Consider the following 57,671-nt stretch of genomic DNA (forward strand, 5'->3'; position numbering starts at 1 on the left):
CTTTTTGAGCACATTCGACTAAACCATCGATTTGAGCTGCTCCACCAGTCAACACGATACCAGCGGCCAAATGGTGTTTGACACCTTGTTGGCGTAACTGTTCCTGTAAATTTAAAATTTCTTCATTTACTAAGTTTAACAGCTCAGTATACCGTGGCTCGATAACTTCTGCTAAGGTTTGACGCTGTAAACTTCTAGGTGGACGACCACCCACACTAGGCACTTCTACGGTCTCATCTTTACTGACAATCGAACCTACTGCACAACCATGACGCACTTTGATTGCCTCTGCATCTGTTGGCGGTGTTCCGAAAGCATAAGCGATATCACTAGTCACCACATTACCTGCGTATGGAATAACCTTAGTGTGGCGTAAAGCGCCCCCCGTATAAACTGCCATATCCATTGTACCGCCACCAATATCGACGACACAAACGCCTAACTCACGCTCATCTTCAGTTAACACGCTATAGCTTGCAGCAAGACCCGCAAAAATAAGCTGATCGACTTTTAACCCACAACGCTCAACTGCTTTGACTATGTTCTTCGCCATATCATTATGGCAGGTGATCAGATGTACTTTGGCTTGCATACGTACACCCGATAACCCAACCGGGTTTTTAATCCCTTCTTGGTAATCTATCGCGAACTCTTGTGGAATTACGTGCAATATTCTGTGTTCATCACGAACACGAACTGATTTTGCAGTATGTACCACACTATCAACATCTTCTTGTGTCACTTCTTCTTCTGAAACTGGCACCATACCAATTTCATTTTGGCAGCTAACATGCTTACCCGATAACGCAAGATATACTGAAGATATTTGGCAATCTGCCATTAATTCAGCCTGATCAATCGCTCTTTGGACACATTTTACCACTGATTCAAGGTCGTTTACGCCACCTTTGTCCATTCCGCGAGATGGACAACTTCCCACCCCAATAATATTAACCATACCATCGGGCAGAATTTCGCCAACAAGGGCTGATACCTTGGAAGTTCCAATTTCAAGGCCTACCACTAATTTTCTGTCCGTTGCTTTAATCATTTCTTCTGCCTAATTAGAGTTATTAGTCATTATTGTAAACTCGGTGGAGCATCGACCAATAGTGGTGCCCAACCCACCGCAGCACCACTGGTATAACGTAAGTCAACATAATCAACTCGTTTATCCGTCGTTTGCTGCAAAAGCGGATAAAGTTCAAGGAACCTGTTTAGCCGCTCTGAAACATCTTTTTTACCCAGTTCAATTCTGACATCGTTGTCTAAAATAATTTGCCATGCATGCCTAGCAGTCATAGAGAGTGACTTTAGTTTTAAGTTATGTGCAGCTAACGTATTCTTAAATACTGCAAATTCTTTAAGAACTTCTTTTTGGCTACCTTGTGGGCCATACAGCAACACATAGTCGCCTTTCCCATTTTCGCTGACCGGTAAACTAAATACCCGCCCCTCTCCATCTACCATGTTTTGATCATTCCACCTTGCAAATGGACGATACTCAACAATGTGAATCTTTAATTCGTCAGGCCATTGTTTGCGCACTGTAACTTGGCGTATCCAAGGCATCATGCTTATTTGATTTTGGATAGCATTGACATCAACTGTCATAAACGTACCCGGTTGCCCTAATGCTAAAATTGCCTTTCTAACATCATCATTTTTGGTGTAATGACGCTCCCCTGTTAGAACCAACTTAGACATTGGTAGCCTATCTGCATCTTTCATCCATGTCGTTACCATCCAACCACTCCAAATGATAGTACTTACAACAATTAGGAAGAAAAATAACCCACCTAAAAATGCACCATTACTTGGCCCTGAACTTGGGTCTTCATCGTTCTTATGGTTATGATGTTTAACGTTTAATGCTGCCTGCGACATATCAACGAGCCAATTTCAAAATTTGCACAACTAACTCAGAAAACCCCATACCTGCTTGACGTGCGGCCATTGGTACTAGGCTATGGCTAGTCATGCCTGGTGAGGTATTCACTTCTAATAAATAGAACTGACCGTCACTATCTTGCATTACATCCACTCGCCCCCAGCCTTCACATCCTACTGTCTGATATGCATTCATTGCTAACTCAGACAACTCAGATTCCGCTTGTTCATCTAAACCACTTGGGCAAAAATATTGCGTTTCATCTGACAGATATTTTGCTTCATAGTCATAAAAAATACCCGGTGGTTGAATACGGATGGACGGTAATGTCTTATCACCTAATATTGCAACCGTAAATTCTGGGCCACTAAGCCATTTTTCTATCAACACTGTATCGTCAAACTGAAATGCCAATTCTAGTGCTGAAGACAATGTCTCTAAACTGTCGACTTTACTCATCCCAACACTGGAACCTTCTAAACTTGGCTTAACAATAAGTGGTAAACCAAGTTGTTGAACCTTTTCGATAACTTGTTCATGGGAAGCTTGGGTATACTGCTGCTGAGTCAAGTATACATACGGAGACACACTTAACCCTGCCCCTTCCCACAATTGTTTTGTTCTTAGCTTGTCCATGCTGAGTGCCGAGGCCATTACACCGCTACCAGTATAAGGTAGGTTTAAAAACTCCAATAACCCCTGTAATGTTCCGTCTTCACCGCCACGACCATGTAACGCAATAAATACTTTATCGAAACCTGCATTTCTCAGTGTTTCAACAGGAAAATCTTTGGTATCAATAGGATGAGCATCAATACCTGCTTGACGTAACCCTGTCAGCACAGCGTTCCCTGACTGAAGTGAAACCTCACGTTCAGCGGATGTCCCTCCTAATAAAACCGCAACTTTCTCTGCCATATTTATTCCTCAACCATCGGCGGCTGTAATTTCGTTTCCGCTAGGTTTTTTGCTATTTTACCAATATTTCCTGCGCCTTGAACTAAAATTAAATCATTTTCATCAAGAGTTTGAGCTAGGATGTGTGGTATTTGTTCAACGTCGGCAACATAAATAGGATCAATCTGACCGCGACCACGAATTGTTCTACATAATGAGCGGCTATCAGCCCCCGGAACATGCTTCTCACCAGCAGAATACACATCTAACATCAGTAATATATCAACTTGCCCCAGCACATTAACAAAATCATCGTATAAATCACGCGTACGTGTATAGCGATGAGGCTGAAAAATCATAACAATACGTTTATCTGGCCAACCTGCTCTTGCTGCTTTAATGGTGGCGTCAACTTCTGTTGGATGATGACCGTAGTCATCAACTAACATCACTTCGCCTTCCTTACCATTCACATTGCGTAATGCGAAATTACCTAGGAAATCAAAACGACGCCCAGTGCCTTGGAACTCTACCAGCGCAGACAAAATATGTAAGTCATCAATGCCTTCCTCAGTTGCCACAGCAACCGCAGCCGTTGCATTCAATGCATTGTGACGCCCCGGCGCATTAAGTACGACAGTCAGTTCTGGCATCCCTTCACGCGCAATGGTGAAAAAACCTTGATTACCTTTTTGTTCATATTTTGTGATACGCACATCAGCATCTTCACTAAAACCATAAGTCGTTATATAACGACCAATTTTGGGTAATAATGAACGAATTACAGGGTCATCAATACACATGACTGCACGGCCATAAAATGGCAAATTATGTAAGAAGTTAATGAACGTATTGGTTAAATTATCAAAGTCACCTTGATAAGTATCCATATGATCAGCTTCAATATTCGTGACGACCGCAACTAACGGTTGTAAGTGCAAAAATGAAGCATCGCTTTCATCAGCTTCAGCAATTAAGTAACGGCTACTGCCTAAGCGAGCATGTGTCCCTGCTGATTTAACTAAACCGCCATTCACAAAGGTTGGGTCTAAACCTGCTTGTGCATAAATCCCAGAAATCATTGCTGTCGTTGTTGTTTTGCCATGAGTCCCTGCAACAGCAATACCATGACGATAACGCATTAGTTCAGCTAACATTTCTGCACGGCGAATAACAGGAATACGTAACTCTTTTGCTGCTTGAATTTCAGGGTTCTCACTGGAAATAGCTGTAGAAACTACAACCACACTCGCATTTTCAACATTTTCGGGGCGATGGTTAAAATAAATTGTTGCGCCCAATTCGGTTAACTGTTGAGTCACTGCATTTGGTGCTAAATCAGAACCACTAATTTCATAACCTTCATTTGCCAACACTTCAGCGATACCACCCATGCCGGCACCACCGATGCCAACAAAATGGATGTGCCTAACTCTTCTCATTTCTGGCACTGATATTCTTAATTTCGCTAATTGTTGTGTATTCACTATATTTCTTCGCTTCTAATTAAATCGGTATCAATTATGGCTAAAATTATTTAGCCACTTCGCAAATAACAGCAGCAACGCGTTCCGTTGCGTCAGTTATTGCACAATCATGGGCTTTTTGCGCCATCGACAGTAACGTTGCCCTATCCCACTGTTCAAGTAGGTTCGCCACAGCATCAGCCGTAAATTGCGGCTGTTCTAATATTTTAGCGGCCCCTGCTTTTTCTAGCGGCAGTGCATTCCAATATTGCTGGCGGTCTTTATGCTGAAAAGGAACAAAAATGGCAGGTAAACCTGCGGCTGCAACTTCACTTACTGTCAATGCACCTGAGCGGCAAACAACAATATCTGCCCAAGCATAAGCTTGCGCCATATCGTCAATAAATTCAGTAACTTTATACTCGGAATTACCCGAAACTTGCAGGTGTTCATTATACAATGCTTCAGTAGAACCTTTACTACCTTTTCCAGCCTGATGCCAAATATTTAACTGCTTGCTTGTTTTTTCAGCCACTAAAGGCATAACTTGGTTTAAAATTCGCGCCCCTTGGCTACCACCGATAACCAACACACGTATTGCGCCATCTCTACCCGCCAAACGGATTTGTGGGGCTGGTAAAGCTAAAACATCTTCACGGACGGGGTTGCCAACCACAGGTGCATTTGGAAATGCCCCCGGAAAAGCTTGTAATACACGCTTAGCTATTCGAGATAACCATTTATTCGTTAAACCAGCTATGCCATTTTGTTCGTGCAAAACAACCGGAACCCCACACTGCCATGCTGCAATTCCACCCGGACCGGAGACATAGCCCCCCAACCCTAAGACTGCATCGGGTTGATACTGTTTAATAATGGCCTTAGCTTGACGGATCGCTTTGTAAATCCGCCAAGGTGCACCGACCAATGCCGCAATCCCTTTTCCCCTTAAACCCGATATCTGAATAAACTCGATATCAATGCCATGTTTAGGTACTAATGTAGCTTCCATACGATCAGCGGTGCCTAACCAACGAATTTCCCAGCCCTGAGCCTGCAAATAATGCGCCACAGCTAGACCAGGAAAAACATGTCCCCCTGTTCCACCGGCCATGACGAGTAGTTTTTTTGCCTGACTCATTTAACGCTCCTTACAAACGCCTGTGCTTTTTCAAGACGTGTTTCAAAATCAATTCGTAATAATATTGCTATCGCAGCAGCCATAACCAGTAAACTTGAACCACCATAACTAATTAATGGTAATGTTAACCCTTTCGTTGGCAGCATACCGGATGCCGCACCGACGTTGACAAGTGCTTGGAAAGTAAACCAAATCCCAATTGAGCACGCTAAATAACCACCAAACAGTTGATTTGACATTAATGCGCGGCGACCAATCATCATCGCCCTGAATGCCAACATAAATACCATTAGCAGAACCAGTACCACGCCTAAATAACCCAGCTCTTCGGCTAAAACTGAAAAAATAAAATCCGTATGCGCTTCGGGCAAATATTCCAATTTTTGTACTGAATTACCTAACCCCTGACCAAACATTTCCCCACGACCAAAAGCCATCAAGGATTGCGTTAACTGATAACCACTACCAAACGGGTCATCCCATGGGTTTAAGAAAGAGGTAACACGTCGCAAACGATATGGTTCAAACCAAATCAATGCTAATACCCCAACTGCACAAGCAGCGATCCCAATAATAAATGGTGCGAGCCTTGCCCCAGCTAAAAACAATAAACCAAGTGTCGTGACCACTAAAACAATGACGGTTCCTAAATCAGGCTGTAATAACAGTAAAGAGGCCATAACGACCAAAATACACATTGGTTTGATAAAACCGAGGAAGCGTGTACGTACCTCATCTGATTTACGAACTAAATAACTAGATACATAGCAAAATAATGTAAATTTTGAGAGCTCCGCAGGCTGGATTTTTACCAACCCGATATCTATCCAGCGTGATGCACCATTAACCGAGCTGCCTGCGACAAGTACTACAACTAGCATGGCTAATGATGCCATCAGTAATATAAAGTTGTATTTTTCCCAAACTGCCATCGGAATACGCATTACACCTAGCGCTAAAATAAATGCAATGACGATATACACAACATCACGTTTAGCAAAATAGAATGGGTCTTCCGTTAAACGTTGCCCTACGGGCATCGACGCGGATGTCACCATAATGAAACCAACCGCAGCAAGACCGAATGCCAACCATACTAATGTACGGTCGTAAAGCGTTGAGCCTGAAATCACGCCATTTCTTTCACCAATGACCCAGTTTTTGATACGCAATGCACCCGGTATTGTCATTAACCTAACTCCTCGGCTAATTGAGCAAAGACAGCACCGCGCTGCTCAAAACTTTTAAATTGATCCAAACTTGCACAGGCAGGAGATAACAACACCATATCACCGGCTTTTAAATTTGGTGCAATTTGGCGTAAGCTTTGCTCCATGGTTTCTGTCAATACTGATTTTTCCGGCGCCAGCGCCGCCAATGTTTCACCATCGCGACCAAAACAATACAAACGGTAGTTATCCGCAGCAATATAAGGTTTGAGTGATGAAAAATCAGCAGACTTACCATCGCCACCTAATAATAAATACAAAGTGCCTTCAACATGTAACCCATTCAGTGCCGCTTCTGTACTACCTACATTAGTTGCTTTAGAGTCGTTAATCCAACGAACACCATGTTTAAATAGGACCAATTCAAAACGGTGTGCCAGCCCTGCATATTCTTTCAAGACTTGTACACTCGCTTTACGAGGAATATTAACTGCATCTGCCAAGGCTAATGCGGCTAACGCATTGAGGTAATTATGTTGGCCGGTCAGATGCATCTCGTTAACATCCAACAGTTGCTCACCTTTAGCCACTAACACACGTTTTTGGGTATCAAAGAAATAATCACCGTTATTTAAACCAAAACTGATGCATTCATCTTGTGTTAGGTTTTCGGGTAATGTCAGCGCATCTTGCCCATTCACAATGCAGTTTTCAGCTTGATGATAAATTTTCAATTTTGCTGCGCGATACTGCACTAGCCCCAATGGATAGCGATCCATATGGTCTTCACTAATATTCAATACCGTTGCAGCAGCCGCTTTTAAACTGGATGTCGTTTCCAGTTGAAAGCTTGATAGCTCTAAAACATAGAGAGCATGCCCTGCATTCAGTAATGAAAGTGCAGGAATACCTATATTGCCACCAACGCCGACTGAAACCCCGGCGGCTTTTGCCATTTCACCCACAAGTGAGGTAACCGTACTTTTACCATTCGACCCCGTAATAGCCACTATCGGAGCATCGGCTTCACGGCAAAAGAGTTCAATGTCACCCACAATTTCGATGCCGTTTTGTGCAGCTTGCTGCAATTGCGGTGTTGCTAAAGCAATACCAGGGCTTGCAACAATTAAATCCGCTTCTTGTAGCCATGAGTTATTCAAACTACCGCTATGGCACGCCACATTTACAGGAAGTTTATCAACACCGGGCGGTACGGTTCGGGTATCCATCACACGCGGCACAACGCCACGCTCAATGAAAAAATGAACGCAGGATAGGCCTGTTACCCCAAGACCTATAATAACTACATTCTTACCCTGATAATCGACCATGTTAACGCACCTTCAAGGTTGCTAGCCCGATCAGGACTAACATTAACGAAATAATCCAAAAGCGCACGATCACTCGTGGCTCTGGCCAGCCTTTCAATTCATAATGGTGGTGAATTGGTGCCATGCGGAAAATACGTTGACCGCGTAATTTAAACGAACCAACTTGTAAGATCACCGACAGTGTTTCAACCACAAACACACCACCCATAATCACTAATAAAAACTCTTGGCGTAGTAGCACCGCAATGGTACCGAGTGCACCACCAAGCGCTAATGAGCCAACATCGCCCATAAAGACTTGTGCTGGATAGGTGTTAAACCACAAGAAGCCCAAGCCAGCACCAACAATGGCGGTACACACAATCACCAATTCACCTGCATGAGGTAAAAATGGAATATGCAAATAACCTGCAAAGTTGACGTTACCTGTCGCCCATGCCACTAAAGCAAACCCAGCTGCAACGAAAACAGTCGGCATAATCGCTAAGCCATCTAGGCCATCCGTTAAGTTAACCGCGTTGCTAGTCCCGACAATCACAAAGTAAGTCAATAAAATATACAGCACACCCAGTTGCGGCATAACATCTTTAAAGAATGGAACAACCAACTGTGTTGCTGGTGTGTCTTTACCAATCGCGTACATTGAAAATGCAACGACTAATGCGATAACGGATTGCCAGAAATATTTCCAACGCGCGATTAACCCCCGCGTATCTTTACGAACCACTTTGCGGTAATCATCAACAAAGCCAACAATACCGTAGCCGACTAATACCAGTAATACACACCAAACATACGGATTATCTAAGCGAGCCCATAACAGTGTTGAAACTGTAATTGAGAATAAAATCAATAAGCCGCCCATGGTTGGCGTGCCACGTTTACTAAAGTGTGACTCAGGCCCTTCACTACGAACGACTTGACTAATTTGCATTTTTTGCAAGTAAGTAATTAGATGTGGACCCATCCATAAAGCAATAGCGAGTGCTGTCAGCAAACCGACAATGGCTCTGAACGTCAAATAAGAAAAGACGTTCAACACGGAAAACTTGTGGACCAACATTTCGGCAAGCCAGACTAACATTCAAAGCACTCCTTTAATGCATTCACTACATCTTCCATCGCGGAGCTGCGTGAACCTTTAACTAAAATGGAAACAACATCATTCTGCTGTGCTAGCGGAATTAGTCGGGACAATAAATCTGTTTTGGTGGTGAAGTGTTCACCGCACTCACTTAATTGGCTGATCAGCTCACTCAGTTCACCAACACTTAATACTTTTTCTAAACCTGCTTGCTTAGCCGCGATACCAACACGTTGGTGACAATCGTGAGCGTAATCGCCTAGCTCGCCCATATCGCCGACAACCAGAATGCGATATCCCGGCATTTGTGCTAGCACATTAATAGCAGCAATCATTGAGCCATCATTTGCATTATAGGTATCATCGAAAACCACTTTATGCTCAGCTAAACTCACAGGGTATAAGCGCCCCGGTACAGCTTGAGTTTTCGCCAAGCCATTTTTAATGTTTTCAAGGCTAGCCCCCACTGAAATGGCTAATGCACTCGCAGCAAGGACATTCGCAATATTATGCATCCCCGGAAGTGGCAATGTGATATCAGCACGCCCCACTGGTGTGTGTAAAACAAAATCCGTTGTCAGTTGCTTAACTTGAATATCTGAAGGGTAAAAATCCACGTTAGCTTCTGGCGCTAATGAATAATACCAAACCGTCTGGCGTGGCTGAAACCGCCATTTATCACTGTAGCTATCAAGATTAACAATCGCAGTGCCTTCTTCTGCCACACCTTGATAAATTTCACCTTTAGCCTTAGCAACCCCTTCAGGTGAACCAAAACCTGCTAAATGCGCCCCAAATAAATTATTCACTAGTGCCGCTTCAGGCTTCACTATATTCGTCGTATAAGCAATCTCATTGGGGTGATTGGCCCCCATTTCTATGACGGCAAAATCGTATTCGTCAGTCAAGCGAAATAACGTTAACGGAACACCAATATCATTATTCAAATTACCCGCGGTATATAGTGTTTTGCCCCGCTCTGACAAAATTGACGCCACCATTTCTTTCACCGACGTCTTGCCAGAAGAGCCCGTTAAGCCAACAACTTTCGCTCGGCTTTGTTGACGTACCCACGCAGCCAGTTGCCCCATAGCAATCCGAGTATCTTTCACGACGACTTGTGGGCAATCCACATTCAGTTTACGTGCTACCAATAAGGCTTTTGCACCCGCCTCAACCACCTGCTGTGCAAAATCATGGGCATCGAAACGCTCACCTTTTAAAGCAATAAACAAGCCGTTTTCTGGAATTTTCCGGCTATCCGTACTCACTGCGGTTAGCTGTAATTGGTTATCTGCTGTGCATTCAATCTGCCCAGCTGTAATTTGTGCTAATTGTGCAAGTGTTAGTGGGATCATGCGATTACCCCCAATAACCTTGCGACCGTTAAGCGGTCTGAATAATCCAATTTTCGCTGGCCGATAATTTGGTAGTCTTCATGGCCTTTACCCGCGATCACAATCACATCATCTGGTGAGGCTTGCAAAATTGTACTGGTCACCGCCTCTGGACGGCCAGGGATAGCTAATGCTCGGCTTGAATCTAACAAACCCGCCATAATGTCATTAATAATGTCAATTGGGTCTTCACTACGAGGGTTATCATCTGTAATGACTATTTTATCAGCCCATTCTTCCGCCGCAGCCCCCATTAGTGGGCGCTTGCCTTTATCACGGTCGCCGCCACAGCCAAACACGCACCAGAGTTGCCCTTTACAGTGTAAACGAGCCGCAGCTAATGCTTTTTCTAAGGCATCAGGTGTATGGGCATAATCAACCACCACTGTCGGTTTGTTAGGTGCACTAAATACTTCCATGCGACCACACACTGGCGATAATGAGGATGTTGTCGCCATCAGTTCGCCCAATGGGTAATCCATCATTAATAAAGTTGCCATCGCCACTAATAAGTTACTGACATTAAAAGCCCCCATTAATGGGCTTTCGAACACCCCATTCCCCCACGAGGAAGCAAAGTGGATCGTCGCGCCTTTATCATGGTATTCCACCTCTGTCGCAGCTAACCATGGGCCCTGCCAACCATTAGGTATTCGATTTTCCATCGTTACCGCACAGGCCTGAGGTAAACGCTGTAACCATTTCAACCCGACATCATCATCTGCATTAATGATTTGCGATTTTGTATTATGAGTAGAAAATAATAACCATTTTGCGGCTTCGTAATTTTCCATATCACCATGATAATCAAGGTGATCACGGCTTAAGTTGGTAAATACTGCCGCATCAAATTGTAATGCAGCCACACGGCCTTGAATTAAGCCATGTGAAGATACTTCCATCGCGGTTAAACTCGCTTTTTTATTTAATAATTGTGTAAGTTCAAGCTGGATATCAACTGCTGAGCCAGTGGTGTTTTCACTTGGCGTAACCTGCCCTAATAGCCCATTACCCACAGTTCCCATTACGGCACTGGTTTCACCTAAGCCTTTTGCCCATTGCGCAATTAATTGTGTTGTCGTCGTTTTACCGTTTGTCCCAGTAACACCAACTAATTTCATTTTTGTTGATGGATGTTGGTAAAACTCACCAGCAAGTGCCGACAAGCGATTATTAAGGTCATGCAGATAAATAACAGGTACGCCGTGGATAAAACGCACTTCGCCTTCTGCCGCTTCTCCCTGTGCCTCAGCAATAACAGCGGAAACTCCTTGAGCAATTGCTTGAGGAATATAGTGTCGACCATCCGATTGATGACCTTTTATAGCAATGAACAGATCGCCCGAGGCAGCCTTTCGACTGTCTAGTGTCATCTCACGTAGTGAGACTGGAGCTATGCTCACACCAAAAGGTGAGAGAAGATCACAAAGATTACGATCTGCCACTTTTAACCTCTTTTTTGCTATTCACAATTTCGTTTTGTTCGTTCGGTTGTAATGCATCAGGTTCAATATTCATGAGTCGTAAGACCCCGCCCATAATTGAACCAAATATAGGTGCAGATACCGCACCACCATAATATTTGCCTGCACTTGGTTCGTTAATTAACACCACCAATGCATAACGCGGATTACTGGCTGGCGCAACGCCAGCTGCGTAGGCTAGATATTTTTCGACGTAACGCCCTTCAGGACCGACTTTTTTCGCGGTCCCTGTTTTGATTGCAATGCGATAGCCTTTAATGGCAGCACTTGCACCACCACCGCCTGGTAAAGCGACGCTTTCCATCATATGAACCACTGTTCGCATAATCGGCTCGGGAAATACACGAGTCCCTGGAACAGGAGGGTCTACCTTTGTGATAGATAATGGGCGATAAATACCAAAACTACCGATTGTTGCATAGGCCCGCGCAAGCTGTAACGGAGTTACCATTTGCCCGTAGCCAAAAGAAAAGGTGGCCCTTTCAAGATCAGACCACCGTGTTTTTTTACTTGGGAATATGCCACTACTTTCCCCGACTAACCCCAGATTAGTCGGCTTGCCAAACCCAAAGCGGTTATACACATCCACCAGCTCTGTGGCAGGCATCGCTAACGCCAGTTTAGAAACACCAACGTTACTCGACTTCTGTAAAATCCCAGTGATTGTTAACTCTGCATAACGCCCAACGTCTTTAATTTCATGACCGCCAACACGATATGGATAAGTATTTATCACTGAGTTTTCTTTAATAATTTTATTATGCAACGCGCTCATGACGACCATTGGTTTCACGGTCGAACCCGGTTCAAAAATATCGGTAATAGCACGATTACGCATTGCATCCATTGGTGTACCAGCAAGGTTATTAGGGTTGTAGGATGGGCTGTTAGCCATCGCTAAGATTTCCCCTGTATGCACATCCACTAAAATTGCCACACCAGATTCGGCTTTATTTTGTTGAACACCACGAGTTAACTCACGGTATACAATAGACTGAATTCGCTCATCAATACTCAACGTTAAGTTATGAGCTGCTTGGCTATCAACCGATGAGATAGTTTCGATAACTCGTCCATTACGGTCTTTACGCACGGTACGCTCACCCGGCGCCCCTTTTAACCAACGGTCAAAGCTTTTTTCGACCCCTTCAATCCCTTCACCATCAATATTTGTCACACCAAGCAAATGCGCGGTAACTGGGCCTGATGGGTAATAGCGGCGGGATTCTTTACGTAAATAGATCCCTGGGATTTTTAATTTTTTAACGTAATCACCGATAGATGGATTAACTTGGCGCGCTAAATACACAAAACGGCCTCTTGGATTGGCCGATATTTTGTTGGTAATTTGTTCCAGTGGTATCTCAAGTGCATCAGCGAGTGCTTTCCAGTGCTCATCATTGCTGATCCCCCCTTTTTCAAACACTTCTTTTGGGTCAACCCAAATTGCATTAACAGGCACACTGACGGCGAGTTGGCGCCCTTCTCGGTCACTAATCATTCCTCTTGAGGTTGCCACTTCTTGCACACGCAAAGAGCGCATGTCGCCTTCTTTTACCAGTTTTTCTGGCGCTATAATTTGTAGATAAGCCACACGCGCCAATAAACCAGCTAACGCTAAGACAATGCATCCACACAGCAAAATAAAACGCCAGCGGATAAAGCTGGTGCTTTCATCTTGTTTCTTATTTTTCGCTGTTTTCGGTGCTTTCATTAGGGACCTTTTTATTGTTTAGAAACAATAATTTTTTCTTGTGATGGTTCAACTTGTACCATCTGTAATTTATCAATAGACAAACGTTCTATCCGGCTATGGCTCGCTAATGCATTTTCCTCAAGGATCAGATTGCGCCATTCAATATCTAGCGAGTCTTTCTCTTCGTAGAGCCTGTCTTTCGCAGCAGTTAACAAACGTGTCTCATGTGCCGTGGTCACCACAAATATTGCACTAACAATAATTGCAGCTAATAAAATCAAAGGAACAACGCCATAACGGAATAAATCGCGCCCAATCACGCGTGCTAGGCTGTGCCTTTCAGGAACCATTATTGCCCCGCCTTTTCTGCAAAACGCAGCACAGAGCTACGTGCGCGTGGATTTTCGTTTATTTCCCTATCTGAAGGCTTCATTTTCCCTAAGTCGCGCAATTTCGCAGCACCGAGTTCCTTTATTTGACTCTCCGTGAGGGGTATCCCCGCAGGTACAGTAGGCCCTTTGCTATTTTTGCGAATGAATCGTTTAACTAGCCTATCTTCCAAAGAGTGGAAACTAATTACAGATAAACGCCCATTTGGAGCAAGTACATTCATCGCCCCCTCTAATGCCTGTTCAATTTCTTCCAATTCGCTATTGATATAAATACGAATCGCTTGAAAACTGCGGGTTGCTGGGTGCTTATGTCGGTCTTTCATTGGACTAACTTTGGCAATTAATTCAGCAAGGTGCCGCGTACGAGTTAATGGCTCTTCTTCTGGATTGTGATTACGTTCAACGATCGCCCTTGCGATACGCTTAGCAAAACGCTCTTCACCAAATGTTTTAAGTACCCAAGCAATGTCATCTACCTCAGCGTTCATCAGCCATTGTTGTGCTGACTGGCCTTTCGTTGGGTCCATTCTCATGTCTAATGGCCCATCACGCATGAAGGAAAACCCCCTTTCTGGGTCATCTAATTGCGGCGAAGAAACACCTAAATCCAACAAGACCCCATCAACTTTACCCACTAAACCTTCTTCTTCTACGTAGGCTGCTATATCAGAAAACGGCCCATGTTTAATCATAAAACGAGGGTCATCAATACTTTGTGCTGCTTTTATGGCTTCTGGGTCACGGTCAATGGCTATCAATCGACCATGTTCACCCAGTTGGCTTAAAACCAGACGGGAGTGCCCACCGCGACCAAATGTGCCGTCGATGTATACCCCATTAGGCTGAATATTTAAGCCATTAACGGCTTCATCCAATAATACTGTTACGTGCTTAAATTGCTGTTGCGTCATTGTTATAGTGACAAATCCTGTAAGCGGGCTGAAAGTGGTTCATTGGTAAGGCGTTCAGCGGCAATATCGTCATCCACTTGCTGATACCAAGTTTGTTCATCCCAAAGTTCAAATTTATTAATCTGGCCAACCAACATGACCTCTTTGGTTAGCCCTGCGTGTTGACGCAATGTACTAGCTAACAAAAGACGCCCCGCATTGTCCATTTGGCATTCACTTGCATGGCCAAGCAAAAGCCTTTGTACGCGCCGTTCTGCAATGTTCATGGTCGATAACCGAGAAAGTTTTTCTTCGATGATCTCCCATTCGGGTAAGGTATAAAGCAGCAGGCATGGCTGGTGAAGGTCAATGGTACAAACCATTTGCCCTTTTGATTCCTCGTTCAGCATTCCTCGATAACGAGTAGGCACGGTTAAACGCCCTTTGCTGTCGAGATTAACCAGTGTTGCCCCACGAAACATACCCGATTAAACCCCTTTTATTTCCAAGCCACCCACTTTACCCCACAATTCACCACATATAAAGTTTACGAATGGTATGAAAACCTTGTCAAGCCAGTCAGATTGAGCTTTAGCTTTATTTACAGAACAATTCAGAAAAAATAATGGCGGGTAAAATCTTACTGGGAAAGAAAATAAGAAATAACAGATTGATATAATTGACATATTTTATAGAACACAGTCTAAATAAACTAAATTATGATAATTTGACTAAAAATCAAACAATTTGTTATAAGTCTGACCTATGTTTTATTTTTAATCCGTGCATCTCTCACCAATTTTTTGGGTTTACTTGGTCTTAAAACAACCACTAATATATAATCACAGCAAAAACACCCCTGTAAAAAAATAAAACCATTATATTTCAACCCAATAAATAACTGTTTTAATAAACAGTATTAATTAATAGAAGATTTACAAACTAATTTTTTATAAAACAGTCAGACTCGAATTCTCACTCTAATCCGCTAATTTAGCTTTCACTGTTAAATGGTTAATAAATATTTTAAGATAATTCCTAAAGTTAAATATTTACCTATTTTTGCATATAAAAAAAAGCCCCTACTGTGTAGGGGCCGTTATCTTACTCATTTTTGTGATTAACATCACTCATTATCGCATAAATAATTAACTGTTCGGCTAAAGTTAAAGCGAGTAATTATTGCTTACGACCTAAACTTCCACGACGACATAAATCACGACGAATACGGGTGACACCCGGTTCCGGTTTTTGTTTTTCATCTAGGCTGGCTAATACCAACTCTAAGATACGTTCTGCTATGTCTCTATGACGCTGAGCTAGGGAAAGCACAGGGCACCCCAGAAAATCTAACAGTTCGTTATCACCAAAGGTGGCAATGACCATGTGTTCCGGTAAACGACCGCTGCGTTTAAGCGCAATATCAAGTACCCCTTGTAGCAAGGAGAATGACGTCGTGAACAACGCATCAGGCATTTCATTACCACTATCAAGCCAGTGGGCAAAAACTTCCGCTGCTGAATCCCGTTCATAGCTATTTGCATATAAATAATCAACTTGGCGAGGGTCTTCGTTCCATGCTTTACGAAAACCTTGCTCACGCAAATAGCTGACAGATAACTCAGGTAATGCCCCTAAATACAATACCGATTCAGCTTTAAACTTACGCAATTCTGCTGAAATCATGAAAGCATCTTCTTGGTCATCCCCTACTACGCTAATAAAGTGCTCTTTTTCAAGGGCTCTATCGAGTGCAATAATAGGTAAAGAACGGTTTGCCCAGCGCTGGTAAAACGGGTGCTCTGGGGGTAATGCCGTTGAAACAATAATGGCATCAACTTGCCGTTGCAGAAGGTGTTCAACGCAGCGGATTTCGTTGTCTGGTTGGTCTTCTGAGCACGCAATGAGTAATTGGTAACCACGCTGACGTGCCTGCCTTTCAAGGTAGTTCGCTATACGGGTATAGCTGGTATTTTCCAGATCAGGGATCACTAACCCTATAGAACGGGTACGACCTGCACGTAAACCCGCCGCGACTGCATTTGGATGGTAATTGTGCTCTCTGACGACTGCCATCACTTTTTCTACAGTTTTATCGCTGACTCGATACTGCTTGGCCTTGCCGTTGATCACATAACTAGCCGTTGTGCGGGAAACACCCGCTAGACGGGCTATCTCATCCAGTTTCACGTTAACCTCTTTACAATTTTGGGAATAGCTCCGAGTCATTCGGAGCCTTAAACGCGAGTATTCTACCTTTGGAAGATAAATTTTTCATCGCATAATTTTATCACCACGTGAAACACCGACGATCCCTGAGCGCACAACTTCAACAATTTCAGCAACACCGCGTACAGATTCGATAAAAGCATCGAGTTTTTCGCTTGTTCCCGCTAGCTGAACGGTATAAAGCGTTGGAGTCACATCTACGATTTGCCCACGGAAAATATCAGCACAACGTTTCACTTCATCACGCCCATAACCGGAAGCTTGTAGCTTCACTAACATGACCTCGCGTTCAATATGTGCTGACGCTGTTAGCTCACTGACACGCAAAACATCAACCAGTTTATGCAATTGCTTTTCTATTTGCTCAAGCACCTTTGCATCACCTTTAGTTTGGATGGTCATCCGTGACAAGGTTGGGTCATCCGTTGGTGCGACGGTTAGGCTTTCAATATTATAACCACGTTGAGAAAACAGACCTATGACGCGGGACAAAGCACCTGATTCATTTTCTAATAAAACGGATAAAATACGACGCATGATCAGGTCCTCTCTGTTTTGCTCAACCACATTTCATCCATTGCCCCACCACGGATTTGCATTGGATAGACGTGCTCAGTTTCATCAATATTAATATCAACAAATACTAACCGTTGATTTTCGTTCACCTCAACGAGGGCTTGTTGCAACTTGGTTTCAAGTTCATCAGGTGAGGAGATTGAAATCCCCACATGACCATAAGCCTCTGCTAACTTAATAAAGTCAGGTAATGATTCCATATAAGATTGTGAATGGCGACCTTGGTAAATCATGTCCTGCCATTGTTTCACCATACCTAAGAAACCGTTATTTAAATTAAGTACGACAACTGGCAAACCATATTGCAGCGCGGTTGAAAGCTCTTGAATATTCATTTGGATGCTGCCATCGCCAGTCACACAAATAACCGTTGATTTAGGGTGTGCTAATTTCACCCCTAATGCAGCTGGCAAACCAAACCCCATCGTGCCTAAGCCACCTGAGTTAATCCAATGACGTGGTTTATCAAAAGGGTAATATAATGCAGCAAACATTTGATGTTGCCCTACATCAGACGTGACATAGGCTTCCCCATTCGTTAAACGATAGATCATTTCAATCGCCTGCTGGGGCTTAACTTTTGTTGAGTTAGTTTCATAACGCAAACATTGTTTAGTACGCCATTGCGCTATATCTTTCCACCAATCTTTGAGCGCTTGGCTGTCTTGTTGTGATGATGTTTGCTCTAACTGACCCAGCATTTGTTTTAGTGTTAATTTGGCATCTCCGACAATAGGAATGTCCGCATTAACCGTTTTTGAGATAGACGTTGGGTCAACATCAATTTGAATGACCGTCGCGTTTGGACAATATTTTTCTAAATTGTTGGTTGTACGGTCATCAAAGCGCACACCAACTGCAAAAATAACATCCGAGTTATGCATAACCTTATTGGCTTCATAGGTACCATGCATACCTAGCATACCAACAGACTGCTGGTGAGTTTCAGGGAAAGCCCCTAACCCCATTAGTGTGGATACTACCGGCAATTGCAGTTTCTCAGCCAGTTCAATAATTTCTGCGGAGCAATTTGCATTGATGGCACCCCCACCAATATAAAAAACCGGTTTTTTTGCTGCGACTAGCTTAGATAGCGCTTTTTTTATTTGGCCTTTATGCCCTTGCAACGTTGGGTTATAAGAACGCAAAGAGACACTGTCTGGATAACGGTAAGCAAATTTTAAAGCCGGATTAACGGTATCTTTTGGAAAATCAATGACCACCGGACCCGGACGACCGCTAGCTGCAATATAAAAAGCTTTTTTGATTGTTTCAGGGATCTCTTGTGCATCTTTAATTAAAAAGCTGTGTTTAACTATTGGACGAGAAATCCCAACCATATCGCATTCTTGGAAAGCATCATTGCCAATTAGCGAACTAGCAACCTGCCCTGATAACACGACCATCGGAACAGAGTCCATATATGCTGTCGCTATCCCTGTGATTGCATTCGTTGCACCAGGACCCGATGTCACAAGCACCACGCCGACATCCCCTGTTGAACGAGCGTAACCATCTGCCATATGCACCGCAGCCTGTTCATGACGCACTAAAATATGTTCTACCCCACCAACAGTGTGAAGTGCGTCATAAATATCTAATACTGCACCGCCTGGATAACCAAACACGTGCTTTACTCCTTGGTCAATCAATGATTTGACGACCATTTCAGCTCCCGACAACATCTCCATGAGTTTGCCCCCAGACATTATTTGCAAGTTAAGAGGTATCAATTACCCCTTTATTTTTATCATTAAAATAGGTGAATTAGTGCTATTAACATATCGCTCCGGCTGAAACGAAGCAAACATCATTTTCAGCACCAAGTACATTAAACTTTCAGATAATCTTGAACATCAGTCGTTGGTAGGTAGATTGACTATATATGAAAAAAATAGGAGGTTGAATGACTAGTTTAGCTAAAAAAACAGTGGAATTTCCCTTCGCATTGTCAGTTGCAAAAATCACAAGGTTCATAAACAAAAAAGCCACCCAAGTAAGTTAGCTTGAATGGCTTTAGTTTCTATATCTATTATTCTTTATACATAGTTTCAATTTCTAATTGGTAGCGCTCAGAAATAATTTTACGGCGCAACTTCAATGTGGGGGTTAATTCCCCTTGTTCCATCGTAAAAGTAGTCGGTAATAAGGTAAAACGTTTAACTTGATGAAAATGTTCTACATTCTTTTGTAAGTCTTTTAAGCGGGACTCAAACAACGCCACAATTTTTGAGTCTTTTAAGAGCTCTAAACGGTCACGATATTTCAAATTAATTGAATTAGCGTACTCTTCCAAACTGTCATAGCAAGGTACGATCAGCGCAGAAACAAATTTACGTGCATCAGCAATAACGGCTATATGTTCAATAAATTTGTCTTGCCCTAAAACGCCTTCAATCATTTGTGGAGCAATATACTTACCGTTAGACGTTTTCATTAAATCTTTCAGTCTATCTGTAATATAGAGGTTACCGTGGGCATCGATTTTCCCTGCATCCCCAGTTTTTAACCAACCATCAGATGTAAAAGTGTCTAAGGTCTCTATTGGCCGATTATAGTAGCCTTTCATGACGACAGGGCCTTTGACTTGAATTTCGTCATCTTTACCAATACGTACAGAGACTGCTGATAATGGTGTGCCAATAGACCCTAACGGGTATTTACCTTCTTCCCAGCAAGATACCGTGGCACAGGTTTCTGACATGCCGTATCCATATTTGATATCGACACCTGCTGAAAGAAAAAAGGCAATCACGTCATCATCTAGACGAGCACCTGCTGCTGGCATAAAGCGAATTCGCCCACCTAAACCAGCACGAATTTTACTCAATACTAGTTTATCTGCGAGAGGGAAAAGACCCCGGTTAAACAATGAAGGCTGGCGACCTTTTGCTATGGCATTGACGCGGCTTTTACCTAGCGAAATTGCCCAGTTAAATAACCCCCTGCGTAACCACGGTTGTTTAGCCGCTTTACTTTGTACCGCGCTATACACTTTTTCATAGAAACGCGGTACCGCACACATGACGGTTGGTTTAACATCGGCGAGAGCTTCACGTACATTGTTGGTATCGGTTAGATAAACATTTAAAGCCCCCACGTGCATCACATAAAAGCTCCAAGCACGCTCAAACACATGGGAAAGCGGCAAGAAGCTCAAAGAAATATCATCCGCTGTTAATTTTAGCCGTTGGTCATGAAGGTACAATTGCGCCGCCATGTTGTAGTAGTCCAACATGACCCCCTTCGGCTCACCAGTGGTCCCTGATGTATAGATTATCGTAAATAAATCACTAAGATTATGCGCCGCAATACGGGCATCTAACTCAGTTTGAAATTCAGGCTTAGCTTGAGACATAAATGCCGACAAATGCATCGTTTCTACGGAGCTACCGATCAGCTCCACGCTCTCATTCATCACGACAATCATTTTTAACTGTGGACAAAGTGCTGGTAGCTGGCAAGCGACCTGATATTGAACGTCTTCCCCAACAAAAAGAATGTTGATATTTGCATCATTAACAATATAGGCTGCTTGCTCAACGCTACTGGTTGCATAAAGTGGAACGGTGACCGCCCTAATTTGCAAAGCCGCAAAGTCAACAAGCGACCAGTCCATACTGTTATGAGCAAAGAGACCAATATTACCTTGCGTTGCAACTTGTAACGCCAAAAGGCGGCGAGAAATCGCAGAAGTGCGTTCACCAACCTCACTCCATGTTAACGAGCTTTGTTGCCCGCAATCCCATTGACTGAAAGCTATCCGGTTCGCTGACTCTTGTGCATTAATTCTGCTACGTAAGCGATTAACCAAGTGGTATGGATATAGATTTTCAGTAATCAAAGTTAATTTCCTATCGGCCATTATCAATATAAGTTGCTCGGTTTGCTCACAAGCACTTAGCTATCTTACAATTTCAGCTTACAACTGTTAGCTGAATATTCGAAGTGTATCGACTAAAGGGAAGCGTGGAAAGCATTTATATGTAAATTTTTTGCAAATGTTATATGCACTACAAAACTCATCATAGTTCTCACTATAATGAGTTAGTTATGCTGTTGTAGTGCCTATTCTGTTTTATAGGTAGTTTTTAGAAGGGAGATTAATCGTGCTTGTTAATACCCTTTAGCTGCATTGGCCTCACCCTGACAACTGACTGAAAACCATTACGTCTGTTCCTCTAGCTTTAGTTAACGCCCAAAATAATTATGCCGCTGCCGCCTGCTCAGTTAGCCCTGCAATCATTTGGTTGAATTGAGACTTCATCCATTGGTGGCCTTTATCCCTTGCCGTTGACTCGTGCCACGTTAAATAACAAGGGCGTGTGTTATTTTCCCACGGTAATGTTAGTGAACGTAATTTGAATTGACCTGAGTAATGTTCAACCAACCATTTTGGTGCAAATGCCACTAAATCAGTTTGAGCAACAATATTAAGCACGCTGTTTAAATCAGTTCCTTGATAACTCACGTTGTCAGATAATTCAGTATTATAATAATAAGGCTTACTGAATGAGCCAATATTATCCATAGCAACAATAGCATGACGCTCATTGTTTATTTCAATAGCAGAAATAGTATTTCCAATACGAGGGTGATGGTTTGATGCAACTAATACTAATTCATCATCAAATAAAATTTGTTGTTGATATTCGGGTTTTTCGAATTGACTATAGCCAAGGAAAAAATCTATTTCTTGATATTTTAATTGATGAGCAATGTTGTTATCCATAAATGAATGAATAAAAATATTAATATTAGGTGATACTATTTTAAATTTCGCGACAATAATTGCAGCTAAGCGAATATCTAATGGAGAACAAATAGACAAATTAAACATTCGTTCGCTATCTTGTGGGTCAAACCCTGCGCCAGGTAATTCATTATGTACTAACTGCAACGCTTGCCTAACGGGGCCAAACAACTGTTTAGCACGAGATGTTGGTTGAATACCCCGACCATACCGAACAAACAGCTCATCATTAAACATGGATTTTAAACGAGAAACCGCATTACTTACAGCGGGTTGAGACATCCCTAAAACTTGAGCCGCTTTTGTCACGTTTTGCATCTGCATGACAACATCAAAAACCGTTAATAAGTTTAAATCAACATTACGCAAATGAATATCACCATTGTCTTTTTTGGCTGTTAAAATCGTATCAAAATCAGTCATTTTTTACTCCACTAAATATATTTATCATTTTTCATTAATGAAAAGGCTCATTCATCGAGAAAAAACCGACGAATATATAAATTCATTAAATATTATGTTTAAAACAACTTATAGATAATAAGTCATTTCGCTTTCCCTGCATTTATTAAAACGACGTTTATATTATTTTACCCATTAATTAGATTCACAGTATAAATATCATTATTAAAACGTAAATATTCACTAAAGTAATGAATGATGGTTACTTATTAAGCGAACAATCACTCTCAGTAAAAATAATAAAACAATTTGTGAAAGAAATCATAATAAATCGTGTGTGAATTCAAGAAATATTCGCATTATCAGATTATTTTTTAATTATATATTTATTAGATAATTAATTTAATTGAAAACCATCAGTGAACATGATTCATTTCCCTCTTTTAATCCATCACCCACATACAAAAACAAAGAAATAGTTAAAAAACAATAGATTACATGAATCAATCCGCACAACCATTTCACCAAAAGAATTTTACCCTTATTTCAGCCAGTAAATATAGGTAAAAACGTCATATAAATTATAAAATTTAGTCACAACCCCTAGTTTTTAGAGGTAATTCATGATTGGTAAAAATATGTGAAAAATCTAAGATTGACATTAACCATGAGATCACGTATCAATAAATACAGTTAATTAAGCAACACAAGAGAGACAGTTTAAAATGATGTTTTCTATCCGCCTACTAAGCCTACTACTACTCGCATTAAACTTGCGCGGTATGCTTATGGACGGAAAATAGCAAGACACTGTCCACAAACATTAAGAACCCGCGCAACCCGCGGGTTTTTTTATGCCTGCGGCTTTAAAAGAACATAACGATTGGTTTAATAAAATAAAATTCGAGATGAGGAACACAATATGAGCAACCAAGTTATTATTTTCGACACCACCTTACGGGACGGTGAGCAGGCATTGCAGGCAAGTTTGTCAGTCAAAGAAAAATTACAAATTGCCTTCGCCTTAGAGCGTTTAGGTGTTGATGTTATTGAAGCGGGTTTCCCTGTCTCCTCTCCAGGTGATTTCGAGTCAGTCCAAACCATCGCTCGTGAAATTAAAAATAGCCGAATCTGTGCATTAGCACGTTGTATTGAAAATGACATTGATGTTGCAGCCGAGTCATTAAAGGTTGCCGAAGCCTTTCGTATCCATATTTTCTTAGCCACCTCCAATTTGCATATGGAGAAAAAATTAAATAAATCCTTTGATGGCGTAATGGATATGGCAATCAATTCCATCAAGCGCGCTAGACGCTATACCGATGACGTTGAATTCTCCTGTGAAGATGCGGGCCGTACTGACCCTGACAATTTATGTCGCATTGTAGAAACGGCTATTAATGCAGGTGCAACGACAATCAATATCCCAGATACTGTCGGTTACACAACGCCTTACCAGTTTGGCGGCATTATCACTGATTTGTATAACCGTGTGCCCAATATCGACAAAGCCGTAATTTCTGTTCATTGCCATGATGATTTAGGGATGTCCGTTGCTAACTCAATCAGTGCTGTGCAAGCCGGTGCCCGCCAAGTTGAAGGGACTATCAATGGCTTAGGCGAGCGTGCTGGCAACACAGCATTAGAAGAAGTGATTATGGCAATTAAATTGCGCGAACAAATGTTAAATGTGCATACCAATATTAATCACAAAGAAATTTACCGTACCAGCCAATTAGTTAGCCAATTATGTAATACGCCAATCCCAGCCAATAAAGCGGTTGTAGGTAGCAACGCATTTGCTCACTCATCAGGAATTCACCAAGACGGTGTCTTGAAAAACCGTGAAACCTACGAAATTATGACGCCAGAGTCTATCGGCTTAAAAGAACAACAATTGAATTTAACCTCGCGTTCAGGCCGTGCTGCCGTTAAACACCGTATGGAAGAAATGGGGTATCACGAAGGTAAAGACTTCAAATTGGATGAATTATATACTGCATTTTTGAATTTAGCCGATAAGAAAGGTCAAGTCTTTGACTATGACTTAGAAGCCTTAGCTTTCTTTACGAAACAACAAGATGAAACTGACCACTTCGTGATGGACTATTTCAGTACACAATCAGGCTCTAGCATTGTCGCAACAGCAACAGTCAAAATGCAGTGTGGCGATGAAGTGAAGTCTGAAGCGGCAACCGGCAATGGCCCCGTTGATGCCATCTACCAAGCCATCAGCAACATCACGAAATTCCCTATGAAATTAGTATCTTACCAGTTATCAGCTAAAGGCCACGGTGAAAATGCATTAGGCCAAGTGGATATCGTGGTTGAATGCCATAACCGTAAGTTCCACGGCATGGGGTTAGCGACAGATATCGTCGAATCTTCAGCGAAAGCCATGGTGCATGTGTTGAATAGCATTTGGCGTTCAGAACAAGTCGAAATAGAAAAACAAAAAATAAACCAAGAATCACAATCAAACACAAAGGAAGCTGTTTAACAATGTCTAGTTATAAAATTGCCGTATTACCGGGTGATGGCATCGGTCCTGAAGTTATGGCGCAAGCACACAAAGTTTTAGATGCCATTAGCAAACGCTTTGCTATCACTATTAATACTAAAGAGTATGACGTTGGTGGTGCGGCTATCGATAAACACGGAGAACCTTTACCACAAGCAACAGTACAAGGCTGCGAAGAAGCAGATGCGGTGTTATTTGGCTCTGTCGGTGGACCAAAATGGGAGCATTTACCACCCGATAGCCAACCTGAACGCGGTGCGTTATTACCTTTACGTAAACATTTTAAATTATTCAGCAACTTACGCCCTGCCCGTTTATATCAGGCACTGGAAGCATTCTGCCCTTTACGTGCTGATATCGCAGCCCAAGGTTTCGATATCCTTTGTGTCCGTGAATTAACAGGTGGTATTTACTTCGGTCAACCAAAGGGCCGTAAAGGTGAAGGCAGCGAAGAATATGCATTTGATACCGAGGTGTATCACCGCTATGAGATTGAGCGTATCGCACGTATTGCATTTGAATCAGCTCGTAAGCGAAATAAAAAAGTGACCTCTATTGATAAAGCTAACGTGTTACAAAGTTCAGTGTTATGGCGTGAAGTCGTTAATCAAATTGCAAAAGAATACCCAGATATTGAAATCAGCCATATGTATATCGATAACGCGGCAATGCAAATGATTAAAGCACCTTCACAATTTGATGTGGTGTTATGTTCTAACTTATTTGGCGACATTATTTCTGATGAATGCGCCATGATCACTGGTTCTATGGGTATGTTACCTTCTGCAAGTTTGAATGAATCTGGGTTTGGTTTGTATGAACCTGCTGGCGGCTCTGCCCCCGATATTGCAGGGAAAAATATCGCAAACCCAATTGCTCAGATCCTATCAGCCTCTATGCTGTTAAGATTTAGCTTAGACCAAGCTGACGCTGCAGATGCTATTGAGCGTGCAGTCAATAAAGCCTTAGAAGAAGGCTATAGAACATCAGATTTAGCTGGTACAGGTAAATCAATCAGTACCAGTGAAATGGGCGATACCATTGCTCGTTATATTGCAGAAGGGGTGTAACATGGCTAAGACTTTATATCAAAAATTATATGACGCGCACGTTATTCGGGAAGTCGAAAATGAAACCCCGTTAATTTATATCGACCGCCATCTGGTACATGAAGTGACTTCTCCTCAAGCTTTTGATGGGTTAAGAACTAAAAACCGCCCGTTACATCAGCCGAGTAAGACCTTTGCTACTATGGATCATAACGTTTCGACACAAACAAAAGATATCAATGCTTGTGGCGATATGGCTCGCATCCAAATGCAAGAATTAATGAAAAACTGCCAAGAGTTTGGTGTGACTTTATATGATTTAAATCACCCATATCAAGGTATTGTCCATGTGATGGGCCCTGAGCAAGGGATCACCCTGCCTGGAATGACAATTGTCTGCGGTGACTCCCATACGGCAACACATGGAGCATTTGGTGCGTTAGCTTTTGGGATTGGAACTTCTGAAGTTGAACACGTTATGGCAACGCAAACGCTGAAACAAGCGCGTGCCAAAACCATGAAAATCGAAGTTGTCGGTAAAGCCCCAGCAGGGATTACAGCAAAAGACATCGTATTAGCTATCATTGGGACGACGGGTAGCGCAGGTGGTACAGGCTATATTGTTGAATTTTGTGGTGAAGCCATCGAAAATTTAAGCATGGAAGGCCGTATGACGGTGTGCAACATGGCTATCGAATTAGGTGCTAAAGCTGGGATCATCGCACCAGATGAAACCACCTTCAATTATATAAAAGGGCGCCAGTTTGCACCTAAAGGCCAACAATGGGATGACGCAGTCGAATATTGGAAAACGTTGAAAACAGATGATGATGCTAAATTTGATAAGGTCGTCACTATTCAAGCGAGTAGCATCGCACCACAAGTTACTTGGGGAACCAACCCAGGGCAAGTTATTGCTATCAATCAGCCTATCCCTGCACCTGAGTCATTTGCAGACCCAGTTGAACGCGCATCTGCAGAAAAAGCGTTGGCTTATATGGGGTTACAATCAGGCATTAAATTATCAGATGTAAAAATTGATAAAGTGTTTATTGGCTCATGTACCAACTCACGGATTGAAGATTTACGGGCAGCGGCTGCAATTGCTAAAGGTAAAAAAGTCGCAGACGGTGTTCAAGCGATTGTGGTTCCGGGTTCTGGTCCTGTTAAGGCACAAGCTGAACAAGAAGGTTTAGATAAAATTTTTATTGATGCCGGTTTTGAATGGCGCTTACCGGGCTGTTCAATGTGTTTAGCCATGAATAATGACCGTTTAAATCCAGGTGAACGCTGTGCATCAACCAGTAACCGTAACTTTGAAGGTCGCCAAGGTCGTGCTGGTCGTACACATTTAGTTAGCCCAGCGATGGCTGCTACCGCAGCGATTAATGGCCATTTTGCTGACGTTCGCGACATTCAAATTTAAGGGGAAAAGCAATGGAAAAATTAATTACCCACGTAGGCATTGTTGCTCCTTTAGATGCCGCAAACGTTGATACTGATGCCATTATTCCTAAGCAATTTTTGCAGAAAGTTACTCGTACTGGTTTTGGTCAACATCTGTTTAATGACTGGCGTTTTTTAGATGAAAATGGCCAGCAACCCAACCCTGATTTTGTCTTGAACAAACCCGTGTTTAAAGGCGCAAGTATTTTACTGGCGCGTGAAAATTTCGGTTGCGGCTCTTCTCGTGAACATGCTCCATGGGCACTGACTGACTTTGGCATTCAAGTCGTTATCGCCCCAAGTTTCGCCGATATTTTTTATGGCAACTCGTTCAATAACCAATTGTTGCCAATCAAATTAAGCGAACAAGAAGTGGATGAAATGTTTAACTATGTGAACAGCCATGAAGGTTGCCAGTTCACTGTTGATTTAGAAGCACAAACAGTCACAGCAGGCGATAAAACGTATCATTTTGAGATTGATAGTTTCCGCCGTCATTGCATGATGAATGGGTTGGACAGTATTGGGCTGACGCTGCAACACGTCGACCAAATTAAAGATTACGAGCAGAGTATCCCCTCTTTTATGCAATAAACCCGTTTCTACGCCTACTTCAGTAGGCGTAGTTTCACGATATAAAGTGGAACATCCCCTCGCTAACGCCGTAAAGCCTCATCATTCAAGACGAGGAACATCTTCAGAAGGCTTAAACCAAGCAGATTTAAAATCAAACCAGCCAAAGGTATTCATGCGAACGCCACGCATTGTGCGTTGACCTTGTAATTCAAGCCAATGATGAAAAATAGGATGGAAAATTTGTGAGTCAATTAAACTTTCACACCAAGATTCAACGTCTAATTGGTGAGTTCTCCATAAACAAAGTTCATTTTCCAGTGTATTTCCAAGACATTGGCGTAATAGCGGCATTTCATATAGGGTAGCAAAAATTGAAAACTCCAGTGGCTTAAAAAAGTTTGCCGTGGCTAACCAAATATCGCTTGGCGCCTCCCCATTAAACCAATCATCATAATCAATAATATTGATGTTAAGCTCAACACCTTGTGTTTGTAGCACCCTTTTCATAATTTGGCTTATCGCATAAAACTCATGGTGATGATGATAAAAGGTGACTGTCAGTTCAGTTAGGTCAGCAGGTTTAGGAAATAAAGTCAGCATTTTGCTATGGTGCCAATGTAATAACAAACCATAAGCAGGCGCCCAGTGACGCTGGTAAAACGGCTCGCAATGAGCAAGTAAGTTTACTGGCGTTAAAAAGCTGCATAGCCACTTGCGGACATCTTCACGTTGAGCAATTTCTGAACGCTGATCCATCAGCAAGAAATAGCACCCCTCCTCCATGCGACTTTCCAATGAATCATTGTGATGTGTATCGCCATCCATTTTTAATGTGGTACACACCATTTGCTCTGATAGCTCAGGAACCACCCATATAGTCACTTCATCAAGTAGCGCTCGATAACCAAAATAGCGGTCAAAAGCCGAAATAGTCAGTTTTTGTGGCAAGTTTTTTTCAACTTGGTAAGGGCCTGTACCGATAGGGCAACGACTAAAATTTTCTATACTTTCCCATTCTTTAGGTAGAATAGCGGCATGATGGCTACCTAATAACCAAGGCAACTGCTTATCGGGCTTGCTGAGGGTGATATCAATGACATAAGGCTGAGGAGACGACACAGATTGAATATGAGAAAAAAGCGGCCAGCAGCTTTTTAAGCGTAATAGTGACGAAATGATATCATCTACCACCATTACTCTTCCATGGTGAAAGTAAATTGCGGGGCGTAGATAAAAGCGCCATCGAGTATCACTAATGCTCTGCCAGTGATGTGCTAAACCATCTTCGACTTCCCCTTTTTCCTCATTTATATGGGTTAACCCATTAAAAATCTGGCTCATTAAGTGAATTTCTGAGCGACGCATTGGCGCACCAGGTAAAAGCGCCGGAAAATCACGATAATAGATAATGCGTAGTAAGTTTTTACCTTGCCGATAACTGCGCTCTAATTCAGATAGTACCATTTGACGAATAGTTTCTTTATCACCGACAAGAGCCACCAGCTTTTCTATACTTTCCTCTTTTAGTAATTGCTCAGCCTGCGCCTGCTGTAACTCTAAGCCATTTACATGGAAGATTAACGTAGAGCGTTTACCTCGGCCTGATTCTGCTCGCCAACTAAGCCAACCATTAGATTGCATATTATTAAGTAGTGTACGAACGTGACGTCTAGAGCAAAACAAGGTATCTGCAATATTTTGCAGAGTAGTTTCACTATCTTGCCCCTGAAAGTGTTGCCAAAGGCGGATGAATTGGTTTTGTAAGCGTGAATTAGACATAAAAGAGGAACTCCGGCAAAAAATGCATCAATTTTAATTTTCTAAAACCAAGCGATAATAGTTAGCAGTAAGTAGCTCGTTTGGTTTGCATATTGCTGACCAACTCCCCCATTTAGAGTAATGGTGTTTTATCACCAAGCCGGTTCGCCGGCTTTTTTTTGCCCTGTTTTTTCAGGCTTCACTCTCTCTTCCAATCAGATACTTGTGTTCGCCCCCAAGCTACCTTCCCTCGTCGTCTCGCTATGGCGCAAACTATTTAGAGGTTAGCTATTTGCGTATTATTTATTATCGATATAATCACAATTCTACACTTCACTTAAATAATTATACCGTAAGAAACTCACTGGCAAGTAGTCTTTGAAAAGTAAATCATTCATAGTTATAAACAGCCAAAGCCAATAATATGGATGTTATTCACTTTTTCTGTGGATATCTATGTTAACAACCCTATGGTAATCAGGGTATATCCCCAGCGCCTTTTTTTATCAAAAAAAAACAGAAACTAATAAACATTGGTAAATCAATCAAATAAAATCAAAAACACCACTTTATCCACTGGTTAATTTTTTAACTAAATCGCTTAGGAGTCTAACTGAACAAAGATCAAACAACGAGGTATTTATCCACAACATATGCGCTTAACTCACTCGTTTTTTGTGATAAACTTCAAAAAAAACGTTTCGTCAAGCCTGTAAATGCACACAGTGCTCCCTATTTTTAACAGTTATCCAGAAATCCTGTGGATAACCTAGTGCATGATCCTGTGATTATCTTGGGAGGAACTTTAATAACCTCTAAAATCGTTTTTAATATACGTAAATAATTAATGATATTATCATATATTTCATATGGTTAAAATTTATAGCTATAAAGTGTTATACTCACCTCATTCAGTAATTTATTTTTGTTCGTTTTTTACACACTAATACCCAAATCATGATGCCATTTATACCACCGCAACCACCTGAAAACGAAGCAACCCTTATGAATAGGGCTCAAGCACTCGCGGGCTATACACTGGGTCAGCTCGCTCAAATAGCCAATATCCCAATCCCCCCTAATCTTAAACGAGACAAAGGTTGGGTTGGGATGTTATTGGAGTATTTTTTAGGTGCCAGCGCAGGTAGCAAAGCAGAACAAGATTTCGCTCATATTGGTATTGAATTAAAAACCATCCCAATTGACCGCCACGGCGTTCCATTAGAAACCACCTTCGTTTCTGTAGCACCATTAACGGGCAACAGTGGTTTAACATGGGAAAATAGCCATGTACGCCGTAAGCTATCGCGAATTTTATGGTTCCCAATCGAGGGAGAAAGACAAATCCCTCTTGCCCAACGGCGCGTCGCTAACCCCTTAATTTGGAGCCCTTCTCCTTTTGAAGAACAATTGCTACGGCAAGATTGGGAGGAGTTAATGGACCTCATCGTGTTAGGTAAAGTAGAAACCATTACGGCACGGCATGGCCAAGTACTACAAATTCGCCCCAAAGCAGCAAATAATAAAGCACTAACTGAAGCGATTGGTGAATTTGGTCAACCAATCATGACATTACCACGTGGTTTTTACCTTAAGAAAGATTTCACTGCGCCTTTATTAGCGCGGCATTTTAATCTTGCTTAACAACCCCCATCGCCTGTACCAAAGCAGACGATAAACAATTATCACTGTTTATTTATTTGATTTAGAAGGTACAAAGATGTTTGAGTGGATATTGGACCCTAATGCGTGGATGGCACTGGCTACACTAACAATATTAGAAATTGTATTAGGCATAGATAATATTATTTTCCTCAGTATTGTCGTCAGCAAGCTCCCTGCCCACCAACAAAATAGTGCAAGGCGCACTGGGCTGATAGCAGCAATGGTAATGCGTCTTGCGTTACTTGCCTCAATAGCTTGGTTATCACGACTCACCACACCACTTTTTAGCATTGCTGAGCATATGGTATCTGCCCGCGATTTAATCTTGTGTGCAGGAGGCATTTTTCTCATTTGGAAAGCTAGCCAAGAGATTTTCGACACTATTGAAGGGGAAGATGAGAATAGTTTTGCCAGTAAGCGCATTAGCTCATTTTGGGGGGCTATCGTACAAATTGCTTTGTTAGATATTATTTTTAGTCTAGATTCTGTGATCACGGCCGTTGGGCTGTCAGATCACTTATTCATCATGATGGCGGCGGTAATTATTGCAGTATTAATTATGATGGTTGCCGCCAAACCTATTGGGGAGTTTGTTGACCGGTATCCGTCAGTGAAAATTTTAGCCTTATCCTTTTTAATATTAGTCGGTTTTACGCTGATACTCGAAAGCGTCCAAGTCCATGTATCAAAAGGCTATATTTACTTTGCTATGTTCTTTTCAATGGCAGTACAGGTACTTAATATTTTACGCAGTAAAAAATGGAAAACAAAACATCCCCCCCATTAACTTGATGTTCCAAGCGCTTGCTTTGCTGCCAAGATAGCCCCCTCAACGGCTTTCTTGGCCTGAGGGCTATTTTTCCAACAACTTGAGCCTGTTAATGCGGCTCCTGAAATTAAAATTTCATCATAAGAAGCTTCACTTAATTGAGCTAATGAGCTAAACCCCATTTGCTCTAAGCGGCTTATCACCATGGGACCAACCCCTTTAACAGCCAATAAAATTTGCTTTTCTGACTCGGAAAATGCCATATCACCCTCTTTATACTAATTACCCAATAATTATTTAAGCTAATATTTTGCAATTTACCTCTTTAATACTTTAAAATCGCAATTATAACAATGCCAGTTTGAATAATTATTAACTGACCTATCTTATCACCCAGCCCAAACTTGCTTTATCTTAGGAATTCATATGTATAACGTTCCAGTGACCAATCTACATCAACATACGATGACGTTAGCCGATGGTCGTCAATTGTGTTGGTTTGAATCAGGCCCCAAAACAGGTTTCCCCGTGATTTTTTGTACTGGAGCAGGTATGAGTGGCACATTGGGCTTTGGGTTAGATTTACTGCAACAATTAAATATTCGCTTAATTGTTCCTGAACGCGCAGGGCTTGGGGGCTCCACCTTCCAAACAAAAAAATCATTAAAAAGTTTTGCTATGGATATCCAAGCGCTTTTAAATGAGCAATCTATTGATACCTTTTCTGTAATTGGCTTTTCCCAAGGTGCGGTCTTTGCGATGGCCATTGCCTATTATTGCCAGCCAAATTCACTGTCTATTGTTTCTGGGCAAGACCAATTTGAATACCCAGATACTCGCGCAAAATTAACGGCCGATGTTGTGAATATGCAGGAACAAGCGCTTAATACGCCTGATAATTTATCCGATTGGCTACTTAAGAATGTAACAGGAGAGTGGCTATTAGCTTTTATCCTCAATTGCAGTGCAGAAATAGACCAACAACTGTACAATGAAGAACAATTTCTTGCAGCCTATACAAGTTGTATTCAGCGCGCTTTTGCTCAAGGTAACCAAGGATATGTACAAGACTTATTAATCACCTTGCAAGAATGGGGCTTTACCCCTGAAAATATTCAATGTCCTACCTCCTTATGGTACGGCGAGTTGGATATGAGCACAGTACATTCCCCTGATTTTGGTGAAGTGTTGTCCAGCCGTTTTTTAAACTGCAACCGCTACTTATATCCTCAAGAAGGCGGTTCATTGCTTTGGACACAAGCAGACGCTATTTTAACTAATATTAAGAAGCAAGCCGCTTAATGAAAAAAGCCGCGCTGAATAAATCAACGCGGCTATCAGTTCAATTTTGATATCACATATGTGAATTAGCGATAAACAATCCCGCCATCAGTCAAAATTGATTGACCTGTAATATAATCAGAGTCATCGCTGGCTAAGAATGCCACTAAACCTGCTACATCATCAGGGGTTTGAGCACGACCCAGTGCGATACCTTCAACATATTTTTTGTAGGTTTCGCCTTTTGGTGCCCCAGTGATTTCTGCAAAGCGTTCGTCAATCTCAACCCACATATCTGTACCCACAATACCTGGGCAATATGCATTCACCGTAATACCTGAACTTGCATATTCTTTTGCCGCCGTTTGAGTTAACGCACGAACCGCAAATTTAGTTGCTGAGTACACTCCTAACATAGCGAAACCATCGTGGCCTGCAATCGAGGAAGCATTGATGATTTTACCTTTATGCTTACGCTCTTTGAATTTCTCGCTAGCCGCTTGGATGCCCCACATAGTGCCATCTACGTTAATTTTGAAGATTAAATCCATATCTTCTTGGCGAACATCAGCGATTGGCTTAACTTGAGCAATCCCTGCATTGTTGATCATTACATCGAAACCACCTAACTCTGCTTCTGCATGAGCTACCGCAGCAAATACTTGGTCACGTTGACTGATATCTGCGGCAAATGTTGTCACTTTACGACCTAAGGCTGCAATTTCTTTTGCAACATCTTCAAGTTTATCTTTTTTCAAATCCACCAGTGCGATATTGGCACCTTCTTTTGCTAAGCGTAATGCAATACCGCGACCAATTCCTTGTGCCGCACCAGTAACTAAAATGACTTTATTATTTAACGCCATACTGTTCTCCTACTGAATAATAGTCAAAATGACTAGTCCACCATTAACAATAAGTTAGCAATAATAACAATAAGTTACAAAGTAAAGATTTTCTTCTGCCATTCTCTATTTATTAGATATATTTAACTATTAACTTGATAAATGCTTTTGATTTTCCAAAGAAAAAGGGATAAATAATGAAATTCAAAGATGATTGTTAATAAAAATCATTATCAATATAATAAACAAAAAATGCGATTTCTTGTATTATGTTTAATTAATACACAATTAATTGAAATTTAAAATCGAATTGGGGCTCATACGTTTCAATTATTCTCTCAGTTCCATCCTGGCGTTTCCCTATATACCGATTAATGTTAACGATTTCAGTAACATTAATCTTCTTTGTCCCTGCAAGGCGAATAAATTTCACACAACAACACATTGTTTTAAACCAAAATAAAAAGCAATAAGCCGAGTTTTTCCTGATTTAAAACCCTTTATTTTGAGGACTCCATAGAAAAATGAGGGATAAACATGCTACTCAACGGTAAAACTGCAATTATCACTGGGGCATCTTCTGGTATTGGCCGCTCTATCGCAATAATGTTTGCTCAAAATGGAGCTTCAGTGTGCCTGACCGGTAGACGAAAAGCGGAGCTTAGCGAAGTGGCTAATGAGATCAATGCCACAGGAGGAACTGCAATTTATTATGCGGGAGATATCTGCTTAGAAGAGACACATTTCAACCTGATAAACCTAGTTTCAAAAGAATTTGGACGATTGGATATCGCTGTAAATAATGCTGGCATGGTAGGCCCAATGAAACCAGTAGCAGAGTTCAGCCTTGAAGAGTGGGTACAGGTTCAAACTATAAACTCTACAGCCGCATTTTTAGGCGCTAAAAATCAAATACCTTTAATGGTTAAATCAGGGGGAGGGTCAATTATATTCACCTCAAGTTTTGTTGGTAATAGTATCAGTCTTCCAGAGATGTGCAGTTATGGAACAGCCAAATCCTCTTTACTGGCGTTAGCTAAAGGTATCGCGGTGGACTATTCAGATAAGAATATTCGGGCAAACGTCATTCTACCCGGTGGGGTAAATACCGATATGGCAGGCAACCAACAACAACGTGAATGGGCAGCAAATTTACACGCGATGAAACGGTTAGCTGAACCTGAGGAAATCGCATCCTCCGCGTTATTTTTAGCATGTTCACTATCAAGTTTTATAACCGGAACATCATTATATGTGGATGGAGGCGTTTCCGTATGCAAATAAGACTTGTTAGGAGAAAAAAGTTAATCCGTTTTAGGAAAAAATGCAAAACCAAACCGCAGCGCCATTTTAAATAAAACCTCATGCAAGCATAGCGTTGGTTCGCAACCTAAAAAAAGCCACCGAGTTGGTGGCTTTGATTCTAAAATAGAAATAAATACATTATTCTTTAGATGCTTGGATATATAACATTTCCAATGCAATGGATGCCGCCGCTAATGCAGTAATCTCAGATTGGTCATAAGCGGGAGCCACTTCCACTAAATCCATACCCACAATATTTAATGGCTGTAAACCACGCAGCAATTTCAATGCACGGTCTGAGGTTAAGCCACCCACAACAGGTGTCCCTGTTCCCGGTGCAAACGCTGGGTCAAGACAGTCAATATCGAATGTCAAATATACTGGCATGTCACCAACAATATCTTTAATCTGCGCGATCATGTCATCTACTCCACGATCGTTGACTTGCGCTGCATCTAACACTGTAAAACCGTTGTCACTATCGTGCTCAGTACGAATACCGATTTGCACTGAACGGGTTGGGTCAATTAGCCCTTCTTTCGGCGCATGATAGAACATAGTGCCATGATCATACTGGCTGCCATTACCATAAGTGTCAGTATGAGCGTCGAAATGCACTAATGCCATTTTACCAAAGTGTTTTGCATGAGCACGTAACAGCGGCAGTGTCACAAAATGGTCACCACCAAATGTTAAGCAACGTTTACCCGATTCAAGTAGCTTTTCCGTATGAGCTTGCAGTTTATCGCACATGTCTTGAGCATCACCGAAAGCAAACACAACATCCCCACAGTCAACCACCTTTAAACGCTCGGTTAATTTAAATTTCCACGGCCAACGATGGCTTTCCCATGCAAGATTAGTAGAAACTTGGCGAATTGCCGCAGGGCCATGACGACTTCCAGCGCGCCCTGACGTCGCCATATCAAATGGTACACCTGTGATCACCCACTGGGCATCTGAACTATAAGGTTGAAAATTCAGCGGAAAACGTAAGAAACCAAATGCGTTAGAAACCAGTGAATTATCAACTTGATTGCCTAAAGTACTATTAATCATTTCTGTTCCTCAAAATGAACCTGCCTATTAGCAAGCCCTTTTAATATTCGATTCGAATGGTTTTTATCTAATTAACTTCGCACAGTATAAATAATAAACAAATCATGTTATTTGCACAAAGTTATTATCTGCAATACTCTCAACTCATGCGCTAAATAGTTCGAGCTGTCGCTAGGCGGCAAATGAGCCAAGCCCTAGGAGCATACACAAGTATGTGACTAGGGTTGGCAAATGCAGCCAACAACGCGACAGTGCGAAATATGACGCGCATACACAAGTATGTGACCCGAGTTGCCGAATGTAGCCAACACCGCCACTCTACAAAATATAACGTGCATAATGCTCTAAATAGTTCGTGTTGTGGCTAGGCGGCAAACAAGGATATCTCGGGGAGCATACACAAGTATGTGACCCGAGTAACCGAGTGCAGCCAACACCGCCACTCTACAAAATATAACGTGCATAATGCTCTAAATAGTTCGTGTTGTGGCTAGGCGGCAAATAAGGATATCTCGGGGAGCATACACAAGTATGTGACCCGAGTAACCGAGTGCAGCCAACACCGCCACAGCACGAAATATGACGAGCATTAGATAACTTATTCGTCTTCGAGATAAGTATACCCATACAACCCGTTCTCGAACTCTTCCACAAAATCTTTCTGTAGCTGCTCACTCAGCCCCGTCCCTTTAACTTGCTCAGTAAAGCTTTCTAATAACACTTCAGGAACCAGTTTAACGTATTGCAGCATATCAGCCACGGAGTCGCCTTCTTCACTTTGTAAGTAACGCACATTACCTTGGCTATCAACCCATACATCTATCGCAGCGGTATCACCGAATAAATTATGCATGTTGCCTAAAATTTCCTGATATGCCCCAATCATAAAGAAACCAATCATTGGTGGGTTTTCTGGGTCATAAGCAGGCATTGGCATGGTGGTTTCAACCCCATCGCCATCGACATAATGGTCAATAATACCGTCAGAATCACATGTTATGTCTAACAATACAGCACGGCGGTCTAATGGTTTATCTAGCCCCTCAATCGGCAATACAGGGAAAACTTGGTCAATACCCCATGAGTCTGGTAATGACTGGAATAAGGAGAAATTAACATAGAACTTATCTGCCATACGTTCTTGAAGTTCATCGATTATTGGACGATGAGCACGGTTACTCGGGTCCAAATCTTGTTGAATACGGCGGCAAATATTAAGATACAACTCTTCAGCCCATGCACGTTGAGTTAAATCTAAAACACCATGTGCGTATTGGGTATGCGCTTCTTGTAAGTCAAACTGACTATCATGTAACCATTCACGCAACGAGCGGCTATTCCCTTGATGTTGCATCGATTCCCATGTGTCCCACAATGAAATAAGTGAGCGCGGGGCATCTTCATTTGGTGGTGATGTCTTAGTAAATTCGTTGCGCTCTACACCAATCACATTGGAAACTAAAACGGTATGATGCGCCGTTAACGCACGGCCAGATTCAGTGATAACCGTTGGGTGTGGTAACCCAAACTCTTCACAAGCATCACCAATAGCCCAAATCACGTTGTTAGCGTATTCATTTAAACCATAGTTAACTGAGCAATCAGATTGGGAGCGAGTCCCCTCATAGTCAACACCTAGACCACCGCCCACATCAAAACATTGAATATTGACGCCTATACGATGTAGTTCCACATAAAAACGCGCGGATTCACGAACACCCGTGGCAATATCACGAATATTTGCCATCTGAGAACCCAGATGAAAATGAAGCAGTTGCAAGCTGTCTAAACGACCTGCATTACGCAGGATTTCGACTAACTGTAATACTTGAGTCGCAGCCAAACCAAATTTGGATTTTTCACCACCACTAGCTTGCCATTTACCAGACCCTTGCGAAGCAAGACGGGCACGTACCCCTAAGCGTGGAGTGACATCAAGGCTTTTAGCTTCTGCGAGTACCATCTCAATTTCGGACATTTTTTCGATCACCAGATAAACTTTGTGACCTAATTTTTCCCCAATCAGAGCTAAGCGAATGTATTCACGGTCTTTATAACCGTTACAAACAATCACTGTCTGTGTTTTGCCTGCATTGGCTAAAACAGCCATTAACTCTGCTTTAGAGCCCGCTTCTAGCCCTAATGGTTCCCCCGAATTGACTAAAGATTCAATCACACGGCGTTGTTGGTTGACTTTGATAGGATAAACAAGGAAATAATCCCCCTTGTAGCCATAAGATTCACGAGCACGTCTAAACGCCGCATTTATTGAGCGAAGGCGATGCTGTAGAATTTGTGGGAAGCAAAACAAAGCAGGTAAACGTAAATGCTGTTGTTCTTCTTTGACCTCGTTTACAAGGTCAGCTAAATCAACAAAGGTGTCAGGGTTTTCAGGATTAGGGCAAACACAGACATTTCCGCGCTCATTCACCTGATAGTAACCACCACCCCAATACGCAATATTGTAAGTCTGGCGCATTTTGCGAGCGATATTATCATTCATAACAAACTCCTAATATGGAGGGGTGAGTGACGCGTTCTCCTTCCGATGCATGTAATTACGACATGGCACGACAAGACAGTTATGTCGGGGAAACGGCAATACTCAGATTTTAATAAAAAGTGCTTAGAACATCTAAACAGTGACAATATACGACCTTAAGCTGACAAATTAATGACTCAGCCTCAAAGGTGTATTAGAGATGTGACGGTAACTTCGTGATGAAGTAAAGAATGACAGGAAAGTAAACGCCAATGTCACGCGGCGATCCGCAAATGACGGTTGGATACTGTTATTCAGTAGATTATGGTTCATTCCCCATTAACCCCCAATATAACTGTTTAACCCTTTAAAATTTCAATGTTGTAGCACTATTTTGGCAGGTTGACCTGTTGATTTAAGCTATATCACCTTGTTTTTTATTGAAATTCAAAAGTTTATAAACATTCCTGATAGATAGCAGGGATTTTATTTTACCTGCTGGTATATAACGGGAAATAACAACCATCCGTTACGGTCGCTGTTTATACATCTATTACGCTCAAAAAGCAAAACCAAAATAACTAAATTGAGATAAAACTTTATGGGTCGTTGTTTTGTGCTCTAGCCGTTTTTTGTATAAATAGAGGTAGAAATTTTTGCTGTATGAGACTAAAATAGACGTCTAGATGTTAAAACATCCAATTATAAATCTGCGAATTCTTAAGGTATTAATCTCATGGCTACACATCTCTTTACTTCTGAGTCTGTATCAGAAGGGCATCCAGATAAAATTGCTGATCAAATCTCTGATGCAGTACTTGATGCTATTCTAGAACAAGACCCGAAAGCTCGCGTTGCCTGCGAAACCTACGTCAAAACAGGTATGGTGATGGTTGGGGGAGAAATCACCACCAGTGCTTGGGTTGATATTGAAGAAATCACACGCAAAACGGTTCGCGAAATCGGTTATACCAGCTCCGAAATGGGCTTTGATGCCAATTCATGTGCGGTCTTAAGTGCCATTGGTAAACAATCACCTGATATCAATCAAGGTGTTGATCGTATCGACCCATCAGAACAAGGTGCAGGTGACCAAGGTCTTATGTTTGGTTATGCCACTAATGAAACTGATGTATTAATGCCAGCGCCAATTACTTATGCACATCGCTTAGTTCAACGCCAAGCAGATGTACGTAAAAATGGCACCTTACCTTGGTTACGTCCAGATGCAAAAAGTCAGGTTACCTTTCAATATGACAACAATAAAATTGTCGGTATTGATGCGGTGGTTTTATCCACTCAGCATTCTGAAGAAATTCAACAAAAAGACCTGCACGAAGCCGTAATGGAAGAAATCATTAAACCTGTTCTTCCTGCTGAATGGTTAAGTTCTGCAACTAAATATTTTATTAACCCAACAGGTCGCTTTGTCATTGGGGGCCCAATGGGTGACTGTGGTTTGACTGGCCGTAAAATCATCGTTGATACATACGGTGGTATGGCTCGTCATGGTGGTGGTGCTTTTTCTGGTAAAGACCCTTCTAAAGTCGACCGCTCCGCGGCTTATGCTGCACGCTATGTTGCGAAAAATATTGTGGCTGCAGGGCTTGCAGACCGCTGCGAGATCCAAGTTTCTTATGCTATTGGTGTCGCTGAGCCAACCTCTATTATGGTCGAAACATTTGGTACGGCTAAAGTAGATGAATCGTTATTAATTAAATTAGTACGTGAATTCTTTGACTTACGCCCTTACGGTTTAATTAATATGCTTGACCTTCTACACCCAATTTATCAGCAAACTGCATCATATGGCCATTTTGGTCGTTCGCAATTCCCTTGGGAAAAAACGGATAAAGCTGAATTATTGCGCAGTGCCGCTGGCTTATAATTTATTTAGTTAATACCGTAAAGTAAAAAACCCATCTGCTAATGATGGGTTTTTATTGTCGATAATATCGTCATATAAATGGCTTAATTTTTTTGTGTAAATTGGAAAATTGCCATTCCTGCTATCATAGCTAACGTAAATATAACCCCTTGAGTAACCCCCATTCCTGTTAATAGCAAGGCAGGTCCTGGGCAAATACCTGCAAGCCCCCATCCAACACCAAATAACACGCTGCCCGTAATCAGCTTTTTATCAATTATTTGGTTAGTTGGTATTTGTAATGGACAACTCAGGATACTTACTCGTTTTCTTTTGATAAAAACATAGGAAACCCCACTAATCACCATTGCCACTGCCATTGTGACAAGTAAGGACGGGTCCCAATTCCCCGTAATATCAAGAAAGGATAGAATTTTAGCCGGGTTTCCCATCCCCGCTATCACCAAACCTAAACCAAATAATATTCCTGATATCAGTGCAATTATAATTGGCATTCACTTATCCCCTTAGCCCGTACTGGTTAGCAAGCGCTACGGTTACAAAAGCCACAAGCATAAAAATAATTACGGCAACAATGGAGCGACGAGAAAACCTCGACATACCGCAAATGCCATGGCCACTGGTACATCCCCCCCCTAAACGCGTGCCAAAGCCAACAAATAGACCTGCTAGAATTAAAACTGGTACGCTAGCCGTAATATTTACTTCTGGCGTATAAGCAAACCAAGTGAATAACAACGGGGCAATCATCAATCCAATGATAAAAGCCGCCTTCCATGCCGTATCACCTTTTATCGGTCTTAGTAAACCACCTAAAATGCCGCTAATCCCTGCTATTCGTCCGTTAAAAACTAATAAAATTGCCGCTGCCAACCCAATCAGCACGCCCCCTATCGCAGCGGATATCGGGGTAAAATTAGCCCAATCAATCACCATGTTAGTTCTCCTTTGCCGGGCAATAAAGTTGATATAACGTATTAAGTAGCGTGAATAGTTTTTCATCTGCTATTGCATAGTAAATGCGTTTACCCTCACGACGAGTTGTCACTAAGCCTTCATTTCGTAACACAGTCAGTTGTTGTGATAAGGTGGGCTGTTGGATACCCAGTTGTTCCTCTAATTCACTGACGCAAGCTTCCCCCTGTGTTAATTGGCAAAGTAGGATTAAGCGATCAGGATTCCCCAGTGTTTTTAATAATGATGCAGTTTGTGTTGCTGCTTGCTTCATCGCAAAAAGCAATTCTTCTGGTGTATTATTCATATAGTCACGTTAGTTATCTTTATTATGTATTATTATAATATATATTTTTATATAATAATCGTCAAATTTTACTTGTTTGCCTTGCTCACCTTCACGTATCCTTAGCTTATGAAAACGATTAGAGTCCCTATTTTTTTACAGCAACGAGTCATGAGCACCCTACGGGAAAAGCTCGCGTTGGCGGAACAAAAACTTGAACAAGCTTTTCCAGAACCCAAACTCAATTACAAACAACGCGGCACAACAGCTGGTAGTGCTTACTTAAAAGAATGGGAAATTCGTATTAATCCAATATTACTAATTGAAAATACACATCTTTTCATCGATGAGGTTGTTCCTCATGAACTGGCTCACTTATTGGTTTTTAAGGTGTTCGGTCGACAGGGAATTGCGCCCCATGGCAAAGAATGGAAATGGATGATGCAACATGTGCTAGAAGTGGATGCAAACCGTACTCATCGTTTTTCAGTCGCAACAGTAAAAAGTAAAACCTTTAATTACACCTGTGCCTGTAAAACAACCCATGAATTAACAATACGTCGTCATAACAAAGTGATGAGAGGTGAAAACCAATATTTGTGTCGTCGATGTGGGGAAATTTTAAAACCGAAGGAAGTTAGTGCCGCTACGGCAGAAAATTAACCTTCCGCCGTAGCAAATTCAACATGTCTCTTAAGCAAACTCCGTCATCACTAATTTGGCAATTTCGAAGTAGATAATCAAACCTGTGCCGTCAATAAAAGTCGCAATAAACGGTGCCGATACGACTGCTGGGTCTACTTTTAGTTTCTTTAATACCATTGGTATAATTGAAGAAACAATCGCACTCCACATAGTGATAGCGACAATTGTTAAGCTTACAACAATCGTTACTTCGTGACCAACGCCTAAGATCCAAGCACGAATTAAAGCAGCCCCACCAATAGTGACAGCAACTAAAAATGAAGTAGAAACCTCTTTTTTCAGCACTGCACCAAGGTTACGTAAGCTAACTTCTCCCAACGCCATTGCACGAACTAGCGTTGACGTAATTTGAGTACCGCTGTTGCCACCAGTACCAATCAATAATGGGATAAAGAACGCAAGTGAAATTGCTGCTTCAAGTTGTTCTTCAAATGCTTTTAATACTGTCCCTGTATAGGCTTCAGCGACAAATAACATTAACAACCAAACTACACGTTTACGCCACAGTGTTACTGGACTAGTCGTTAAATAAGGCTCATCAAGCGGTGTCGTTGCGCCTTGTAACTGCGCATCAAGTGTATTCTCATCTTCAATCAGTTCTGCGATATCTTGCGGACGCAAAACACCCATTAATTTGCCAAATTGCACAACAGGGATCATATCTAGACCACTATGGTTAATCAGGTCATAGACATCATGACGAGATTGTTCTGGTGCAACCGAAAAATAATTGTGCCGCATAATATCAGACACTAATAAATCTTCTGGAGAAGCTAACAATGATTTAACTGAAAGAATTCCATTTAAATAATTGTCGCTATCAACAACAAATAAATAAGTCGGAATTTGTTCGCCATCAAGGTGTTCAATAAGGTTTTGTTTTACACAGGCGATTGAATCTGCGACAGAAACTGGTAGATATGATTGGCTCATATATGCACTAACAGTTGCGTCATCAATTTTAGGCTGCTGTGTATTGTGGTTTTTAAGGCGCGTGCCTTTCATCGCGGATTGAGCAATTGCAACTGCTCCCGCTTTGTTTTGAGAAGTGAATGTCATTTTTTTAGTCCCTATTACTGTTGGTTACTCAAACAGTACTCAAATAGGGGCGAAACCAGATGAGAGAATGCAAAAGCTATCTCTTCGTCTCGGTTTTAGCACTATACAACGTATCCTGTATTGAGCAGGAAGTTACATGGGGATATACCTTCGGTCGATATATCCTGTCCTAATCTTGGGCGTCTCTCGACGTCGTCAGATCAGTAACCTATGTTTGTATAGGAGCCTCGCCTAACGAGATACTGCACTTTGGATGCGGCGCGAATTATACCCATTGATAAATTAATTACTAGTCTCTATCTACGTTTTTTTACGCATAGTAAACTTATTGTTTAGGGTTTGTTTAAGTTTATATTTAATATAAATTCATCAAGTAACAATTTGTAAAAAACAATAAATTATAATGTTTTTGTTATAAAAACATTATAATAAAACAGTAACCACATCAATAATAACCAAGAAAACAAAAATAACATTAAAGATATAATTTAATAAAATTAATTAAATTCACCCTTACTCCTTGCCTTACAGCATAAATATCAAAACCCATGACTCCAAGCATTATTAAATAAACCACTCACTCTTTATTGGTGTATTATAAATTACTAATACTAATTATTCGAGTGGTTTTTAAAACCAATAACAATCAAATTTAAAAATTAATTAGTAAGAAAATACACTTATAACGTTATTTAATTCGAATATATTGGTAAAAAATGAATTATTAATTCTTAATAATAATTTTTAGATGTCAATTCAGAGTTAAATATCACTAGAATTATCTTAGAATATTTTTGAATTTATTTAACAGTGAAAGTTTTATTATGGATAAAGTAATTGTAGGTATGTTAACAAATTTAACATACAGAGTGAATGATGAAATAAAAATCGCAGCAATTTCAGCATTAGGCGATTTTAAAGCAACAATTGAATATCATGATGCCATCATACGCATCATAGACTTATGCCAAGACCCAAATAAAGAAGTCGCAGTTTCAGCAATTAATACATTGAGTAAATTGTCTGTTTATTTCATACATAGCCCAAAAATAGAACACTAAAAACCCTTATTATGCGTACGTTAAATTTATATTATTTCGTATTGTGTAGCACTGCCCCATTATTTTTATAATGAGACAGCCTAACGACGTTAAATAACCTTACTCGATTTCAGTGTCGCCTTGTAATTGGCAGCTGCAGGCTAAAACATAACCTTCGGCAATCTCTGCTTCAGTCAATGTCATCGTACTGGATGTGGTGTAATTTCCTGATAATACCTTTGTTTTACAACTACCACAGACACCTGCACGGCACGCCGCGATAACCGGCTGTTTATTTTGTTCTAATGCAGACAATAAAGAGGTACCAACTGGTACTTTAAAATTCACTAAACGCTGACGAATTTTTAATGTCAGAACATCTTCGCTATCAATAGCCTCTGGTTCGGTAGAAAAGCGCTCCATAAAGAATTGCTCAGCAGGGACGCCTAAATTTGCAGCAAATTGCTGCGCATTTTTCATATATGGAACTGGGCCACATGTCATTACGATACGTGAATGAATATCGGGTACTAGTACTTTTAGTTTTTCTTCGGTTAAACGACCCTGTGCAACCTCCCCATTATCTGGAGTTTCAGCCATTACACACAGCTGTAGCCTATCTGGATATAATTGGGTTAATTGTTGCCATTCTTGTGCAAAAATGACTTGTTGGTTATCGCGAACATTAAATAATACTTTGACGTTTGCCTCAGGACGATTTGCCATTAGCCAACGAGTCATAGACATAATCGGCGTCACGCCACAACCTGCCGCCAGCATTAAATATTGTTGGTTTTCTACATTAGCGCAAGTGAATTCCCCTTGAGCGGCTGAAAGCCAAAGGTAATCACCCTCTTTAACAGAACGTGTGAGCCAATTTGACCCCATACCATCTGCTAATCGCCTGACTGTAATCGAAATAAAACGACTTTGCCCTGGTGATGATGAAAGAGTATAAGCACGCATGACCTCATCACTATTTTTAATACTAACCAAAGCATATTGCCCTGGTGAATACATATAGAAATCGTGATTAATAAGATTGATAGTCCAAACATCCGCTGTTTCTTGAATAATAGAATGAATTTGCATCCTATTTGGACATAAACTGCTTGGCATTGTCATTGCTTCACTCCTTTATAGGGGGTCACAGCCCCCTTCTCTCATATCGGTATTTTAAACGGGTTCAGTCGTCTTACTAATTATGCAGGTAAAATTTCAGCGAGATCTTGCTCTACCGTGGTGATGCTACGCATACCAAACTTCTCATTTAACACATTTAATAAGTTTTCGGTTAAGAAACCTGGGGCTGTTGGACCGGTATAAATATTTTTCACACCTAGCGCCAATAGTGTTAATAGAATAACAATCGCTTTTTGTTCAAACCAAGATAGAATCAAGCTTAGTGGTAAGTCATTGATACCACATCCAAGTTTCTCTGACAGATTGACCGCCAGCATGATTGCGGAATAAGCATCATTGCACTGACCAACATCCAATAAACGTGGTAAACCTTCTAATGTACCGAAGTCCAATTTATTAAAACGATACTTACCACACGCTAATGTTAGGATCAGGCAGTCCTCAGGTACGCTACGTGCAAAATCAGTGTAGTAACTTCTTTCACCACGGCTACCATCACAACCCCCTACTAAGAAGACATGACGCAGTTTTTTCTGTGCGACTAAATCAATCACCGCATCAGCAGCGCCTAATAAAGTTTGGCGTCCAAAACCAACCGTGATTTTGTGTTCAATTTCGGTATATGGGAACCCTGCTAGTGATTGTGCTTGCGCTATCATGTCAGAAAAATCATCACCAACTAAGTGTTTAGCTCCCGGCCAGCCGACAATGCTGCGCGTCCAAATTCTGTCTTTATATTGCCCAACATCAGGGTCAATAATACAGTTTGATGTCATCAAAACAGGCCCAGGGAATTTAGCAAATTCAACTTGCTGGTTTTGCCACCCACTGCCATAGTTACCGACGAGATGAGCATATTTTTTCAGTTCTGGATAACCATGTGCGGGTAACATTTCACCATGGGTATAAATATTGATCCCTGTACCTTCTGTTTGCTCGAGTAACATTTTCAGATCTTTTAAATCATGGCCTGAAATCAAGATACATTTACCTGCAACAGGGCGAACATTAACCTCAGTTGGCACTGGATGACCAAACTCACCGGTTTCACCCGCATCTAATATTTCCATGATTTTAAAATTCATCAAACCAATTGCCATTGAGTTATCAAGCAATTCATTCATGTCTGATGGCAACGTACCTAGCCAAGCCATAATGTTATGGTATTGGCCATAAACCTCATTATCATATTGGCCTAGTACATGAGCATGTTCCATGTAGGCCGCAGCCCCTTTTAAGCCATAGAGGCATAACATGCGTAATCCATGGATATCTTCGCCTACTTCTGCCTTATCGATATCCAAAGAGAATTGTGCTGCTTGTGCCTGTAAGGTAGGAATATCGGTACCGGCTAACTGCAAGTGGATCAAGGGGTGATTAAATACCACAGCACTATTTACTGACTGGCAGTGTTTAATTAATTTATCACGTAAATAAATAGCTTCGCGTGCATAACCAATAATACGGTCTGAATCAAAATTGACGTTAGTTAATGTGGAGAAAAATGCGCGTGGAGCAAAACTATCAATATCATGATCGATAATACCGAGTTCACGAGCCGTAACTGCACTGGCCGATAAGCTTTGCAATACAGCAACTAATAAATCTTGTAGGTCAGAAGTTTCTGCTGTTTTACCGCACATACCCTGCGCGTATGCACAGCCATTACCAGCTGGAGTTCTAATTGTTTGTTCACATTGCACACAGTACATGTTATTCGCCTCTTAAAGTTGCATTTCAAATACAACATTAAGATTACGCTCTTTATTAGAATAAAAAAGTGGAATTGTTAGCTATCTAACCATTTATTGATCTACGTTAATGTTTTGTATTAATGAGAACTATTATCAATACTGGAAGTATGATAAACCAACTGCTGCTGGCCTTAGTGTTTATTCATTATTTCAGAATGAATAAGCTGCCCTCATTTTATTTTTTGAAAAATAATCACTATTTATTCCAATATAATTTTCCTATGATAAGGTTTACTTTATCTCTTGCTATACTATGAATGTAAGTTATTGTTATGTAATCACAAAAAGAGAATCAAAAAAAGATGGCACAGGAAAAATTAACAAGTAAGTCCGTAATGAAATATCGTTTCGGTGTACTTAGACGGTTAAAAGAATCAGATAAGACTCCCATAAAGATCTTACTATTAGCCGCAATTATTGGCGCTGCCGTTGGGCTTATTGGCTCTCTATTTATGTTAGGCACCACTTGGATCAGTAACTACCGTACTCAATCTGTTGGCGACTTAGCCATAGATAAATGGTTAGTTATTCCGACTATGTTTGCTGTCTCAGCTATTCTTGCAATGATAGGTTATTATCTTGTTAAACGTTTTTCCCCTGAATCAGGGGGCTCTGGTATCCCCGAAATCGAAGGGGCTCTGCAAGATTTACGCCCTGTTAGATGGTGGAGAGTCATCCCCGTAAAATTTTTTGGTGGCTTAGGAACACTAGGCTCTGGGATGGTATTAGGGCGTGAAGGGCCAACAGTCCAATTAGGGGCTAATATTAGCCAGATGTTCTATGATATTTTTCGCTTAAAAGATAATGAATCTCGCCACACTTTATTAGCTGCGGGTGCAGCCGCTGGCTTATCAACTGCATTTAATGCGCCTCTTGCAGGGATATTATTTATTATTGAAGAGATGCGCCCTCAATTTAAGTACAGTTTAATCTCCATTAAAGCTGTATTCATAGGTGCAGTTACAGCCACTATTGTTTTTAGACTAATTAATGGGGAAGCCGCCTTATTAAATATCGGGCAATTTTCCTCAGCCCCCATGAACACACTTTGGCTCTATTTAGTTTTAGGGCTGTTATTTGGTATTGTAGGGATCTGCTTCAACCGTTTTTTATTATTTTTACAGGATAAATTTCTCGCCTTTTATCAAAATAAAATCTCTCGTTTCGTCTTAATGGGAGGGCTGATTGGTGGGGCTTTTGGTGCTATTGGTGTTTATACCCCTGAAATTGTTGGCGGTGGTTACTCGGTGATCCACCAAATGGTTGCAGGACAATTTACGATTACCTTAATATTCCTCTTTTTTGCATTACGCTTTTTAACCTCAACAATTAGTTTTAGCTCAGGCGCACCTGGAGGGATTTTTTCTCCCTTACTCGCTCTGGGAACGTTATTTGGTGGTGTTTTTGGCTATGCTGTACTCGAACTATTTCCCCATTACCAAATAGAAGTGGGGACTTTTGCCATCGCAGGCATGGGGGCTTTATTTGCTGCAACGGTAAGGGCCCCTTTAACGGGTATTGTATTAGTTTTAGAAATGACGAATAATTATCAGCTTATCTTGCCTATGATTATTACTTGTATCGGTGCCACTATGATGGCCCAGTTTTTAGGTGGTAGGCCCCTTTACTCCGTTATATTAGAAAAAACACTTGAGCGTAGTGCAAAAGAAGAGTCAGCAGCGAAAGCGACCATCCCCCCTTCTGCTTAGCGTTAGCCATAAAAAAACGGGTTGTTGAAACAACCCGTTTTTTATCAATCAGATAGTTTTATCTTTTTTTTGCAATTAGCGTTGCGAAATTAAGCTTAATTCGGTTTCCTTGTGCATCCGTGCGATGCAGATGACCTGGGTTTTCATTATATTTTAAAATTTCCCAGTCTTGATAATAATGTTTTAATTCGCCTGGCTTCAAGAAACATTTAAAAGGAACTAAATCTAATGGAGCATCTGGCGTTTCAACAGCACAGACAATCACATTAATACCACCTGATAACGTATGCTGTTGCATGTTCGCCACCACATCCGCAATCTTTTCACGCTGCAAAAACATCAGTACCACAGTAGAAATAATTAATTGATAATCATCTTGAATTTGGTGGCTATTAATATCGTAAATAGCAGTATGAATATTATCTATACCTGCTTGTTTTTTCACAAAATCAATCGCTTGAATATGTTGCGGATTGATATCGACGGAAGTAACGTCATAACCTTGTAATGCAAGGTAAAAACTGTTCCTTCCACGACCAGAGCCTAAATCCAACGTTTTACAAGGGGCTGATAATTTATTTTCACATAAATACCGAACTTCTGAATGGGGGATCGTTAAACCATACTGCTTATAAAATTTAATTTCTGGTTGGCACAAAAAGGCGAGTTGGCATTCCATATCATCACTACAATTGGAAATACGATGCCAAATTTGTGGTTCGATTATTGGCGGCTGGTTATGAACATCAAAGGTGAAGTGCTGTTCGCTGCCATCTTCATTAAAAATGATAAAATCAAGAGAGCCTTTCAATACCTTTAACTGGGCGTATGTATCCTCTTTTGTATTATGGCGCTCTTGAAACATGAGCGGTAAAGAGGTTTTATTCCAGACCGGCATGGTCTTGTAGCACACAAGTTCATTCATATCATCACCAATAAGTTGCATTTTAAATACATCTTATACCGATAGCTTGAACACTGCAAAGCTTTCATTAATAAAACAATCAGGGTTTTGATACAAATCAACCGCCAGTCAGCACTAGCGGTTGCCCTATGATTCATTACCTAATAATAGATAATTAATAACCTAATTGCTTAGCACTTAACCCTAAGAATTCAAATGGTTTTGTTACCACATAACTGTTGGTCGCATCCCCTGAATAGATATTGCTTTGCTCTACTCCTAAGTCAAGCTTTTTGACTTTCCCTGTTTCAGCAGAAAAATCAATTTTCTTTAAATCGGTCCAAAAAATATTTGGCGTTAATGCGGACTCGAAAAAGTAAAGTTGACGCTTATGATCCACCAAAGTACGCCAACGAGTTGATGATATCTCTGGTGAGTTTTCTGATGTCAAACCATATGGTACAGACACATTGCGAACGACACTAAAAACACTCGCTACCGCTTTGTTAGCTGTTGTTTTTTGAGGGATGGCATTGATATAGAATTGGGCCCGGGCAAACCTGTCTGCTGAGCGGTTAGTTCCTGGTAACATCACTGTACCACCAATCCCTTGCCAATATTCCTGCATTGCTAATTGCTTTTCATAAATTGGTGAATTAGTCATCACTTGATATTTTCGATTGTGATGAATAACTTGCTTACCATCAATATATTCAATAATAGCGCTATCGCCACTAGCATCTGATAAAGATAAATGTAAGGTCGCCAAACGATCTTGCCCTGGCACATTATCAGTAGCGACGACTAGCGGATTTTTTTCTAAATCAGCAACCGCTTCTTCGACCGTTGCATAGTTATCTAAAACATACTGTGCCCACAATGAAATAGACAATGCAGGTTGTTTATCGTCCACTTGAGGGTATTTTGATTCCGCTAGCCACAAGAGATTTGCCACTAAGCCTTTTTCATTGACCCCATCAGTCGTCGAAATATCATAACCTGAAGCGATCACGCTACCGTATTTTGACTTCCATTGTAGAGAATTTGGCCCAGCAACCCCATTACGCTCCATTCCCCGAGGGAAAACCCAAAGATTGGTACCAATATCGTATTTCCAATCCATTGTTCTACCAGTCATGATTTGCTCGTTGTCACCCAAGTAAAGTACCCGAGTACATGCTTGGCTCACCACAATAGGCATTGATATTGCTGCGATTGTCGCTAGTGCTACGATGCTTTTTTTAACAAACTGCATGCCATCTCCAAAATAATCAAATTAACGTACTATAAGCATAGTATACAGATGGATATTATTTAGTCTTACTAGATAAAAAATAAAATGAGATATGGATATAGTAAGAAATACAATAAATGATAAACGTTAATGGCACTTCTTTGTATCAGTGCCATTTTTTACAGTGAAAAAACTAGTTATTTACTGAAGAAAACAAAGAACGTAATAATGCTGCTTTTTGTTTGTTATCTGGGATAGCTAATATTTCATCATAGAAGCTAATCGAAATACGACAAGCTAATGCAGGCGATTTTTTACCCGCTTGTAAATTGCCAAGAATTGCTGTGTCTGCACCATATTTTGTAGAAAGTTCGCTGGCTAGTTTAGTCAACATCTCAGTATATTCAGCAGGTGACATTAAAGCTTGCTTCGTACCCGCTTCACTCGAAATTAACAGTTCATTCGTTGCTTGAATTTGCTTTAATAATACTACTTGGCTTTTTTGGGGTGGGATAATTTCCGCCGTCTCTCTTAAATGTGGGAAAAGAGAATAAAAACATGTTTGCCCTGTTGGGTCTTCTTCTAATAAGATTTTAAGATAATCATTCACTTTACTGGTGAAATTAATAACAGAATCATCAGAGGCGTATTCCATACGCTCCAGCACCAGTTTCATTACGCTGCCAACAACCTGATCAAATAATTGACGACGCAGGTCTTCATTCGTCGGGTCATATTGTGTAATAAGGTGCTCAAAACTTTGGTAGGTCTCAGGGCTTATTTTCTTTACTGTGGCAATTATCGGCAATTCTTTTTCAACTTGAGCAAGTGCTTCTGAATGAATAGCACTATTATTTTCAGTTGATAACACGTCATTATCTTTACTTAACCAATAAAAACCGAGCGCAAATGCAATAAAAATAATGCATACAATTAATGCGGTTTTACGTGAGTTATTTGTTTTCAAAATTGCCCTGCCTTTTCTCTATAAAACGGATCACCACAAATGCCGTCAAACTTGCCTATATCACCTAAACAATGAGATATATTGCCATACACCAAATAATAGTGTTCAAGACGATAACGTCCTATGCCTACTATTTTAGCTTGCATCGAAGCTGTCTAGCTATAGGAATAAAGGAAATTGCGAAATAAAGATAAGAGGGATTTAGTACAGAAAATAATTTAGTTATTCATAAATAAAAAACCTCCGGAGCTTAGCAGCCCGAAGGTTTTGAATAATAAAACTTATTTAGTTTGAACGCCTTCAACAGAAATCAGCAGTTGTGCTTCTTGAGATTTAGGCCCTAAATCAGATTTAATATTAAATTCTTTCAATTTAATATTACCTTGGGCTTCAAAACCTGCGCGATATCCACCCCATGGGTCTTTACCTTCACCCATCAGTTTTGCATCTAAGGTAATTGGTTTTGTCACACCATTTAAAGTAAAATCACCTGTAATTTTATAAGTTTCACCGTCTTTTTTCACTTCTGTTGAAACGAATTTCGCTTCAGGGAATTTAGCTGCATTTAAAAAGTCAGCGCTGCGTAAATGCTTATCACGCTCTGCATGGTTAGTATCAATGCTTCCCGTTTTAATCGTGACTTCTACTTTATCTTTTGATGGGTCTTTTGCATCATAAGTGAAATTGCCATCGAAATCTTTAAAGCTACCATATACCCAGCTATATCCTAAATGCTGAATACGGAATTCAATAAACGCATGTTGGCCTTGCTTATCAAATTGATATGTTTCTGCTAATGCAGAACCTGCGGTTAAAAATAAAGCACCAGTAGCCAGACCAAGAACCGTTTTCTTCAACATAATTATCTCCACGTTACTTATCGGGATTAAAACCCAACATTCTTTTTAATGTAATATCACGATCAAAAAAGTGATGTTTAAAAGCAGCAAAAGCATGTAAAACTGACAATAAAACTACAGCCCAAGCTAAATATAAGTGAATTTCACCTGCGGTATCCGCTTGTGTTGCAGCGCCAGTAAATATTGCGGGTACTTCAAACCAGCCAAATACACTAATAGGCTGTCCATCAGCAGTCGAAATTAAATAACCGCTAATCAAAATACTGAATAAAATAATATAAATCAGCACCTGTGCAATCAAAGAGCTTGCTCTCGTTAATTTGCTATAACTTGCTAATGGTTTCGGTGGGGGAGAAATAAATCGCCAAATCACACGAAATGCCATAACAATAAATAATAATATTCCTATACTCTTATGTATCTCAGGAGCTTGGTGGTACCAACTGTCATAATATCCCAGTGTCACCATCCATAAACCTAAAGCAAACATTCCATATACGACTATTGCGACCAACCAATGCACGAGCAACGAGATATGCCCATAACGGGTTGCACTATTTTTCCATTGCATGATAAAAAAACCATTTAGAGGTGAAGGTGATATCGTATTAACTAAGCCTTAGTAATCATAAGGTGAAACTAATATTATTCCTATCCCTAAGTTAAACAAATAATTTGTTGTAGATATTCAAATACAATCAACATAATTAAAAATAGTTTACTATTTTGTTTTGTCTATATTTAATAGTAAAAGTTGAATAAAGATTCTTCCAGTTTTGTAAACAGTCGTAACTGGATAATTATATTTCCATTTTGGTTAATTTCAATTTGTTCTACCTTATAGCAAATAGATATAACCTTTTCTCATAAAAATAAAATTTGTCGGTCAGGCATTTTCCTTTTACATTGGTATTCTCCATTTTTACATTTTTAATTAACTAGCAGGTTAGACTCTATGTATAAACTTTGGATAGCGAATAAAAATTACTCTTCGTGGTCTTTACGTCCTTGGGTTTTATTAAAAGTATTGCAAATCCCGTTTGAAGAAAATCTGTGTTTTTTTGAAAATGGTAAAAGTAGCCATAACAAATTTAGTCGTTTCTCCCCAACGGGCTTAGTACCTTGTTTAGTTGATGACAAACTCACTGTTTGGGATTCTCTCGCTATTTGTGAATACATCGCTGAAACGCACCCTCAAGTATGGCCAAAAGATAACAAAGCAAGAGCTTGGGCTCGCAGCGCTAGTGCAGAAATGCATTCTGGGTTTACTTATCTACGCCAACAATGCCCAATGAATGTTGCGCTCAAAGCAACTACAGCGACGATTTCTTCCGAATTACAAACGGACCTAAACCGCCTTCAGCAATTATGGCAAGATGGGTTGAATCAATTCGGCGGGCCATGGCTTGCGGGCAATGAGTTTAGCGTTGTTGATGCTTTCTTCGCACCTGTAGCCTTTCGCATCCGTAGCTATCAGTTACCAATAAGCCCAGCAGCACAACATTGGGTAGCCCGCGTTTTAGATTTACCGGCAATGAAAGAATGGCACGAAGCAAGTCTACATGAACCGAATATCGACCACTAACCGATAAGATAGGGGCCTTAGTTGTATTGCCCCCTAATTTATTGATTAGGAAAAAATCACCTGCACGAACATCAAAATTAAATATTAACCAATCTGATTAATATTCAAGCCATTACCCCTATTTTATAAATAAAAGATTACAATCTTTCATCCCAAGGGTTAGCAGTCATTACATCGCCTGTAGGAGTATGTAATGTAACTTGGTCGTTTTTAAACCATTCCGCTAACGAAAAGCCCCCTTTTGGGGTTTCAATGTGAATATCAATTGGGCAATACGGGGTATTTGCTTTAATGGCGAATTCGGCAAAATCTTCTTTTTGTTGAGGAGTTGAACAACGAATAACTACATCAAGGTCGCAGTCAGATAACATACTTTGAATATCGGTTGCCAAGGTATAGGCACAACTCCCCGTGACGCCCCACTGCCAAGGCCATTTATCCTGTGAGATTATCCATAACACCTGGACAGGTGGTAACGCGATAAACATAGAGCGTTGTAATTCAACTGAATTTGCTACCAAAGACTCTACATTCATAATATGGGTTATCGCTGATTTATCAATTTGAGTCGTGACGCGTTGATGCGGTTTAATTCCCCGAATTGCGACCGTCAATTTATTATTGTCCGCTTTATCTCTATAAACGGTCAGTGGCAGCTTACTATTCCACTGTGAGGCAACCCATTCAGGGAGCGATTCTACCGCAACATCATTATCATTGCCGACCCAAACAAAATCATGCGGATTAATTATTTGCATTTTATTACCTTTATGATTGCTATGAATGCTCCTTCTATTATGCCTTTTTTACTGTATAAAAACAGAATTTACCTTTTAACCATGAATATCGTGCCATTAATTAACAATCTAGCCAGATATTGTTTTCTATCCTTGAAACATCAATGAGATTGCTATCTAATTACCTTAATAATTAATAAGTTAAGCTTCTATTTATGAGCATCGTATTATGAGAAACATCCCTGCTATTTACGATGGGTTCCTTTTTACCAGCTGCATGTTGTTTAGTGCAGTCGCGGCCTATCTGATTTTAGATGCGCAAGCAGCTATGTGGGCAGCATTTTCCACACTTTATTCTTTTAATCTGTTCAATGCTGCAAAAGAGTATAAAAATTATGCCTATACCGCTTTTTGGCTATTGATGATTTTAGTCGCCATATTTATAGGTGATACCCTGCGATTAAGCATGGCGTTTTATGTTTATCTCTTCGTGTTTTCTTTTATTTATTATCAGTTATATGGCACTGACCCTGTGATGGATTTAACCATGAAATTTATGATTATCATGTCAACCATAGGGACAATTTTACCTGATATTTCTAGAAGCTTAGCGTTGGGCTTTATTATTGGAAGCGGTGTTACTTTAGTAACTTACTATACCTTAAGCCACAAAATGACACGACATAGCATTATTACCGGTGCACTGGTTGAGAAAAATTTATTCACATTACATAAGAATATTATCCCGCGTTCCATGACTTATGCTGTGGGGCTTTTATTAACATTAGCCATTCCTAGAATGCTCGACCTAGGTCATTTTTATTGGACATTGCTCACATTTGTATTTGTTTTACACCCCAAAACTAAGGGTATCATTCATATTACAGGGCAACGCGTTTTAGGGAGCCTTATTTCCGTACTTTTACTGTACCTTTTATTTAACACCCCTCTGATGCCTTATATTGGCTTATTTGCAATGGTGGTGTTCGCATTTCTCATGCCTATGAGCTTTCATCATGGCTACACTTTCATGACTTTTGTCGTTACCAGTTTAATTTTATCCGTTCTTGAACAAGTCATTTATTGGCGACACCCTACCTATGAATTATTATTTGACCGAGTCTTAGAGACCGCCTTAGGAGGTGCTATCGCTATTATGACAAGTGTTATTTTAAAATTATTCAGGCAAGAAAAATAACTAAGGGGAATAAATCCTCAAAAAACAAGCATTGTTAAGTTTTGTCGAATCTCTAGGGTACTTCACGAAATAAAAACTAACTAGATTACGTAAT

Annotated in this window: 50 protein-coding genes and 1 riboswitch (1 of these 51 only partly in view); of the genes, 14 read left to right on the forward strand and 36 right to left on the reverse strand. The window is 40.9% G+C overall.

Features of this window, described 5'->3' with window-relative positions; genetic code table 11:
• The 19 genes from ftsA to leuO form a co-directional block, all read right to left on the reverse strand.
• Positions 1-1,051, reverse strand: the 5' portion of a protein-coding gene (gene ftsA, locus ACHB7C_RS07045) for a cell division protein FtsA (protein WP_042845112.1). Its footprint begins 206 nt before the window's first position; 1,051 of the gene's 1,257 nt are visible here — the first part of the coding sequence; the start codon lies at positions 1,049-1,051; its stop codon lies beyond the left edge, outside the window.
• Between the two features lie 29 nt (positions 1,052-1,080).
• Positions 1,081-1,887: a cell division protein FtsQ gene (gene ftsQ / locus ACHB7C_RS07050; protein WP_042845113.1), complete on the reverse strand. Its 807-nt coding sequence runs from the start codon at positions 1,885-1,887 to the stop codon at positions 1,081-1,083.
• Between the two features lies 1 nt (position 1,888).
• Complete coding sequence (locus ACHB7C_RS07055) at positions 1,889-2,809, reverse strand: D-alanine--D-alanine ligase (protein ID WP_166685529.1); 921 nt, start codon at positions 2,807-2,809, stop codon at positions 1,889-1,891.
• 2 nt (positions 2,810-2,811) lie between these two features.
• Positions 2,812-4,275 (reverse strand): UDP-N-acetylmuramate--L-alanine ligase, encoded by a 1,464-nt coding sequence (gene murC, locus ACHB7C_RS07060; protein WP_042845115.1) that lies wholly within the window; start codon positions 4,273-4,275, stop codon positions 2,812-2,814.
• A 46-nt stretch (positions 4,276-4,321) separates the two neighbouring features.
• Positions 4,322-5,395 (reverse strand): undecaprenyldiphospho-muramoylpentapeptide beta-N-acetylglucosaminyltransferase, encoded by a 1,074-nt coding sequence (gene murG / locus ACHB7C_RS07065; RefSeq protein WP_395346867.1) that lies wholly within the window; start codon positions 5,393-5,395, stop codon positions 4,322-4,324.
• Positions 5,392-6,585, reverse strand: coding sequence for a cell division protein FtsW (ftsW, locus tag ACHB7C_RS07070; RefSeq protein WP_042845117.1), 1,194 nt, complete (start codon positions 6,583-6,585; stop codon positions 5,392-5,394). The genes murG and ftsW overlap by 4 nt, the downstream gene beginning before the upstream one ends.
• On the reverse strand, positions 6,585-7,895 hold the full coding sequence (gene murD, locus ACHB7C_RS07075; protein ID WP_042845118.1) for a UDP-N-acetylmuramoyl-L-alanine--D-glutamate ligase: 1,311 nt from the start codon (positions 7,893-7,895) through the stop codon (positions 6,585-6,587). Before murD ends, ftsW begins: the two co-directional genes overlap by 1 nt.
• Before the next feature lies 1 nt (position 7,896).
• Positions 7,897-8,979, reverse strand: coding sequence for a phospho-N-acetylmuramoyl-pentapeptide-transferase (gene mraY, locus ACHB7C_RS07080; RefSeq protein ID WP_395346870.1), 1,083 nt, complete (start codon positions 8,977-8,979; stop codon positions 7,897-7,899).
• Positions 8,973-10,337, reverse strand: coding sequence for a UDP-N-acetylmuramoyl-tripeptide--D-alanyl-D-alanine ligase (murF, locus tag ACHB7C_RS07085; protein WP_129466224.1), 1,365 nt, complete (start codon positions 10,335-10,337; stop codon positions 8,973-8,975). The genes mraY and murF overlap by 7 nt, the downstream gene beginning before the upstream one ends.
• Complete coding sequence (gene murE / locus ACHB7C_RS07090; RefSeq protein WP_048607943.1) at positions 10,334-11,821, reverse strand: UDP-N-acetylmuramoyl-L-alanyl-D-glutamate--2,6-diaminopimelate ligase; 1,488 nt, start codon at positions 11,819-11,821, stop codon at positions 10,334-10,336. The genes murF and murE overlap by 4 nt, the downstream gene beginning before the upstream one ends.
• Entirely contained in the window at positions 11,808-13,574 is a 1,767-nt protein-coding gene (ftsI, locus tag ACHB7C_RS07095; protein ID WP_042845122.1) for a peptidoglycan glycosyltransferase FtsI, read from the reverse strand. Before ftsI ends, murE begins: the two co-directional genes overlap by 14 nt.
• An 11-nt stretch (positions 13,575-13,585) precedes the next feature.
• Positions 13,586-13,906 carry a cell division protein FtsL gene (gene ftsL, locus ACHB7C_RS07100; protein WP_048607944.1) on the reverse strand — a complete coding sequence of 107 codons (321 nt, stop codon included), beginning with the start codon at positions 13,904-13,906 and terminating at the stop codon, positions 13,586-13,588.
• Positions 13,906-14,859, reverse strand: a complete 954-nt coding sequence (gene rsmH, locus ACHB7C_RS07105) for a 16S rRNA (cytosine(1402)-N(4))-methyltransferase RsmH (RefSeq protein ID WP_129466226.1) — start codon at positions 14,857-14,859, stop codon at positions 13,906-13,908. The genes ftsL and rsmH overlap by 1 nt, the downstream gene beginning before the upstream one ends.
• Positions 14,860-14,861: 2 nt before the next feature.
• Complete coding sequence (mraZ, locus tag ACHB7C_RS07110; protein WP_042845126.1) at positions 14,862-15,320, reverse strand: division/cell wall cluster transcriptional repressor MraZ; 459 nt, start codon at positions 15,318-15,320, stop codon at positions 14,862-14,864.
• Between the two features lie 697 nt (positions 15,321-16,017).
• Positions 16,018-17,028: a catabolite repressor/activator gene (gene cra, locus ACHB7C_RS07115; protein WP_042845417.1), complete on the reverse strand. Its 1,011-nt coding sequence runs from the start codon at positions 17,026-17,028 to the stop codon at positions 16,018-16,020.
• Positions 17,029-17,112: 84 nt separating this feature from the next.
• Positions 17,113-17,604: an acetolactate synthase small subunit gene (ilvN, locus tag ACHB7C_RS07120; protein ID WP_042845128.1), complete on the reverse strand. Its 492-nt coding sequence runs from the start codon at positions 17,602-17,604 to the stop codon at positions 17,113-17,115.
• A 2-nt stretch (positions 17,605-17,606) separates the two neighbouring features.
• On the reverse strand, positions 17,607-19,334 hold the full coding sequence (gene ilvI / locus ACHB7C_RS07125) for an acetolactate synthase 3 large subunit (protein ID WP_042845418.1): 1,728 nt from the start codon (positions 19,332-19,334) through the stop codon (positions 17,607-17,609).
• Between the two features lie 341 nt (positions 19,335-19,675).
• Positions 19,676-21,508: a long-chain fatty acid--CoA ligase gene (locus ACHB7C_RS07130; RefSeq protein WP_080750874.1), complete on the reverse strand. Its 1,833-nt coding sequence runs from the start codon at positions 21,506-21,508 to the stop codon at positions 19,676-19,678.
• 342 nt (positions 21,509-21,850) lie between these two features.
• Positions 21,851-22,819 carry a transcriptional regulator LeuO gene (gene leuO / locus ACHB7C_RS07135; RefSeq protein WP_042845131.1) on the reverse strand — a complete coding sequence of 323 codons (969 nt, stop codon included), beginning with the start codon at positions 22,817-22,819 and terminating at the stop codon, positions 21,851-21,853.
• A gap of 901 nt (positions 22,820-23,720) precedes the next feature.
• Between leuO and leuA the strand changes: the two genes are divergently transcribed.
• Genes leuA through leuD form a run of 4 tightly spaced genes read left to right on the forward strand, consistent with a single transcriptional unit; the run spans position 23,721 to position 28,408 of the window.
• A complete protein-coding gene (gene leuA, locus ACHB7C_RS07140; RefSeq protein ID WP_042845133.1) occupies positions 23,721-25,298 on the forward strand; it encodes a 2-isopropylmalate synthase in 1,578 nt (525 codons plus the stop codon).
• A 2-nt stretch (positions 25,299-25,300) separates the two neighbouring features.
• Positions 25,301-26,389 (forward strand): 3-isopropylmalate dehydrogenase, encoded by a 1,089-nt coding sequence (leuB, locus tag ACHB7C_RS07145; protein WP_048607947.1) that lies wholly within the window; start codon positions 25,301-25,303, stop codon positions 26,387-26,389.
• Between the two features lies 1 nt (position 26,390).
• Positions 26,391-27,794 carry a 3-isopropylmalate dehydratase large subunit gene (leuC, locus tag ACHB7C_RS07150; RefSeq protein WP_395346877.1) on the forward strand — a complete coding sequence of 468 codons (1,404 nt, stop codon included), beginning with the start codon at positions 26,391-26,393 and terminating at the stop codon, positions 27,792-27,794.
• A gap of 11 nt (positions 27,795-27,805) precedes the next feature.
• The gene (leuD, locus tag ACHB7C_RS07155) at positions 27,806-28,408 is read left to right on the forward strand and encodes a 3-isopropylmalate dehydratase small subunit (RefSeq protein ID WP_349488492.1); all 603 of its coding nucleotides are present in this window, start codon (positions 27,806-27,808) and stop codon (positions 28,406-28,408) included.
• Between the two features lie 81 nt (positions 28,409-28,489).
• Here leuD and sgrR read toward each other — a convergent pair whose 3' ends face one another.
• Positions 28,490-30,169, reverse strand: coding sequence for an HTH-type transcriptional regulator SgrR (gene sgrR / locus ACHB7C_RS07160; protein WP_210789835.1), 1,680 nt, complete (start codon positions 30,167-30,169; stop codon positions 28,490-28,492).
• Between the two features lie 939 nt (positions 30,170-31,108).
• Between sgrR and mutH the strand changes: the two genes are divergently transcribed.
• Both mutH and ACHB7C_RS07170 read left to right on the forward strand, forming a co-directional pair.
• The gene (gene mutH / locus ACHB7C_RS07165) at positions 31,109-31,792 is read left to right on the forward strand and encodes a DNA mismatch repair endonuclease MutH (protein WP_042845420.1); all 684 of its coding nucleotides are present in this window, start codon (positions 31,109-31,111) and stop codon (positions 31,790-31,792) included.
• A 76-nt stretch (positions 31,793-31,868) separates the two neighbouring features.
• Entirely contained in the window at positions 31,869-32,600 is a 732-nt protein-coding gene (locus ACHB7C_RS07170) for a TerC family protein (protein WP_042845141.1), read from the forward strand.
• On the opposite strand, the gene ACHB7C_RS07175 is transcribed toward ACHB7C_RS07170, so the two are convergent.
• Positions 32,597-32,845: a Pathogenicity locus gene (locus tag ACHB7C_RS07175; protein ID WP_042845143.1), complete on the reverse strand. Its 249-nt coding sequence runs from the start codon at positions 32,843-32,845 to the stop codon at positions 32,597-32,599. The two genes, ACHB7C_RS07170 and ACHB7C_RS07175, sit on opposite strands and share 4 nt — an antisense overlap.
• A gap of 163 nt (positions 32,846-33,008) precedes the next feature.
• Between ACHB7C_RS07175 and ACHB7C_RS07180 the strand changes: the two genes are divergently transcribed.
• Complete coding sequence (locus ACHB7C_RS07180) at positions 33,009-33,884, forward strand: alpha/beta fold hydrolase (protein ID WP_210855952.1); 876 nt, start codon at positions 33,009-33,011, stop codon at positions 33,882-33,884.
• A 65-nt stretch (positions 33,885-33,949) separates the two neighbouring features.
• Here the strand turns inward: ACHB7C_RS07180 and ACHB7C_RS07185 are convergent, their stop codons facing one another.
• On the reverse strand, positions 33,950-34,729 hold the full coding sequence (locus tag ACHB7C_RS07185; RefSeq protein WP_042845147.1) for an acetoin reductase: 780 nt from the start codon (positions 34,727-34,729) through the stop codon (positions 33,950-33,952).
• Positions 34,730-35,245: 516 nt separating this feature from the next.
• On the opposite strand from ACHB7C_RS07185, the gene ACHB7C_RS07190 reads away from it, so the two are divergent.
• Positions 35,246-35,992 (forward strand): SDR family oxidoreductase, encoded by a 747-nt coding sequence (locus ACHB7C_RS07190; RefSeq protein ID WP_395346881.1) that lies wholly within the window; start codon positions 35,246-35,248, stop codon positions 35,990-35,992.
• 159 nt (positions 35,993-36,151) lie between these two features.
• On the opposite strand, the gene speB is transcribed toward ACHB7C_RS07190, so the two are convergent.
• The gene (speB, locus tag ACHB7C_RS07195; protein ID WP_042845149.1) at positions 36,152-37,072 is read right to left on the reverse strand and encodes an agmatinase; all 921 of its coding nucleotides are present in this window, start codon (positions 37,070-37,072) and stop codon (positions 36,152-36,154) included.
• A 598-nt stretch (positions 37,073-37,670) separates the two neighbouring features.
• Positions 37,671-39,575 (reverse strand): biosynthetic arginine decarboxylase, encoded by a 1,905-nt coding sequence (speA, locus tag ACHB7C_RS07200; RefSeq protein WP_042845150.1) that lies wholly within the window; start codon positions 39,573-39,575, stop codon positions 37,671-37,673.
• Between the two features lie 715 nt (positions 39,576-40,290).
• On the opposite strand from speA, the gene metK reads away from it, so the two are divergent.
• A complete protein-coding gene (metK, locus tag ACHB7C_RS07205) occupies positions 40,291-41,442 on the forward strand; it encodes a methionine adenosyltransferase (RefSeq protein ID WP_042845152.1) in 1,152 nt (383 codons plus the stop codon).
• A gap of 83 nt (positions 41,443-41,525) precedes the next feature.
• Here the strand turns inward: metK and ACHB7C_RS07210 are convergent, their stop codons facing one another.
• Genes ACHB7C_RS07210 through ACHB7C_RS07220 form a run of 3 tightly spaced genes read right to left on the reverse strand, consistent with a single transcriptional unit; the run spans position 41,526 to position 42,703 of the window.
• Positions 41,526-41,936, reverse strand: coding sequence for a DUF6691 family protein (locus tag ACHB7C_RS07210; RefSeq protein WP_042845154.1), 411 nt, complete (start codon positions 41,934-41,936; stop codon positions 41,526-41,528).
• A gap of 4 nt (positions 41,937-41,940) precedes the next feature.
• On the reverse strand, positions 41,941-42,378 hold the full coding sequence (locus tag ACHB7C_RS07215) for a YeeE/YedE family protein (protein WP_042845155.1): 438 nt from the start codon (positions 42,376-42,378) through the stop codon (positions 41,941-41,943).
• 1 nt (position 42,379) lies between these two features.
• A complete protein-coding gene (locus ACHB7C_RS07220; protein WP_042845157.1) occupies positions 42,380-42,703 on the reverse strand; it encodes a helix-turn-helix transcriptional regulator in 324 nt (107 codons plus the stop codon).
• A gap of 108 nt (positions 42,704-42,811) precedes the next feature.
• On the opposite strand from ACHB7C_RS07220, the gene ACHB7C_RS07225 reads away from it, so the two are divergent.
• The gene (locus ACHB7C_RS07225) at positions 42,812-43,345 is read left to right on the forward strand and encodes a SprT family zinc-dependent metalloprotease (RefSeq protein ID WP_042845158.1); all 534 of its coding nucleotides are present in this window, start codon (positions 42,812-42,814) and stop codon (positions 43,343-43,345) included.
• A gap of 30 nt (positions 43,346-43,375) precedes the next feature.
• On the opposite strand, the gene ACHB7C_RS07230 is transcribed toward ACHB7C_RS07225, so the two are convergent.
• Positions 43,376-44,446, reverse strand: coding sequence for a magnesium transporter (locus tag ACHB7C_RS07230; protein WP_042845160.1), 1,071 nt, complete (start codon positions 44,444-44,446; stop codon positions 43,376-43,378).
• Between the two features lie 73 nt (positions 44,447-44,519).
• Positions 44,520-44,692, reverse strand: a riboswitch (M-box (ykoK) riboswitch).
• Positions 44,693-45,270: 578 nt separating this feature from the next.
• Between ACHB7C_RS07230 and ACHB7C_RS07235 the strand changes: the two genes are divergently transcribed.
• A complete protein-coding gene (locus ACHB7C_RS07235) occupies positions 45,271-45,507 on the forward strand; it encodes a HEAT repeat domain-containing protein (RefSeq protein ID WP_042845162.1) in 237 nt (78 codons plus the stop codon).
• A gap of 99 nt (positions 45,508-45,606) precedes the next feature.
• Here ACHB7C_RS07235 and hcr read toward each other — a convergent pair whose 3' ends face one another.
• Both hcr and hcp read right to left on the reverse strand, forming a co-directional pair.
• The gene (gene hcr, locus ACHB7C_RS07240; protein WP_042845164.1) at positions 45,607-46,611 is read right to left on the reverse strand and encodes an NADH oxidoreductase; all 1,005 of its coding nucleotides are present in this window, start codon (positions 46,609-46,611) and stop codon (positions 45,607-45,609) included.
• Between the two features lie 77 nt (positions 46,612-46,688).
• Entirely contained in the window at positions 46,689-48,341 is a 1,653-nt protein-coding gene (hcp, locus tag ACHB7C_RS07245; RefSeq protein WP_042845165.1) for a hydroxylamine reductase, read from the reverse strand.
• A gap of 344 nt (positions 48,342-48,685) precedes the next feature.
• Between hcp and clcA the strand changes: the two genes are divergently transcribed.
• The gene (gene clcA / locus ACHB7C_RS07250; protein ID WP_349483745.1) at positions 48,686-50,092 is read left to right on the forward strand and encodes a H(+)/Cl(-) exchange transporter ClcA; all 1,407 of its coding nucleotides are present in this window, start codon (positions 48,686-48,688) and stop codon (positions 50,090-50,092) included.
• Positions 50,093-50,150: 58 nt separating this feature from the next.
• Here the strand turns inward: clcA and tehB are convergent, their stop codons facing one another.
• The 5 genes from tehB to ACHB7C_RS07275 all read right to left on the reverse strand — a co-directional run bounded on the left by tehB (position 50,151) and on the right by ACHB7C_RS07275 (position 54,628).
• Entirely contained in the window at positions 50,151-51,038 is an 888-nt protein-coding gene (tehB, locus tag ACHB7C_RS07255; protein WP_042845168.1) for an SAM-dependent methyltransferase TehB, read from the reverse strand.
• A 133-nt stretch (positions 51,039-51,171) separates the two neighbouring features.
• A complete protein-coding gene (locus ACHB7C_RS07260) occupies positions 51,172-52,251 on the reverse strand; it encodes a linear amide C-N hydrolase (RefSeq protein WP_042845170.1) in 1,080 nt (359 codons plus the stop codon).
• A 172-nt stretch (positions 52,252-52,423) separates the two neighbouring features.
• Positions 52,424-53,197: a hypothetical protein gene (locus ACHB7C_RS07265; RefSeq protein ID WP_042845171.1), complete on the reverse strand. Its 774-nt coding sequence runs from the start codon at positions 53,195-53,197 to the stop codon at positions 52,424-52,426.
• A 281-nt stretch (positions 53,198-53,478) separates the two neighbouring features.
• On the reverse strand, positions 53,479-54,057 hold the full coding sequence (locus tag ACHB7C_RS07270) for a YceI family protein (RefSeq protein ID WP_042845172.1): 579 nt from the start codon (positions 54,055-54,057) through the stop codon (positions 53,479-53,481).
• Between the two features lie 13 nt (positions 54,058-54,070).
• Positions 54,071-54,628 carry a cytochrome b gene (locus ACHB7C_RS07275; RefSeq protein ID WP_042845173.1) on the reverse strand — a complete coding sequence of 186 codons (558 nt, stop codon included), beginning with the start codon at positions 54,626-54,628 and terminating at the stop codon, positions 54,071-54,073.
• A gap of 384 nt (positions 54,629-55,012) precedes the next feature.
• Here ACHB7C_RS07275 and ACHB7C_RS07280 point away from each other — a divergent pair, with 384 nt between their 5' ends.
• On the forward strand, positions 55,013-55,642 hold the full coding sequence (locus tag ACHB7C_RS07280) for a glutathione S-transferase family protein (protein ID WP_048607961.1): 630 nt from the start codon (positions 55,013-55,015) through the stop codon (positions 55,640-55,642).
• 137 nt (positions 55,643-55,779) lie between these two features.
• Here ACHB7C_RS07280 and ACHB7C_RS07285 read toward each other — a convergent pair whose 3' ends face one another.
• The gene (locus tag ACHB7C_RS07285; protein WP_198860835.1) at positions 55,780-56,400 is read right to left on the reverse strand and encodes a malonate decarboxylase holo-ACP synthase; all 621 of its coding nucleotides are present in this window, start codon (positions 56,398-56,400) and stop codon (positions 55,780-55,782) included.
• A gap of 208 nt (positions 56,401-56,608) precedes the next feature.
• Between ACHB7C_RS07285 and ACHB7C_RS07290 the strand changes: the two genes are divergently transcribed.
• The gene (locus tag ACHB7C_RS07290; protein ID WP_042845178.1) at positions 56,609-57,577 is read left to right on the forward strand and encodes an FUSC family protein; all 969 of its coding nucleotides are present in this window, start codon (positions 56,609-56,611) and stop codon (positions 57,575-57,577) included.
• The last annotated feature ends 94 nt before the right edge of the window (positions 57,578-57,671 follow it).

It is taken from the genome of Providencia sp. 2024EL-00732 (assembly GCF_044006275.1).
In the GTDB taxonomy this organism is placed as follows: domain Bacteria; phylum Pseudomonadota; class Gammaproteobacteria; order Enterobacterales; family Enterobacteriaceae; genus Providencia; species Providencia huashanensis.

Coding starts and splice junctions, on each gene's coding strand:
- ACHB7C_RS07225 (WP_042845158.1), top strand. CDS start 42,812: ATGAAAACGATTAGAGTCCCTATTTTTTTACAGCAACGAGTCATGAGC.
- leuC (WP_395346877.1), top strand. CDS start 26,391: ATGGCTAAGACTTTATATCAAAAATTATATGACGCGCACGTTATTCGG.
- ACHB7C_RS07055 (WP_166685529.1), bottom strand. CDS start 2,809: ATGGCAGAGAAAGTTGCGGTTTTATTAGGAGGGACATCCGCTGAACGT.
- ACHB7C_RS07185 (WP_042845147.1), bottom strand. CDS start 34,729: ATGGCGTTAAATAATAAAGTCATTTTAGTTACTGGTGCGGCACAAGGA.
- ACHB7C_RS07220 (WP_042845157.1), bottom strand. CDS start 42,703: ATGAATAATACACCAGAAGAATTGCTTTTTGCGATGAAGCAAGCAGCA.
- leuO (WP_042845131.1), bottom strand. CDS start 22,819: ATGACTGATTTTGATACGATTTTAACAGCCAAAAAAGACAATGGTGAT.
- ACHB7C_RS07260 (WP_042845170.1), bottom strand. CDS start 52,251: ATGCAGTTTGTTAAAAAAAGCATCGTAGCACTAGCGACAATCGCAGCA.
- ACHB7C_RS07190 (WP_395346881.1), top strand. CDS start 35,246: ATGCTACTCAACGGTAAAACTGCAATTATCACTGGGGCATCTTCTGGT.
- ilvN (WP_042845128.1), bottom strand. CDS start 17,604: ATGCGTCGTATTTTATCCGTTTTATTAGAAAATGAATCAGGTGCTTTG.
- ACHB7C_RS07170 (WP_042845141.1), top strand. CDS start 31,869: ATGTTTGAGTGGATATTGGACCCTAATGCGTGGATGGCACTGGCTACA.
- rsmH (WP_129466226.1), bottom strand. CDS start 14,859: ATGACGCAACAGCAATTTAAGCACGTAACAGTATTATTGGATGAAGCC.
- hcp (WP_042845165.1), bottom strand. CDS start 48,341: ATGTACTGTGTGCAATGTGAACAAACAATTAGAACTCCAGCTGGTAAT.
- ACHB7C_RS07280 (WP_048607961.1), top strand. CDS start 55,013: ATGTATAAACTTTGGATAGCGAATAAAAATTACTCTTCGTGGTCTTTA.
- murD (WP_042845118.1), bottom strand. CDS start 7,895: ATGGTCGATTATCAGGGTAAGAATGTAGTTATTATAGGTCTTGGGGTA.
- sgrR (WP_210789835.1), bottom strand. CDS start 30,169: ATGTCTAATTCACGCTTACAAAACCAATTCATCCGCCTTTGGCAACAC.
- ftsW (WP_042845117.1), bottom strand. CDS start 6,585: ATGACAATACCGGGTGCATTGCGTATCAAAAACTGGGTCATTGGTGAA.
- ACHB7C_RS07180 (WP_210855952.1), top strand. CDS start 33,009: ATGTATAACGTTCCAGTGACCAATCTACATCAACATACGATGACGTTA.
- murG (WP_395346867.1), bottom strand. CDS start 5,395: ATGAGTCAGGCAAAAAAACTACTCGTCATGGCCGGTGGAACAGGGGGA.
- speA (WP_042845150.1), bottom strand. CDS start 39,575: ATGAATGATAATATCGCTCGCAAAATGCGCCAGACTTACAATATTGCG.
- leuB (WP_048607947.1), top strand. CDS start 25,301: ATGTCTAGTTATAAAATTGCCGTATTACCGGGTGATGGCATCGGTCCT.
- metK (WP_042845152.1), top strand. CDS start 40,291: ATGGCTACACATCTCTTTACTTCTGAGTCTGTATCAGAAGGGCATCCA.
- hcr (WP_042845164.1), bottom strand. CDS start 46,611: ATGACAATGCCAAGCAGTTTATGTCCAAATAGGATGCAAATTCATTCT.
- mutH (WP_042845420.1), top strand. CDS start 31,109: ATGCCATTTATACCACCGCAACCACCTGAAAACGAAGCAACCCTTATG.
- ftsQ (WP_042845113.1), bottom strand. CDS start 1,887: ATGTCGCAGGCAGCATTAAACGTTAAACATCATAACCATAAGAACGAT.
- ACHB7C_RS07285 (WP_198860835.1), bottom strand. CDS start 56,400: ATGCAAATAATTAATCCGCATGATTTTGTTTGGGTCGGCAATGATAAT.
- ACHB7C_RS07230 (WP_042845160.1), bottom strand. CDS start 44,446: ATGACATTCACTTCTCAAAACAAAGCGGGAGCAGTTGCAATTGCTCAA.
- leuD (WP_349488492.1), top strand. CDS start 27,806: ATGGAAAAATTAATTACCCACGTAGGCATTGTTGCTCCTTTAGATGCC.
- tehB (WP_042845168.1), bottom strand. CDS start 51,038: ATGCAACTTATTGGTGATGATATGAATGAACTTGTGTGCTACAAGACC.
- ilvI (WP_042845418.1), bottom strand. CDS start 19,334: ATGGAGATGTTGTCGGGAGCTGAAATGGTCGTCAAATCATTGATTGAC.
- clcA (WP_349483745.1), top strand. CDS start 48,686: ATGGCACAGGAAAAATTAACAAGTAAGTCCGTAATGAAATATCGTTTC.
- speB (WP_042845149.1), bottom strand. CDS start 37,072: ATGATTAATAGTACTTTAGGCAATCAAGTTGATAATTCACTGGTTTCT.
- mraY (WP_395346870.1), bottom strand. CDS start 8,979: ATGTTAGTCTGGCTTGCCGAAATGTTGGTCCACAAGTTTTCCGTGTTG.
- ACHB7C_RS07270 (WP_042845172.1), bottom strand. CDS start 54,057: ATGTTGAAGAAAACGGTTCTTGGTCTGGCTACTGGTGCTTTATTTTTA.
- leuA (WP_042845133.1), top strand. CDS start 23,721: ATGAGCAACCAAGTTATTATTTTCGACACCACCTTACGGGACGGTGAG.
- mraZ (WP_042845126.1), bottom strand. CDS start 15,320: ATGTTTCGTGGGGCAACACTGGTTAATCTCGACAGCAAAGGGCGTTTA.
- ACHB7C_RS07130 (WP_080750874.1), bottom strand. CDS start 21,508: ATGGCCGATAGGAAATTAACTTTGATTACTGAAAATCTATATCCATAC.
- ACHB7C_RS07275 (WP_042845173.1), bottom strand. CDS start 54,628: ATGCAATGGAAAAATAGTGCAACCCGTTATGGGCATATCTCGTTGCTC.
- ftsL (WP_048607944.1), bottom strand. CDS start 13,906: ATGGTTCCTGAAAGGCACAGCCTAGCACGCGTGATTGGGCGCGATTTA.
- murF (WP_129466224.1), bottom strand. CDS start 10,337: ATGATCCCACTAACACTTGCACAATTAGCACAAATTACAGCTGGGCAG.
- ACHB7C_RS07210 (WP_042845154.1), bottom strand. CDS start 41,936: ATGCCAATTATAATTGCACTGATATCAGGAATATTATTTGGTTTAGGT.
- ACHB7C_RS07235 (WP_042845162.1), top strand. CDS start 45,271: ATGGATAAAGTAATTGTAGGTATGTTAACAAATTTAACATACAGAGTG.
- ACHB7C_RS07215 (WP_042845155.1), bottom strand. CDS start 42,378: ATGGTGATTGATTGGGCTAATTTTACCCCGATATCCGCTGCGATAGGG.
- ACHB7C_RS07175 (WP_042845143.1), bottom strand. CDS start 32,845: ATGGCATTTTCCGAGTCAGAAAAGCAAATTTTATTGGCTGTTAAAGGG.
- ACHB7C_RS07290 (WP_042845178.1), top strand. CDS start 56,609: ATGAGAAACATCCCTGCTATTTACGATGGGTTCCTTTTTACCAGCTGC.
- ftsI (WP_042845122.1), bottom strand. CDS start 13,574: ATGAAAGCACCGAAAACAGCGAAAAATAAGAAACAAGATGAAAGCACC.